The 45,086-nt window shown below is 62.3% G+C and carries 43 protein-coding genes (1 of these 43 only partly in view); 21 read left to right on the top strand and 22 right to left on the bottom strand.

Features of this window, described 5'->3' with window-relative positions:
- Window positions 1–102: 102 nt before the first annotated feature.
- The 4 genes from DM807_RS02735 to DM807_RS02720 form a co-directional block, all read right to left on the bottom strand.
- On the bottom strand, window positions 103–1,038 hold the full coding sequence (locus DM807_RS02735; protein WP_179026968.1) for an IS110 family transposase: 936 nt from the start codon (window positions 1,036–1,038) through the stop codon (window positions 103–105).
- 247 nt (window positions 1,039–1,285) lie between these two features.
- Window positions 1,286–1,978, bottom strand: a complete 693-nt coding sequence (locus DM807_RS02730; RefSeq protein ID WP_069942729.1) for a pseudouridine synthase — start codon at window positions 1,976–1,978, stop codon at window positions 1,286–1,288.
- A gap of 8 nt (window positions 1,979–1,986) precedes the next feature.
- Window positions 1,987–2,199: a cysteine-rich CWC family protein gene (locus DM807_RS02725; RefSeq protein WP_012273951.1), complete on the bottom strand. Its 213-nt coding sequence runs from the start codon at window positions 2,197–2,199 to the stop codon at window positions 1,987–1,989.
- The gene (locus DM807_RS02720; RefSeq protein WP_179027031.1) at window positions 2,192–3,673 is read right to left on the bottom strand and encodes a sensor domain-containing diguanylate cyclase; all 1,482 of its coding nucleotides are present in this window, start codon (window positions 3,671–3,673) and stop codon (window positions 2,192–2,194) included. The genes DM807_RS02725 and DM807_RS02720 overlap by 8 nt, the downstream gene beginning before the upstream one ends.
- Before the next feature lie 212 nt (window positions 3,674–3,885).
- Here DM807_RS02720 and DM807_RS02715 point away from each other — a divergent pair, with 212 nt between their 5' ends.
- On the top strand, window positions 3,886–4,335 hold the full coding sequence (locus DM807_RS02715; protein ID WP_012273949.1) for a hypothetical protein: 450 nt from the start codon (window positions 3,886–3,888) through the stop codon (window positions 4,333–4,335).
- Between the two features lie 45 nt (window positions 4,336–4,380).
- Here the strand turns inward: DM807_RS02715 and DM807_RS02710 are convergent, their stop codons facing one another.
- Complete coding sequence (locus DM807_RS02710) at window positions 4,381–5,487, bottom strand: enoyl-CoA hydratase/isomerase family protein (protein ID WP_012273948.1); 1,107 nt, start codon at window positions 5,485–5,487, stop codon at window positions 4,381–4,383.
- A gap of 126 nt (window positions 5,488–5,613) precedes the next feature.
- Here DM807_RS02710 and ung point away from each other — a divergent pair, with 126 nt between their 5' ends.
- On the top strand, window positions 5,614–6,306 hold the full coding sequence (gene ung / locus DM807_RS02705) for a uracil-DNA glycosylase (protein ID WP_012273947.1): 693 nt from the start codon (window positions 5,614–5,616) through the stop codon (window positions 6,304–6,306).
- A gap of 58 nt (window positions 6,307–6,364) precedes the next feature.
- Here the strand turns inward: ung and DM807_RS02700 are convergent, their stop codons facing one another.
- From DM807_RS02700 to DM807_RS02680, 5 genes are all read right to left on the bottom strand, one after another.
- Window positions 6,365–7,396 carry an AbrB family transcriptional regulator gene (locus DM807_RS02700; protein WP_179027030.1) on the bottom strand — a complete coding sequence of 344 codons (1,032 nt, stop codon included), beginning with the start codon at window positions 7,394–7,396 and terminating at the stop codon, window positions 6,365–6,367.
- Window positions 7,389–8,903 (bottom strand): tripartite tricarboxylate transporter permease, encoded by a 1,515-nt coding sequence (locus tag DM807_RS02695; RefSeq protein WP_012273945.1) that lies wholly within the window; start codon window positions 8,901–8,903, stop codon window positions 7,389–7,391. Before DM807_RS02695 ends, DM807_RS02700 begins: the two co-directional genes overlap by 8 nt.
- A gap of 3 nt (window positions 8,904–8,906) precedes the next feature.
- A complete protein-coding gene (locus DM807_RS02690) occupies window positions 8,907–9,365 on the bottom strand; it encodes a tripartite tricarboxylate transporter TctB family protein (protein ID WP_179027029.1) in 459 nt (152 codons plus the stop codon).
- A 184-nt stretch (window positions 9,366–9,549) separates the two neighbouring features.
- Window positions 9,550–10,530 carry a Bug family tripartite tricarboxylate transporter substrate binding protein gene (locus DM807_RS02685; RefSeq protein ID WP_012273943.1) on the bottom strand — a complete coding sequence of 327 codons (981 nt, stop codon included), beginning with the start codon at window positions 10,528–10,530 and terminating at the stop codon, window positions 9,550–9,552.
- A gap of 46 nt (window positions 10,531–10,576) precedes the next feature.
- Window positions 10,577–11,866, bottom strand: coding sequence for an OprD family porin (locus DM807_RS02680; RefSeq protein ID WP_012273942.1), 1,290 nt, complete (start codon window positions 11,864–11,866; stop codon window positions 10,577–10,579).
- A gap of 200 nt (window positions 11,867–12,066) precedes the next feature.
- Here DM807_RS02680 and DM807_RS02675 point away from each other — a divergent pair, with 200 nt between their 5' ends.
- Both DM807_RS02675 and DM807_RS02670 read left to right on the top strand, forming a co-directional pair.
- Window positions 12,067–12,738: a response regulator gene (locus DM807_RS02675; protein WP_012273941.1), complete on the top strand. Its 672-nt coding sequence runs from the start codon at window positions 12,067–12,069 to the stop codon at window positions 12,736–12,738.
- Window positions 12,731–14,110, top strand: a complete 1,380-nt coding sequence (locus DM807_RS02670; RefSeq protein WP_060514034.1) for a sensor histidine kinase — start codon at window positions 12,731–12,733, stop codon at window positions 14,108–14,110. The genes DM807_RS02675 and DM807_RS02670 overlap by 8 nt, the downstream gene beginning before the upstream one ends.
- A gap of 25 nt (window positions 14,111–14,135) precedes the next feature.
- Here DM807_RS02670 and DM807_RS02665 read toward each other — a convergent pair whose 3' ends face one another.
- Both DM807_RS02665 and ygfZ read right to left on the bottom strand, forming a co-directional pair.
- Entirely contained in the window at window positions 14,136–14,942 is an 807-nt protein-coding gene (locus tag DM807_RS02665) for an HDOD domain-containing protein (RefSeq protein WP_041166581.1), read from the bottom strand.
- Window positions 14,943–14,997: 55 nt separating this feature from the next.
- The gene (ygfZ, locus tag DM807_RS02660; RefSeq protein ID WP_179027028.1) at window positions 14,998–15,939 is read right to left on the bottom strand and encodes a CAF17-like 4Fe-4S cluster assembly/insertion protein YgfZ; all 942 of its coding nucleotides are present in this window, start codon (window positions 15,937–15,939) and stop codon (window positions 14,998–15,000) included.
- Window positions 15,940–16,072: 133 nt separating this feature from the next.
- On the opposite strand from ygfZ, the gene DM807_RS02655 reads away from it, so the two are divergent.
- Together DM807_RS02655 and DM807_RS02650 are read left to right on the top strand one after the other, a co-directional pair.
- Entirely contained in the window at window positions 16,073–16,327 is a 255-nt protein-coding gene (locus DM807_RS02655; protein ID WP_003252043.1) for an FAD assembly factor SdhE, read from the top strand.
- Window positions 16,311–16,775 carry a protein YgfX gene (locus DM807_RS02650; RefSeq protein WP_060494208.1) on the top strand — a complete coding sequence of 155 codons (465 nt, stop codon included), beginning with the start codon at window positions 16,311–16,313 and terminating at the stop codon, window positions 16,773–16,775. The genes DM807_RS02655 and DM807_RS02650 overlap by 17 nt, the downstream gene beginning before the upstream one ends.
- 82 nt (window positions 16,776–16,857) lie before the next feature.
- Here DM807_RS02650 and nadB read toward each other — a convergent pair whose 3' ends face one another.
- On the bottom strand, window positions 16,858–18,462 hold the full coding sequence (nadB, locus tag DM807_RS02645; RefSeq protein ID WP_060494207.1) for an L-aspartate oxidase: 1,605 nt from the start codon (window positions 18,460–18,462) through the stop codon (window positions 16,858–16,860).
- A 435-nt stretch (window positions 18,463–18,897) separates the two neighbouring features.
- Here nadB and rpoE point away from each other — a divergent pair, with 435 nt between their 5' ends.
- From rpoE to pdxJ, 10 genes are all read left to right on the top strand, one after another.
- Window positions 18,898–19,479, top strand: a complete 582-nt coding sequence (gene rpoE / locus DM807_RS02640) for an RNA polymerase sigma factor RpoE/AlgU (protein WP_003252049.1) — start codon at window positions 18,898–18,900, stop codon at window positions 19,477–19,479.
- 31 nt (window positions 19,480–19,510) lie between these two features.
- A complete protein-coding gene (locus tag DM807_RS02635; RefSeq protein WP_003252050.1) occupies window positions 19,511–20,101 on the top strand; it encodes a sigma-E factor negative regulatory protein in 591 nt (196 codons plus the stop codon).
- A gap of 12 nt (window positions 20,102–20,113) precedes the next feature.
- The gene (locus tag DM807_RS02630; protein ID WP_012273931.1) at window positions 20,114–21,079 is read left to right on the top strand and encodes a MucB/RseB C-terminal domain-containing protein; all 966 of its coding nucleotides are present in this window, start codon (window positions 20,114–20,116) and stop codon (window positions 21,077–21,079) included.
- 209 nt (window positions 21,080–21,288) lie between these two features.
- Window positions 21,289–22,689, top strand: a complete 1,401-nt coding sequence (locus DM807_RS02625) for a DegQ family serine endoprotease (RefSeq protein ID WP_370739325.1) — start codon at window positions 21,289–21,291, stop codon at window positions 22,687–22,689.
- A 181-nt stretch (window positions 22,690–22,870) separates the two neighbouring features.
- A complete protein-coding gene (lepA, locus tag DM807_RS02620; protein WP_041166580.1) occupies window positions 22,871–24,670 on the top strand; it encodes a translation elongation factor 4 in 1,800 nt (599 codons plus the stop codon).
- Window positions 24,671–24,675: 5 nt separating this feature from the next.
- Complete coding sequence (gene lepB, locus DM807_RS02615) at window positions 24,676–25,530, top strand: signal peptidase I (protein WP_012273928.1); 855 nt, start codon at window positions 24,676–24,678, stop codon at window positions 25,528–25,530.
- A 163-nt stretch (window positions 25,531–25,693) separates the two neighbouring features.
- Complete coding sequence (rnc, locus tag DM807_RS02610) at window positions 25,694–26,383, top strand: ribonuclease III (RefSeq protein WP_012273927.1); 690 nt, start codon at window positions 25,694–25,696, stop codon at window positions 26,381–26,383.
- A complete protein-coding gene (era, locus tag DM807_RS02605; RefSeq protein WP_012273926.1) occupies window positions 26,376–27,278 on the top strand; it encodes a GTPase Era in 903 nt (300 codons plus the stop codon). Before rnc ends, era begins: the two co-directional genes overlap by 8 nt.
- A 124-nt stretch (window positions 27,279–27,402) precedes the next feature.
- Window positions 27,403–28,086 (top strand): DNA repair protein RecO, encoded by a 684-nt coding sequence (gene recO, locus DM807_RS02600; RefSeq protein WP_179027027.1) that lies wholly within the window; start codon window positions 27,403–27,405, stop codon window positions 28,084–28,086.
- Window positions 28,087–28,147: 61 nt separating this feature from the next.
- On the top strand, window positions 28,148–28,870 hold the full coding sequence (pdxJ, locus tag DM807_RS02595) for a pyridoxine 5'-phosphate synthase (RefSeq protein WP_218580762.1): 723 nt from the start codon (window positions 28,148–28,150) through the stop codon (window positions 28,868–28,870).
- Between the two features lie 46 nt (window positions 28,871–28,916).
- On the opposite strand, the gene DM807_RS02590 is transcribed toward pdxJ, so the two are convergent.
- A complete protein-coding gene (locus DM807_RS02590; protein ID WP_060494204.1) occupies window positions 28,917–30,299 on the bottom strand; it encodes a heavy metal sensor histidine kinase in 1,383 nt (460 codons plus the stop codon).
- On the bottom strand, window positions 30,296–30,970 hold the full coding sequence (locus tag DM807_RS02585; protein ID WP_012273922.1) for a heavy metal response regulator transcription factor: 675 nt from the start codon (window positions 30,968–30,970) through the stop codon (window positions 30,296–30,298). Before DM807_RS02585 ends, DM807_RS02590 begins: the two co-directional genes overlap by 4 nt.
- A gap of 239 nt (window positions 30,971–31,209) precedes the next feature.
- Here DM807_RS02585 and DM807_RS02580 point away from each other — a divergent pair, with 239 nt between their 5' ends.
- Window positions 31,210–31,413: a hypothetical protein gene (locus DM807_RS02580; protein WP_003252072.1), complete on the top strand. Its 204-nt coding sequence runs from the start codon at window positions 31,210–31,212 to the stop codon at window positions 31,411–31,413.
- A gap of 69 nt (window positions 31,414–31,482) precedes the next feature.
- Here the strand turns inward: DM807_RS02580 and cmoB are convergent, their stop codons facing one another.
- Entirely contained in the window at window positions 31,483–32,439 is a 957-nt protein-coding gene (gene cmoB / locus DM807_RS02575; RefSeq protein WP_012273921.1) for a tRNA 5-methoxyuridine(34)/uridine 5-oxyacetic acid(34) synthase CmoB, read from the bottom strand.
- The gene (gene cmoA / locus DM807_RS02570) at window positions 32,436–33,179 is read right to left on the bottom strand and encodes a carboxy-S-adenosyl-L-methionine synthase CmoA (RefSeq protein ID WP_041166579.1); all 744 of its coding nucleotides are present in this window, start codon (window positions 33,177–33,179) and stop codon (window positions 32,436–32,438) included. Before cmoA ends, cmoB begins: the two co-directional genes overlap by 4 nt.
- Before the next feature lie 202 nt (window positions 33,180–33,381).
- Between cmoA and DM807_RS02565 the strand changes: the two genes are divergently transcribed.
- Window positions 33,382–34,572, top strand: a complete 1,191-nt coding sequence (locus DM807_RS02565) for an alpha-xenorhabdolysin family binary toxin subunit A (protein WP_060494203.1) — start codon at window positions 33,382–33,384, stop codon at window positions 34,570–34,572.
- Between the two features lies 1 nt (window position 34,573).
- The gene (locus tag DM807_RS02560) at window positions 34,574–35,509 is read left to right on the top strand and encodes an alpha-xenorhabdolysin family binary toxin subunit B (RefSeq protein ID WP_179027026.1); all 936 of its coding nucleotides are present in this window, start codon (window positions 34,574–34,576) and stop codon (window positions 35,507–35,509) included.
- A gap of 6 nt (window positions 35,510–35,515) precedes the next feature.
- Here the strand turns inward: DM807_RS02560 and DM807_RS02555 are convergent, their stop codons facing one another.
- The 5 genes from DM807_RS02555 to DM807_RS02535 form a co-directional block, all read right to left on the bottom strand.
- Window positions 35,516–35,908, bottom strand: a complete 393-nt coding sequence (locus tag DM807_RS02555; RefSeq protein WP_012273917.1) for a protease inhibitor I42 family protein — start codon at window positions 35,906–35,908, stop codon at window positions 35,516–35,518.
- 108 nt (window positions 35,909–36,016) lie between these two features.
- Window positions 36,017–38,434, bottom strand: a complete 2,418-nt coding sequence (gene lon, locus DM807_RS02550; RefSeq protein WP_069942735.1) for an endopeptidase La — start codon at window positions 38,432–38,434, stop codon at window positions 36,017–36,019.
- Window positions 38,435–38,644: 210 nt separating this feature from the next.
- On the bottom strand, window positions 38,645–41,056 hold the full coding sequence (locus DM807_RS02545; protein ID WP_069942736.1) for a glucose/quinate/shikimate family membrane-bound PQQ-dependent dehydrogenase: 2,412 nt from the start codon (window positions 41,054–41,056) through the stop codon (window positions 38,645–38,647).
- 29 nt (window positions 41,057–41,085) lie between these two features.
- Window positions 41,086–42,420, bottom strand: a complete 1,335-nt coding sequence (locus DM807_RS02540) for a carbohydrate porin (RefSeq protein ID WP_012273914.1) — start codon at window positions 42,418–42,420, stop codon at window positions 41,086–41,088.
- Window positions 42,421–42,638: 218 nt separating this feature from the next.
- On the bottom strand, window positions 42,639–44,687 hold the full coding sequence (locus DM807_RS02535) for a TonB-dependent receptor (protein WP_069942737.1): 2,049 nt from the start codon (window positions 44,685–44,687) through the stop codon (window positions 42,639–42,641).
- A gap of 164 nt (window positions 44,688–44,851) precedes the next feature.
- Between DM807_RS02535 and DM807_RS02530 the strand changes: the two genes are divergently transcribed.
- Window positions 44,852–45,073, top strand: a complete 222-nt coding sequence (locus tag DM807_RS02530) for a VF530 family protein (RefSeq protein WP_003252112.1) — start codon at window positions 44,852–44,854, stop codon at window positions 45,071–45,073.
- Between the two features lies 1 nt (window position 45,074).
- A protein-coding gene (locus DM807_RS02525; protein ID WP_179027025.1) for a Pr6Pr family membrane protein crosses the window boundary here: on the top strand, window positions 45,075–45,086 show its start. It continues 624 nt past the right edge of the window; the window shows 12 of its 636 coding nt (coding positions 1–12); it begins with the start codon at window positions 45,075–45,077; its stop codon lies off the right edge, out of view.

Genomic DNA, 45,086 nt, shown 5'->3' with positions numbered 1-45,086 from the left:
CTGTGGGAGCAACTGTCTTCTTGTGGAAGCTGGCCTTGCTGGCGATGGGGCGCGTAGCGCCCTTGGCCCGGCTCTGCCGGGCATCGCCAGCATGGCTGACTCTTACGGATGGGCCACCTGCTCCTGCCAAGGTGTTCCGGCCTTTAGCATCGCATTCAGCCGTATGATCAAGACCCGCATGCACGCCACTATCGCCACCTTCGCGCATTTCCCCTCGGCCCGCAAAGCCGCATAGCGGGCTCCGAAGTCTTGGTTGTATCGGATGACGATCCAGCAGGCCATGTACAGCGCTCGCCTGACACGTGACCGGCCACCCCAGATCTCGCGCTTGCCCGCGTGTTTGCCGCTGTCTTGGTTGAACGGTGCAACACCCACCAGTGCCGCGATTTCCTTACGGTCCACCTGGCCCAACTCCGGCAGCAGAGCCACCAGCTTGGTTGCCGTGACCAAGCCAATGCCTTTGACCTCCAAGAGGCGTGGGACACGGTCGTCATTGAGCTTCACGGCCTGTTCAGCGATCTCGAGTTCGAGCGCTTTGATTTCACCTTTCAGGTAAACAATGTGGCGCTCCAGACGGAAGCAGACGCTGGTTGACTGGGCCTGCTTCAGCCGACGTTTGTCATCGTCACGTTGCTGGACGAAGCGATCCCGCTGCATCAGCAACTCGCGCAGCAAGGCCCGTTCAGGCGTCATTACCGTATACCGTTGAGGCGGCAGCACTTCGGCGAAGTGAGCCAGCACCGCAGCGTCGATGGGGTCGGTCTTGGCTTGTTTACCCATGGATTTGGCAAAGGCCCGGACGCGGCTGGGGTTTATCCGGTACGCCGGAAGACCAGCGTCATGTAGAGCCCGCAGGACGTTGCATTCGTAACCGCCGGTCGCTTCAAGGATGATTGCTGAAACCTGATACTCGCCGAGTTTTTCGACAAGCTGACTGAATCCGTTCAGGTCATTGGAAACATTGAAGTTCAAACCTTCGGGGCGGATGTGCACGGCAAGTGTGGTGCTGGAAACATCGATGCCGACAGAGGAAAACATGGCCAAACCCTCTTAGACTCAAGGAGTGAGAGCGCTTTGGCTTGGCCCACGCTTGTGGTTCGAGATTTGGCCCTCATCCAACTGTTCGGGCTCTCGCCAAAGTGGAACGGTGAATGGCAGCTTGTGCTCCCACACGTGCTCGAGGCACCTCGGGCTATCAACTTGCCATTCACCGCTCTCACCTTAGATTCTATTCCCTCCTCAAGACACAAGCGGGTTTACCCGCGAAGAGGCCAGAACAGGCAGTCTAGACAGTGGCTATTTCATCAGCCGTCAGTTCACGAAACTCCCCGGGCGCCAAACCAGGGTCCAGACAGATTGCCCCCATGCTTTCCCGGTGCAACCCCACCACCTTGTTGTTGAAGTGCCCGAACATGCGCTTGACCTGGTGATAACGCCCTTCGACGATCGCCAGCCGGGCCTGGCGCGGGCCGAGGATGTCCAGCTGGGCAGGTTGGGTGGTGAGGTTTTCGAAGGCGAAATAGAACCCCTCGCGAAACCTGGCCACATAGTGCTCGCCAATTTCGTCCTCGGTGTCCACCAGGTAATGCTTGGGCAGCTTGGTGGCAGGCTGGGTCAGGCGCCTTGACCACTGGCCATCGTTGGTCAGGATCATCAGGCCGGTGGTGTTGAAGTCCAGGCGCCCGGCTATGTGCAGGTCATCCCGCAACGCTGCGGGCAGCAGGTCGAGCACGGTCGGGTGCTGTGGGTCTTGGGTGGCGCTGACGCAGCCAGTGGGCTTGTGCAGCATCAGGTAGCGGGCCGGGCGGCCGGCCTGCAGCAGTTGCTCGTCCAGCTCCACGCGGCTGAATTCACGCACTTCGGCCAGTGGGTCGCTGACAACCTGGCCGTCCACCCGCACGCGGCGTTGCGCCAGCATCAGTCGGGCTTGCTGGCGGTTGTGGCTGGGCAGGTTGGCGAGAAAACGGTCAAGGCGCATGGAAACAGTCAGTGGTCAGCGGGTGAGCGGAGTTGGTCTTCGACAGCGGCGCAGCGCGGGCACAGGCAAGCCTTGTTGCGCAATGCGTCTGGCAGGGCCTGGATCACGGCCGGGTCGATGCTTACGCTGTAACACCAGCAGGCCTGTGTGGCGCGGCGCGGGTCGGCCAGGGCACATTGGTTGAGAGCGCCGCAAGCGGGGCAGTGTAGGCTGTCATTCATGGTTGGCATCACTGCAGACACGGTTGCGGCCTGCCTGCTTGGCACGATAAAGCGCACGGTCGGCGCGGGTCAGCAGGGTGTGCAGGGTATCCTCCGGTTGCAGGCTGCTCAGCCCGATGCTGGTAGTCAGGCGCAACGGCTGGTCGTCGTAGCTGAAGGTCAGTTGTTCGGTGCGCCGGCGGATCTTTTCCGCCACCTCGACCGCCTGCCGGCCTTCGGCTTCACGCAGCAGTACGATGAATTCCTCACCGCCCCAGCGGCACAGTATATCCGACTGGCGCAGGCTGCCTTGCAGCACATTGGCGAATTGGCGCAGCACTTCGTCGCCTGCCAGGTGGCCGTGGGTGTCGTTCAGTGCCTTGAAGTGGTCCAGGTCGATCAGCAAGGCCACCAGCGGGCCACTGTCGCGCTGGGCTTCGTGCAGTGCCTGGGCGGCGAGCAGGTCGAAGCTGCGCCGGTTGGGCAGGCCGGTGAGGCTGTCGAGGGTAGCCAAGGCTTCGGTGCTGGCCTGGTGGCGGCGGACCATGGCATGCACCAGCGCCAGCACCACCAAGGTGATCATGGCGCAGATCGCCAGGTTCAGGTACAGGGAGTGACGAATGCGGTCGAGGGCGCCGGTTTCGCGTTTGTCCACCAGCAGGTACCAGTCCAGTTCGGGCAGGTGGCGCACGTTGAGAAAGTGGCTGTGGTTTTCGCTGTCACGGTACTCGTGGCTGCCCTCGCCTGGCACTCGCTGCTCGGCCAGCACGTCATTCAGTTCGGGGTTGTCGCGCAGTGACTGGCCGACCCGCAAGCCATGCGGGCCACCTTCGGAGCCGGTCAGCAGCACCTTGCCGTTGGCATCGGTGAACAGCACCGCCCGCTGGTAGCGGCGTTGATACTGGTCGATCAGCTTGACCACCGACGATACGCTCAGCCCTACGCCTGCGGCGCCGATGAAGCGCTGTTGGTAGTCATGCACCTGGTAGTTGATGAACACGGTCAAGCTGTCGTGGTTGGCCATGTCCAGGTCGACATTGATCTCATAGGGGGCCTTGAGGTCACGCAGGCGGAAATACCAGGCATCGCGCCAGGTGCCCGGCTCGACATGTTTGAGTACGCCCTTGGCCTGGTAATAGGTCAGCGTGCGGTCGGACACGAAAAATGAGGTGAAGGTGTCCTGCTTGCCCATGACTTCGCCCAGGTAGCGGGTCATGCGCCCGGTATCCTGCTCGCCGGACAGCACCCAGTCGCGCAGGAAGGTGTCCTGGGCCATCATCGAGGCAATCAGCACCGGGCGAATCAGGTCTTTCTGGATTTCCGAGTAGACCGTGTCGGAGGTCAGTGGCAATTCGGTATTGACGATGCCATCGCGGATGGCGCTGCGCGAGGCGAAGTAGCTGAGCAGTGAAGTGGCGAGGAAGCCGCAGGCAAGCAGCAGCAACAGGGTAAAGATCAGCGAGCGCTGCGAGAACAGAGCGGAACGTAATGGCATGATCTTCCCGTGATGTGTGCCCAGCCGCCCATTCTAGTGAGATGACCGGCAAATGACTGCAAGTTTTTCAGGGGTATTGCACCTGTATCAAATTGTTGCAGAAATGGCACTGCACCTTGGCGCCACTGTCTTATTCAGTGTCGATGAACGCATTTCGCATCGACGCTCGCCAGCGCCGCTGTTCGGGCACTCCAGCGGTCCAGGAGGCCGCCATGTCCTATCGAATTCTGTTGATCGCCCTGCTGGGGCTGATGACTTCTGCCTGCGCCCCTTATTACGAGAGCGGGGGCTATTACCGTTCGGACTACTACTCCACCGATCGCTATGTAGCGCCGGGGTATTACCGCTACGACCGCTACTACGTGACGCCACAGCCGCGCTACTACTACCAGCCGGCACCACGTTATTACTATCGGACGGCACCGGCGCCTTATTATCGACCGCATCCGCAGCCAGGGATGAACCAGTGGCACGGTAACCCGCGTTATGACTATGGCAACCGCCAGCGGCAAGACTACGGTCAGGACCGCGATCGCCATGACTATCGCAATAACAGCCAGCGTTACCAGCATGGCGACTGGCACTCCAATGGGCAGAGAAATGACGGCGGGCGCTGGGAGGGTCAGCGGGGGCAGGGCCGGGGAGGAAACTGGCAGCGGTAGGTAAATCGAAGCGGGGGCGCCTAGCGCCCCTGTCGCGACACAAGGCTATGCCAGGTCTGCCAACGGGTGCCGCCCCTCCCACGCCTTGGCAAAATGCGCCTCGACCACCGCTGCCGGCACCTGCGCCACATCCGGCCAGTGCCAGCGCGGCTGGTTGTCCTTGTCCAGCAGGCGGGCGCGCACGCCTTCGCTGAATTCAGGGTGGCGGCAACAGTTCAGGCTCATGCGGTATTCCATCTGGAACACTTGCGCCAACGACAGGTACCGCGCCCGGCGGATCTGCTCCCACACCAGGTGTGCCGTCAGCGGGCAGCCTTCGTGCAGGCGTTGGCCGGCAGTTGCCAGCAAGGGGTCGTCATGCTGCTTGAGCCTTTCCAGCGCACACCAGGCCGAGGCCGCATCGGGCACGTCGAGCAACTGATCGATCTCCTGCCGTCGCGGCAGCCACTGGGCCTCTGGCAGCTCGGCGCAAGCTCGATGCTGCTCGGCCTTGAGCAGGCTGTACAGTTGCACGGCAGTCTGTTCTTGCCAGTTAAGTTGCAGTAATTCCTCGATCAGGGCTTCCTGCTGGTGCTCACCCAAAAAACGGTCGGCCAGGCCCAGATCCAGGGCGTCGCGCGCATTGATCGGCGCACCGGTCAGGCCGAGGAACAAGCCCAGCTTGCCTGGCAGCCGGGCCAGGAACCAGCTGGCACCGACGTCCGGGTACAGGCCGATGCTGATTTCCGGCATGGCCAAGCGGCTACTGGGTGTGACGATACGCACATTGGCGCCCTGCAGCAGCCCCATGCCACCGCCCAGCACATGCCCATGGCCCCAGCACAGCAATGGTTTGGGGTAGGTGTGCAGGGCAAAGTCCAAGCGGTATTCGGCGGCGAAGAAGGAGGCCGCCAGCGGTGGCACGCTGCCGGGGTGGTCGCGGCAGGCTTGCACCAGCGCCCGTACATCGCCACCCGCGCAAAAGGCTTTGGCACCGTTGCCGCGCAGCAGCACGCAGACGACGCCCGGGTCGCGGGCCCAGGCATGCAGTTGTTCGCCCAGTACCTCGATCATCGGCAGGTTCAGGGCATTGAGCGCCTTGGGCGCATCCAGGGTGGCAATGCCGATGCGGGCGCCATCGACGCCGGTAAGTACCTCGCAATGAATGGCCATGGACTACCTCTCGCAAGTCATCGCTCAAGTATGGCTGGCTTGGCCGATCATGCCGGTCGTCGGTCGGATCGTTTGACAAGCGGGAAGGGCTTACCTAGTGTCGCGCCATTGTTTACGGAAGGCCCCATGACTGACGACGATCGCATCAAACTCGAACCCAGCTGGAAGGCCGCATTGCGCGGCGAATTCGACCAACCCTACATGCATCAGCTGCGCGAGTTCTTGCGGGGTGAGTATGCTGCCGGCAAGGAGATCTACCCACCAGGGCCGCTGATCTTCAACGCGCTCAACTCGACGCCGCTGGACCAGGTGAAGGTGGTGATCCTCGGTCAGGACCCTTACCACGGGCCGGGCCAGGCACATGGCTTGTGCTTCTCGGTGCAACCGGGCGTGGCCACGCCACCGTCGCTGGTCAATATCTACAAAGAGCTGCAGCGCGACCTGAACATCCCGATTGCCAGCCACGGCTACCTGCAGAGCTGGGCTGAGCAGGGCGTGCTGCTGCTCAACACCACCATGACCGTGGAGCGTGCCAATGCGGCATCGCATGCCAAGAAGGGGTGGGAGTTCTTCACCGATCGCGTCATTCAGGTGGTCAGCGAGCAGTGCCCGAATGTCGTGTTCCTGCTGTGGGGCGCGCATGCGCAGAGCAAGCAGAAGCTGATCGACGGGACCAAGCACCTGGTGCTGAAGTCGGTGCATCCTTCGCCGTTGTCGGCTTACCGTGGGTTCCTCGGCTGTGGGCATTTCAGCCGGACCAACAGCTTCCTCGAACAACGGGGCATGGCGCCGATCAACTGGGCATTGCCACCGCTGTGATCACCTGAACTACCGCGTTGCTTTCTGAGCGGGCAAGCCCGCACAGAAGGCAACGTGGTTATTGCGGGTTCGCATTCCACAAGCGGAACAAAGGCTCCGCCAGAAACAGCACGAACAGCAAGCGCATCACCTGCAGTGCCGTCACCAAAGGCACCGACAACTGCAGTGTCTCCGCCGTCAGGCTCATCTCGGCAATCCCACCCGGCATCATCCCCAGTGTCAGCGAACGCAAGTCCAGCGCAGTCATCACGCTCAGCACCCATGCGGCGCTGGCGGCAATCGCCATGCACAATGCCGTGGCCACCAGGGTGCGCCCGAGGAACGACGGTGCGCGGCGGAAGAACGCGCGGTTGAAGTGACAGGCCAGGCCACTGCCTATCAGCCACTGGCCGATTTGGCTGGCGCCATTGGGCAGGGCGATCTGCAGGTTACCGGCCAGGCTGACCGTGGCCGCCACCAGCAATGGCCCGAACAGCCACGGGTTAGGCTGGCGCAAACGCTGCCAGAGCAACGCAACGGCAACGCCCAGCGGGGCAATCAAGGCCAACCAACCCCAGCTCACGCTACCGGTGTGGTTCAGCGGCACCCCGTCACCCAGCAAAAACTTGAACAGCGCAGGCACGCACAGCACCACAGCCAGCACGCGCAAGCTCTGCGCTGCCGCGACCTGGCTGAGCACCGCACCATTGCGCGCGCCAAGGTTGACCATCTCCCCCGAACCGCCGGGCATGCTGGCGAAGAACGCCGTGGCGCGGTCTTCGCCGGTTCGCCGCAGCAGCCATACGCTGATCACACTGGACAGGGTGGTGAACAACGCGCCGAAAAAGATCAGCGCGAAATGACTGGCCACCTGCTCGATCACCGCCGGCGTGAAATGCAGGCCAATGCCGATACCGATGATCCACTGTCCACACTTGCGGCCATTGGGTATTTCCGACAGCTGCCAGGGGGTCAGGCAGCGCACCAGGATGATCGCCAGCAATGAGCCGACCATCCACGGCAAAGGCCAGCCGGCCTTGCTGGCGGCAAAACCGCCAGCAAGGCCGACCAGCCCGGTCGCGACAAACAACGGCAACGAACGATCAGGCATCAGCCAGGGCCCGGCGCTGCTGGCTACGTTTGCGCCAGATGCGCAGCAGCGGCAGGGCGAACATGACCATGACCAGTGCCCAGACGCCCATGCTGATCGGGCTCGACCAGAGGATGCCCAGTTCACCGTTGGAGATCGACAGCGCCCGGCGCAGGTTCTGCTCCATCAACCCGCCGAGGATGAAGCCGAGCAGGATTGGCGACAGCGGGAAGTCCAGCTTGCGCAGGATGTAACCCATGATGCCGATACCGACCATCAGGAACAGGTCGAAGGTGGTGGCATGCACGGCATACACGCCGATCGCGGTGATGATGGCGATTACCGGCACCAGCGCCCAGTTCGGCACGGCGAGGATGCGGGTAAAGATGCGGATCATCGGGATGTTGAGGATCACCAGCATGATGTTGGCGATGAACAGCGAGGCGATCAGGCCCCAGACGATGTCCGGCTGCTGTTCGAACAGCAGTGGGCCGGGGGTGATGTTGTACAGGGTCAGGGCGCCGATCATCACGGCGGTGGTGCCGGAACCTGGTACACCCAGGGTCAGCATCGGTACCAGGGCGCCACAGCAGGACGCACCAATGGCGGTTTCCGGCGCGGCCAGGCCACGGGCATCGCCCTTGCCAAACTTGCCGCTTTCACCCGCCAGGCGCTTCTCGGTCATGTAGGCCACGGCGCTGGCCAACGTCGCGCCGGCGCCCGGCAGCACGCCCATGATGAAACCGAGCAGGCCGCAACGGATGTTGACCACGAACACCGAGGCCGCTTCCTTGAAGTTGAACAGCATGCGGCCGGTAGCCTTGACCGCCTGGTGGCCATGGTGGGTCTTTTCCAGCAGCAGGAGGATTTCGCTGATGGAGAACAGACCCAGCACCAGGACCACGAACTGAATACCGTCGGCCAGGTGCACGCTGTCACCGGTGAAGCGGTACACGCCGCTGTTGGCGTCGATACCGACCGCCGACAGGAACAGGCCGATCAGTGCGGCAATGAAAGTTTTCAGGGGTTTGTCACCGGCCATGCCGCCAAGCGCGACAATGGCGAAGACCATCAGCACGAAGTACTCCGCCGGGCCGAAGGCGATGGCCCATTTCGCCAGCAGCGGGGCGAATAGCACCATGCCGCAGGTGGCGATGAAGGCGCCGATGAACGAACTCCAGGCCGACAGCGACAGGGCCACGCCGGCCAGGCCCTGGCGGGCCATCGGGTAACCGTCGAGGGTGGTCATCACGGTCGAGGCTTCGCCCGGGATATTCAGCAGGATCGAGCTGATGCGCCCGCCGTACTCACAGCCCAGGTACACCGCGGCCAGCAGGATCAGTGCCGACTCTGGCGGCAGGCCGAGGGCAAAGGCGATGGGGATCAGCAGGGCCACGCCGTTGATTGGCCCCAGGCCCGGCAACAGGCCGACCACGGTACCGATCAGGGTGCCGGAGAGGGCGGTGACCAGGTTGTAGGGGGTCAGGGCAACGCCGAAGCCCTGGCCCAGGTAGCTCAAGGTATCCATGTGTCAGTTCTCCAGTACGCTCAGCAGGCCAAGGGGCAGGGGCACATCCATCACGCGGTCGAACAGCCAGTAGAGGAAGACGCTCATGCCGACCACCACGATGGCGCTGTACAGCCAGCGGCCGCCATACAGGCGGGCCATGGGCAGGCCAGCGAGGATGGCGCTGAGGATGAAGCCCAGGGTCTCGAAGGTGGCGGCGAAGACGATCAGCAGGCCTACGCAGGCGGCGATCTTGGTCAGGGTCTCGCGGTCCAGCTCCGGCTCGTCGTCCTTGCGCACGATGGGGGTGGGGCGGAACACCAGATACAGCAGGCCCAGGCTCATCAGGCCGAGCATCAGCAGCGGGTAGGCGCGCGGGCCTACCGGTTCATAGGAAAACGCTGCCTGGTAGGGCCAGGCCATCACGGCCAGGGCGGCGCACACCGCCAGCAGGGCCAGGGCGAAGATGCGTTGCAGGATCATTGGGGAATCCTCGTTGGGATTGCTCAAGTGAGATGCAAATCCTGTGGGAGCGGCCTTGCGTCGCGATCGGGCGCGAAGCGGCCGCAAAACCTGCCACTGCGATGTGTCCGAAGCATTGCATCGGCTGTGCGGCCCATCGCGACACTAGGCCGCTCCCACAGGGGTGGTGGTGAGTCCGACAGGCTTACTGAATCAGGCCAAATTCCTTGGCCAGTGCCTTGTAGTCGGCCACTTGCTTTTTCACATAGCCGTCCAGCTCTTCACCGGTCATGGCGAACGGGAACAGCTCACGTTGATCACGCAGCTGGGCGAAGTCTTCCGAGGCCAGCATCTTGTCGAACGAAGCCTTCCACCAGGCGTAGTCTTCGTCGCTCACTTTCGGCCCCAGGTAGAAGCCGCGCACCACCGGCCAGACGATGTCGTAGCCTTGCTCCTTGGCGGTAGGGATGTTTTTCATTTCCGGCTCGTCCAGGCGGTTTTCCGAGAACACCGCGAGGATGCGCATGTTGCCGCTTTGGATGTGCGGCATGGAGTCGGAGATGTCGGTAGAGCCGACCTGGATATGGCCGCCCAGCAGCGCCGTGGCAATTTCGCCACCGCCTTCCAGGGCCACGTAGCGCAGGTCACGCGGGTTGATGCCGGCGGCCTTGGCGATAAGCGCAGTCTGCATCCAGTCCTGGCTGCCGACCGTACCGCCCGAGCCGATCACCACCTTGCTTGGGTCTTTCTTCAGTGCCGCGACCAGGTCATCGAGGGTTTTGTAAGGCGAATCGCTTTTCACCGCAATGGCACCGTAGCTGGTGCCGACAGCAGCCAACCATTTCACCGCGTTTTCGTCGAAGCGGCCGAACTTGCCTTGGGCCAGGTTCAGCAGCGAGCCGCTGGACCAGGCCACCAAAGTGCCTGCATCGGCTGGGCGCTGGGCGACCACGGCGTTGTAGGCCACCGCGCCGACACCGCCGGGCATGTAGGTGACGCGCATGGGCTTGCTGAGGATCTTTTCCTGCACCAGGGCGCTTTGCACCAGTTTGCAGGTCAGGTCGAAGCCTCCGCCGGGTGAGGCGGGGGCGATGCATTCGGGGCGTTTGGGTTCTGCAGCGAGGGCGTTGCCGGCCAACAGCAGGCAGCCGGTTGCGAGGACGAGGCGGCGCAGTGAAAAGGTCATCGTCTATCTCCGTGAGCGTTGTTGTTATTGGATTACCGCTATGGGGTTACCACAGCGCCACGCTGTAGCTGACCAACAGCCTCACTTCGTCGGCGTCGCGGGCGAAGTTGGAGCGGAAGGTGGCGTTGCGCAGGCGCACGGCGACGTTCTTCAACGGGCCGCTTTGTACCACGTACTTAAGTTCCGTGTTGCGTTCCCACTCTTTGCCTTCACCGCCGGCCGCGCGGCTGACGTTGTCACCGCTGATGTAGCGGGTCATGAAGGTCAGGCCGGGCACGCCGAGCGCGGCGAAGTTGTAGTCGTAGCGCGCCTGCCAGGAGCGTTCGTCGGCACCGGCGAAGTCGTTGATCTGGACGAAGTTGACCAGGTACGGGTCGGCGCCATCGACATAGGGGAAGGCGCTGTCGCCAGACAGCTGCTGCCAGGCGGCGCTGACCTTGTGCCCGCCCAGGGCGTAGCTGAGCATGCCGTTGAAGGTGGTGTTGTCGATGTTGCCGGCCTTGGCGGCGCCGGCGTCGTCGCTCACCGCCAGGCGCAGGTCGGCGCCCAAGGTGCCTGGGCCCCATGGCTGGGTGGCGACCATGCCGATGAAGTGCTGGCGGTAGATATCGTCGAGCTGGGCGAAGTGGTAGCTGCCGGTGATACGGTCGGTGAACTGGTAGTCGAGCCCGCCCAGGGCCAGGTTGTCGGCGCTGAAGGTGCCACCGAAGCGGCCGTTCTTGTTGTTCAGCGCCAAGTCTTCCCAGTTGGTGTCGTTGCGGTCCTTGGCCTTGTCCAGGCGGCCACCGGTGAAGGTCAGGCCCTTGATCTCCTTGGAAGTAAGCAGGCCGCCCTCGAAGGTTTGCGGCAGGATACGCCCGTCGTTGGGCTGCAGCGTTGGCAGCTCGGGGATCAGGGTGCCGATCTTGAGCTCGGTCTGGGAGATCTTCACCTTGCCGGTCAGGCCCAGCTTGGAATACTCATCGGCAGCCTTGCCGTCATCGTGGGTCGGCAGCAGGCCAGTGTCGGTACGGTCGGGGCTGGAGTCGAGCTTGATGCCGAGCATGCCCAATGCGTCCAGGCCAAAGCCCACGGTGCCATCGGTGTAGCCGGACTCGAAGTTGAGGATGAAGCCCTGGGCCCATTCGTCGCGCTTGGACTGCTGCGCGCTGGTGCCGTCGCGGAAGTCGCGGTTGAAGTACATGTTGCGGGTTTCGAAGGTGGCCGTGCTGTCTTCGAAGAAGGCGGCCTGGCTCATCGGGGCGACACCGGCAAGCGCGAGGGCGCTGGCGATGGCAGAGGGGCGTGCGGCAAAGGAACGGGTAGGCGCGAACGCCTGCGGCTGCGATGACAGCATCGTCGATGACTCCGTTTATTGTTCTTATTCGTTGCACCTTGCTGGTGCTTTTTTCGGCGCGAAGGGCGACCGTGGTGCGATGCTAGGCAACGAACCTTTCGCTAACCTTTCAGCGAGAAAGGTTTGTTACAAGGGGCTTCACAGGCGGGGTGACAGCGGTACACTCCGCGCCACTGCCCCACCCGAGCAGGGAGAATCCGATGCGTGTACTGCTGGTCGAAGACCACCTGCAACTGGCCGAAAGCGTGGCCCTGGCCTTGAAAAGCCACGGCCTGACCGTGGATGTGCTGCATGATGGCGTGGCTGCCGACCTGGCCCTGGCCAGCGAGGAATACGCTGTGGCCGTGCTGGATGTCGGCTTGCCGCGCATGGACGGCTTCGAGGTGCTGGCGCGTCTGCGCGGCCGTGGCAAGACCTTGCCAGTGCTGATGCTGACCGCGCGCAGCGACGTCAAGGACCGTGTTCATGGCCTGAACCTTGGCGCCGACGATTACCTGGCCAAGCCGTTCGAGCTCACTGAGCTGGAAGCAAGGGTCAAGGCCTTGCTGCGCCGCAGCGTGCTCGGTGGCGAGCGCCAGCAGCGTTGCGGGCCGCTGGTCTATGACCTGGACACCCGGCGCTTTACCCTCGGTGCAGATAACCTGACCCTCACCTCGCGCGAGCAAAGCGTGCTGGAAGCGCTGATCGCCCGGCCGGGCCGGGTGATGAGCAAGGAGCAACTGGCTGCCCAGGTGTTCGGCCTGGACGAAGAGGCCAGCCCCGACGCCATCGAAATCTACATCCACCGGCTGCGCAAGAAGCTCGACGGCCACCCGGTGGCTATCGTTACTTTCCGTGGCCTTGGCTACCTGCTCGAGCACCGCGATGCGTGACAACGGTAGCCTGCGCGGGCGCTTGCTGGGCAACCTGGCGTTGCTGCTGGTGGTACTGATGCTGGCCAGCGGCCTGAGTGCCTACTGGAACGGCCGCGAAGCCGCCGACACCGCCTACGACCGCACCTTGCTGGCCTCGGCACGAACCATCGCCGCAGGCCTGTCGCAACGCGATGGCTCGTTGAGCGCGGATGTGCCCTACGTAGCCTTGGACACATTCGCCTACGACAGTGCCGGACGCATTTACTACCAGGTACTGGACATCAAGCAGCGGCTGATTTCCGGCTACGAGAACCTTCCGCCGCCACCGCCCGGCACGCCGCGCACCGACGACTACCCGGCCTTGGCGCGGTTCTACAACGCCACTTACCTGGGCCAGGACGTGCGCGTGGTGAGCCTGCTGAAGCCGGTAAGCGAGCCGAACATGAACGGCATGGCGGAAATCCGCGTGGCCGAAACCGAGGAAGCGCGGGTGCGCATGGCCCGTGGATTGATGGCCGATACCCTGCTGCGCCTGGGCATGCTGGCGTTGGCTGCGCTGGTGATGGTGTGGTTTGCCGTGAGTGCCGCCTTGCGGCCGTTGGAGCGCCTGCGCACAGCGGTAGAAGAGCGCCAGCCTGACGACTTGCGCGCCTTGCCGGTGGTGCAGGTGCAGCGCGAGCTGAGCCCGCTGGTGCGGGCCTTGAACCACTTTACCGAGCGCTTGCGTGGCCAGTTCGAGCGCCAGGCGCAGTTCATTGCCGACGCCGCCCACGAACTGCGTACGCCGCTGGCAGCGCTGAAGGCGCGGGTCGAGTTGGGTTTGCGCTCGTCCGAGCCGCAGGAGTGGCGACAGACCTTGGAGTCAGCGGCCCAGGGCACCGACAGGTTGACCCATCTGGCCAACCAGCTGCTGTCGTTGGCGCGGGTCGAGAATGGCGCACGGGCAATTGCCGAAGGTGGCGCGCAACGCCTGGACCTAAGCCAGTTGGCGCGCGAGCTGGGCATGGCCATGGCGCCCCTGGCGCACAAGCGTGGAGTGGCGCTGGCGCTGGAAGCCGAGGCACCCGTGTGGCTCAAGGGTGAGCCGACACTGTTGAACGAGCTGTTGAGCAACCTGGTGGACAACGCCTTGGCGCATACGCCAGCGGGTGGCAACGTGATTTTGCGGGTCGTTGCGCCGGCGGTGCTGGAAGTGGAGGACGACGGGCCCGGTATTCCCGAGGCTGAGCGCGAGCGGGTGTTCGAGCGGTTCTACCGCCGCAGTGCCCAGGGCAGTGGGCTTGGGTTGGCGATTGTTGGCGAAATCTGCCGGGCGCATCTGGCGCAGGTGAGCCTGCATGATGGCGAGAAGGGCGGGTTGCGGGTGCGGGTAAGTTTTATCGCAGATTGATGGCCCTGCCAGGGCTTCGCACCGGTCAGCGCAACATGCTCCGCGCCTCAAGCAGTTCGTCCACCTCCAGCTCGGTGCCAAACGGCAGCCCCAGATGGCGGTACGCCGGCAGTGCCGCCAACGGCCGGTGGCGGCCGCGCTGGCTGATGCAGCGGGCGATCTGCACGATGTCGATGTAGTCGATCTTGTCGGTCTGCCGGTCCAGGTCCTGAACCTGGCTCGGCAGGTTGACAAGTTGTTCCGGAAACTCCCAAGCCTTGAGGATCTTGTCCCCCAGCACCGGCTGAATCTGCTCGATCACGTAATGCAGGCAAACCGGGTCGGACAACAGCTCGTTGTGTTCTTCGGCATAGATCAGTACCGGCAGTGCGCCAATCTGGTTGACCAGGCCGCCCAAGGTCGCCTGGTCGGGCTTGAGTTGCGTGTATCGGCGGCACACTTCGTAGCTGATGCCCGCCACCTCCAGGCTGTTAGCCCATATGTCTCGCAGCTTTTGTTCAACCGCCGGCGAGCGGGCATGGAAAATCTGCTCGATCACCAGGCCGATGGCCAGGTTGCAGCTGTAGTTGATGCCCAGCCGTGTGATGGCGGTGTGCAGGTCGGTAACCTCGACCGCCGCGCGCAGCAGCGGGCTGTTGACGACCTTGATCAGGCGCGCTGAAAGGGCCGCGTCACGACCGATCACCTTGCTCAGGGCCGCTACGCTGATCTCGCTGTCTTCCGCTGCCTCGCGGATGCTCAAGGCAACCTCGGGCAGGGTGGGCAGGACCAGGTCATCCTTTTCGATGGCGTCGAGCAATTGTGCTTGAACCATCTCGGCCAGCTTGTTCATGGGCATGTCTACCGCAGTGGTGGTGCGGCCCCGCCACAGGGACGGGGCAGGCTGGTCAGCGTTGGATTTCCCGGTCGCGGTCCAGTTCGTAAGGCAGGGTCAGCACTTGCAGGCGCGGGCCTTCGAGGCTGCCCAGGTGCAGGTTGTCGTCTGCCACCGCATCGGCGCTGAGCACCGCGAGCAGTTCGCAGCCCGGACCGTTGCTGGCCGCAATGACCACTTCACCGACCGACGAACCATGGGTGGGCGAGAAAATCTCGGCACCCGGGGCCGGAATGGCCTGCTGGTCCAGTGCCAGGCGGTACTGACGGCGTTTGAGCTTGCCCAGGTACTGCATGCGGGCGACGATTTCCTGGCCGGTGTAGCAGCCTTTCTTGAAGCTGACGCCATCGACAGCCTGCAGGTTGATCATCTGTGGGATGAACAGTTCACGGGTCGGCCCCATGACCTGGCCGATACCGGCGCGAATCTGCCCCAGCAGCCAATCGTTGACACTGCCCTCGGGCAGGGCTGCGGCGAGGGCCTGGCGTACAGGCTCGGCGTCGGCCGCAGGTACCCACAGCTCCACGCGGCCAGCGGATACCGCAACAGCGATCAGCCCGGCATGGCGCACAGTACTGCCGGCGGCCGCGGGCACATCGAGCCCCAGCGCCTGCAGCGCCGCGTCTCCACCCTGCAGGCCGAAGCGTGCCCAGGCGCTGCTTTCGTCGGTCAGCGTGGCCTTGGAGAACACAGCGTACTTCTTAAGGTCCGCCAGTTGTGCGTCGAGCAGTTCGCTGGCCATGGCCAGCAGGTAGCCGTTGCCTTCAGGCACGATGCGGAAGCTCGACTGCATGCGCCCCTTGACCATGCAGCGGGCACCGAGGCTGGCGTGCTCCTGGCTGAGGTAGTTGATATTGCAGGTCAGCTGGCCTTGCAGGAACTTGCCTGCATCGGAGCCGCGGACAGCGAGGATGCCCTCGTGGGACAGGGGGCAGAAGAAAGCGGAATCGGCCATGGGTCATCGCGGTGGCTAAAGACTGGCGGCCATCATAGAACGCCGGTAACAAAATAGGTAGGTGACTAGACCAACGCCCGGTGTCGCCTGGCGCGCCTGGCTGTATACTGGCGGGCCATTCGAGGAGGGCCCCATGGTCGAACAAACTGAACTCAACCGGCTTTTCTGGCACAGCCGCCGCGGCATGCTGGAACTGGACGTGCTGCTGGTGCCTTTCACCCAGGAAGTCTACCCCACCCTCAACGAGACTGATCGTGAGCTTTATGTGCGTCTGTTGAGCTGTGAGGATCAGGACATGTTCGGCTGGTTCATGGAGCGCACCGAGTCGGAAGACCCGGAGCTGCAGCGCATGGTCCGCATCATTCTGGACCGTGTCCAGCCCAAGTGAGTGCTTCGAGTGCCGTTGGCAAGGCTCGCGCCTGCTGCTGACGGCCTACTTGGCCTGCCAGGCAGTGGCGTGGCTTGCCGTGTGGGCGAGCGCGCTGCCTGGGTGGTTGGCTTTTTTTGTTGTCGCTGCCTGTCTTGCCCACGCTAGCTGGGCCATTCCTCGTCGTATCTTGTTGACCCATGAGCATGCCGTTGTCGGCCTGCGGCGTGATGCGCGCGGCTGGCAGGTGTTCAGCCGTGCCTGCGGGTGGCAGCCGGTGCGGCTGTGTCGGGATAGCGTGGCGTTGCCGGGGTTGGTGGTGGTGCGCTTCGAGCGGGCGGGGCGATGGTGGGGGGAGAGCCAGTGCATACCGCGGGATGCGCTGGGGGCTGATGAGCATCGGCGCATGCGGGTGCGGTTGAAGTTCAGTCGGCGGCGCTGGGCTGAGGTGGGAATGGGGCAGGGCTGAGAAGTGTTCGACGTAGCGGGGGCAGCGCCTGTGAGATCGAGGGCCGCCCGCGCGGCGCTCGATCTCACAGGCGCTGCAAATGTCAGACCGGACTGAGAACGGTATCCTTGGCCTCGTCCAACATCCCCGGGTAATCCAGGGTGTAATGCAACCCACGGCTCTCCTTGCGCTGCATCGCCGACAAGATCATCAGCTCGGCGACCTGAGCCAGGTTGCGCAATTCGATCAGATCGCGGCTGACCTTGTAGTTGCTGTAGAACTCGTCGATTTCATCCAGCAGCAGCCGAATGCGGTGCTGGGCCCGCTGCAGGCGCTTGCTGGTGCGCACAATGCCCACGTAGTCCCACATGAACCGCCGCAATTCGTCCCAGTTGTGCGCAATGATCACGTCTTCGTCCGAGTCGGTGACCTGGCTGGCATCCCAACCGGGCAGGGCTTTGGGCATGGGCACTTGCTCCAGATTTGCCTGGATGTCAGCGGCGGCAGCGCGGCCATAGACGAAGCATTCCAGCAGCGAGTTGCTCGCCATGCGGTTGGCGCCGTGAAGGCCGGTGAAGCTGGTTTCACCGATGGCATACAAACCTGGCACGTCGGTATGGCCGCGGTCGTCGACCATCACCCCGCCGCAGGTGTAGTGCGCAGCAGGTACCACCGGGATGGGCTGACGAGTGATGTCGATGCCAAAGGCCAGGCAGCGCTCGTATACGGTAGGGAAGTGGCTCTTGATGAAATCGGCTGGCTTGTGAGTGATGTCCAGGTAGACGCAGTCCACGCCCAGGCGCTTCATTTCGTGGTCAATGGCGCGGGCCACGATGTCGCGGGGGGCCAGCTCTTCGCGTGGGTCGAAGCGTGGCATGAAGCGTTCGCCGTTGGGCAGGCGCAACAGGGCGCCCTCGCCGCGCAGGGCTTCGGTGACCAGGAAGCTCTTGGCCTGTGGGTGGTACAGGCAGGTCGGGTGGAACTGGTTGAATTCCAGGTTCGCCACCCGACAACCGGCCCGCCAGGCCATGGCGATGCCGTCGCCACAGGCGCCGTCGGGGTTGCTGGTATAGAGATAGACCTTGGCCGCACCGCCAGTGGCCAGCACGGTGAAGCGCGCACCAAAGGTGTCTACCTCACCGGTGTTGCGGTCGAGCACGTAGGCGCCAAGGCAGCGTTCGCCGGGCAGGCCCAGGCGACGTTCGGTAATCAGGTCGACCGCCACGCGCTGCTCCAGCAGCTGGATATTCGGGCGCTGGCGAGCCTGCTCCAGCAGCGTGGTGAAAATGGCCGCGCCAGTGGCGTCGGCGGCATGGATGATGCGCCGGTGGCTATGGCCGCCTTCACGGGTGAGGTGGAACTCGAAGCCGCCATCATCGACGCTGTAGTGCTCGTCGCGGGTGAAGGGCACGCCTTGCTCGATCAACCACTGGATGGCTTCACGGCTGTGCTCGACGGTAAAACGCACCGCTTCTTCATGGCAAAGGCCGCCGCCAGCATTGAGGGTGTCTTCGACATGCGACTGGACGGTGTCAGTGTTGTCCAGCACCGCCGCGACGCCGCCTTGGGCCCAGAAGGTCGAGCCGTTGGCCAGGTCGCCCTTGCTGAGCACGGCAACGCGCAGGTGGCTGGGGAGGTTAAGTGCCAGGCTGAGACCGGCGGCACCGCTGCCGATCACCAGGACATCATGTTGGAATTGTTGGCTCATGTCGGGACACTAGTAATCTTTGGAAGGGGCGCGGCACAATAGTCACGCGCAGATGGCATTGTGAAACTATCGTTAAACTTGGCCGGGATGCCTTTATAGCAGCCCCGGGTGGCCAATTTCCATGCCACTTGCCAGGTTGCGGCAACCTTTGTGGGAACTTTCCGGCATGGCCGGAAATCCTATGAAGGCTGCCCGTACGCCACAATTTGCCGCGGCGACGCAGGGCGGCAGGCCTGTCCGGGCTGCTCCTGCGTATTCGAAACCTGATTATCGACGTTAGCCGGCCGTGACCGCGCAGCGTCTTCCGTGCAAGCCGACCAAGGGCTGCAGGAAACTTGCTTGGAGGGGAGAACTTTTGCGCAAAGCCCGAGTCTATGGTTGCAAGCCTGAACGATGGCTGTTGCAGCGCTCCTTCGAGTTCACTGAGGAGTGTTCATGCTAACCCAGGAAGAGGATCAGCAGCTTGTCGAGCGCGTTCAGCGCGGCGACAGGCGAGCGTTCGATCTGTTGGTGCTGAAGTATCAGCACAAGATTCTCGGGTTGATCGTGCGGTTCGTTCACGACACCCACGAGGCCCAGGATGTAGCACAGGAAGCCTTTATCAAGGCCTACCGTGCGCTTGGCAACTTTCGCGGCGACAGTGCGTTTTATACGTGGCTGTACCGCATCGCCATCAACACGGCGAAGAACTACCTGGTGTCCCGTGGAAGACGGCCGCCAGACAGCGATGTGAGCTCCGAGGATGCGGAGTTTTACGACGGCGATCATGGTCTCAAGGATCTCGAGTCCCCAGAGCGCTCGTTGTTGCGGGATGAAATCGAAGGCACTGTCCATCGCACCATCCAGCAGCTGCCCGAAGACCTGCGTACGGCATTGACCCTGCGCGAGTTCGACGGACTGAGTTACGAAGACATTGCCAGTGTCATGCAATGTCCGGTGGGTACCGTGCGCTCTCGAATCTTCCGCGCTCGGGAGGCCATAGACAAAGCCCTGCAGCCGTTGTTGCAGGAAACCTGAGACAGCGGCGACAGCCAAGAGAGGAACCGCCATGAGTCGTGAAGCTTTGCAGGAATCGCTGTCCGCGGTGATGGATAACGAAGCGGACGAACTGGAACTGCGTCGGGTGTTGAACGCCGTCGACGATGCCGAAACCCGTGCCACCTGGTCGCGTTACCAGGTCGCCCGTGCAGCCATGCACAAGGAGTTGCTGCTGCCCAACCTGGATATCGCCTCGGCGGTGTCTGCTGCGCTGGCCGACGAAGCCGTGCCCGCCAAGGTCAAGAAAGGCCCGTGGCGCAGCATAGGGCGCCTTGCGGTAGCCGCCTCGGTGACCGTAGCGGTGCTGGCCGGTGTACGCATGTACAACCAGGACGAAATCACGGGTGCCGAGCTGGCTGCCCAGCAACCTGTCCAGCAAGGTCTGAGCGTGCCACAAGCACAGGGCCCGGCTGTTTTGGCAGGCTATAGTGAGAGCAGTGAGCAACCGACCGGGCCAATGGCCAATGGCGTGCTGCAGAACCAGGCCGGCTGGGATCAGCGTCTGCCAGGTTACCTGCGCCAGCATGCCCAGGAATCCGCGCTCAAAGGCACTGAAACGGCATTGCCGTATGCCCGCGCCGCCAGCCTGGAAAACCGTTAAGTAAGGAGGATCATGCGCGCGCTACCTCTCCTGTCGCTGCTGATTGGCAGCTGCATGACGGTGCCAGCATTGGCGGCCAACTCCTCGCCCGAGGCGAGTGAATGGCTGAACAAGCTGGCACAGGCCGAGCAAAAACAGAGCTATCAAGGCTCTTTCGTCTACGAACGCAACGGCAGCTTCTCTTCCCACGATATCTGGCACAGGGTCGAGGACGGCAAGGTCAGCGAGCGGCTGTTGCAGCTCGATGGCGCCGCCCAGGAAATCGTGCGCGTGGATGGCAAGGTGGCGTGTGTCAGCGGGGCCTTGGTCAGCGGTGTTACGACGCCGCCGGATACCGCGCCACGTGTACTTGATCCGCTGAAACTGATGGGCTGGTACGATTTGAGTGTGGCAGGCAAGTCACGGGTCGCCGGGCGCGACGCCGTGATCGTCACGCTCACGCCACGCGACCAGCACCGCTATGCGTTCGAATTGCATCTGGACCGTAACACTGGCCTGCCGCTGCGCTCGTTGATGCTCAACGACAAGGGGCAGTTGCTGGAGCGCTTCCAGATGACTCGCCTCGATACCGACGAATTACCCAGTGATGCTGACCTGCGCCCCAGTGCCGCGTGCAAACCGGTGCAGCATGTGGCGTCCGGCAGCAATGACACGGTCGCCGGCTGGCGTTCGGACTGGTTGCCACCTGGTTTCGAACTGGTCAACAGTTCGGTGCGCCAGGACTCCAAACGCAACAGCTCGGTCAGCAGCCTTATGTATGACGATGGCCTGGCGCGTTTCTCGGTGTTCCTCGAACAAGTGAACGATGATGGCGGTACGGACATGCGCACCCAGCTGGGCCCGACTTCCGCTGTCTCGCGCCGTCTGAACACGCCCAAAGGCAAAGTGATGGTGACCGTGGTTGGCGAAATACCACTGGGTACGGCAGAACGTGTCGCCTTGTCGATGCGCCCACAGGATGCCCAGGCACGTCAGTAATGGCGTGCTTTTGCGGGCCATGCCAAGGCAGGTGGACATACGGCTGAAATGAAATTAAAGCATTGTCATTTGCAATCCTTCGGCAAATTTTCTATAGGTCAGGCTTCTTGGAGCCTGGCCTTTCCTGCTTTGTGCAGGGGTCTTTCTAAACTACCGCTCGTTGTGACGGGAGCCGTATGTCAATACCACGCTTGAAATCCTACCTAACGATGTTCGCCGCCGTGCTCATGCTCGGCCAGGTGCTCACCGCCCAGGCCGAGGAAGCCCTGCCGGACTTCACCACCCTGGTCGAGCAGGCCTCGCCGGCGGTGGTCAACATTAGTACCAAGCAGAAGCTGCCGGATCGCCGCATCGCTGCAGGGCAGATGCCGGACCTGGAAGGCCTGCCGCCGATGTTCCGCGAGTTCTTCGAACGCAACATGCCGCAGCAGCCGCGCTCGCCACGCGGTGACCGCCAGCGCGAGGCGCAGTCGCTGGGCTCGGGCTTCATCATTTCCAGTGATGGCTACGTGCTCACCAACAACCACGTGGTCGCCGACGCCGACGAGATCATCGTCCGCCTGTCGGACCGCAGCGAGCTGCAGGCCAAATTGGTCGGCACCGACCCGCGTACCGACGTGGCCCTGCTGAAGGTCGAGGGCAAGAACCTGCCGATCGTGAAGCTGGGTGATTCCGAGAAGCTCAAGGTGGGTGAGTGGGTACTGGCCATCGGTTCGCCGTTCGGCTTCGACCATTCGGTGACCAAAGGTATCGTCAGCGCCAAGGGCCGGACCCTGCCCAATGACACCTACGTACCGTTCATCCAAACCGACGTGGCCATCAACCCGGGTAACTCCGGTGGTCCGCTGTTCAACATGAAGGGCGAAGTGGTGGGTATCAACTCGCAGATCTTCACCCGTTCTGGCGGTTTCATGGGCTTGTCGTTCGCCATCCCGATCGATGTGGCGATCGATGTCTCCAACCAGTTGAAAAAAGACGGCAAGGTCAGCCGTGGCTGGCTGGGTGTAGTGATTCAGGAGGTCAACAAGGACCTGGCTGAATCCTTCGGCCTGGACAAGCCTGCGGGTGCCCTGGTGGCCCAGGTATTGGAAAACGGCCCGGCTGCCAAGGGCGGCCTGCAGGTGGGTGACGTGATCCTCAGCATGAACGGCCAGCCTATCGTCATGTCGGCCGACCTGCCGCACCTGGTTGGCGGCCTCAAGGATGGCGAGAAGGCCAAGCTGGAAATCATCCGCAACGGCAAGCGTCAGAACCTGGACATCAGCGTGGGCGCACTGCCGGACGACGATGCCGACATTGGCACTGGCGCCGAAGGCAGCGCCGAGCGCAGCAGCAACCGCCTGGGCGTATCGGTGGCCGACCTGACCGCCGAGCAGAAGAAATCCCTGGAGCTCAAGGGAGGCGTGGTCATCAAGGAAGTGCAGGATGGCCCCGCAGCCATGATTGGCCTGCGCCCGGGTGATGTCATCAGCCACCTGAACAACCAGGCCATCGGTTCGGCCAAGGAATTCACCGAAATCGCCAAGGAGCTGCCGAAGAACCGTTCGGTATCGATGCGCGTCCTGCGTCAGGGGCGCGCCAGCTTCATCACCTTCAAACTTGCTGAATAAGCGGTTTCGCAAGGCGAAAAGGGCAGCTTCGGCTGCCCTTTTTCATGAATCTTCACAATTGCGGGGGTGATTGCTGTGTACAGTCGGACAGAGGAATCTCCCATATCCCAGCAGCTTAAGGTACAATTCCCGGCTATTTTTCGGCGGGCGTCCGGCTCGCAGCCTTTTCGAGTGTTGACCTGTGAGTGATTTGAGTCATATCCGCAATTTCTCCATCATCGCCCACATCGACCATGGCAAGTCGACGCTGGCCGACCGTTTCATCCAGATGTGCGGTGGCCTGTCGGCACGCGAAATGGAAGCCCAGGTGCTCGATTCCATGGACCTGGAGCGTGAGCGCGGTATCACCATCAAGGCCCACAGCGTCACGCTTCACTACAAGGCGCAAGACGGCAAAACCTACCAGCTGAACTTCATCGACACCCCCGGTCACGTCGACTTCACCTACGAAGTCTCGCGCTCGCTGGCGGCCTGTGAAGGTGCACTGCTGGTGGTCGATGCTGGCCAGGGCGTTGAAGCCCAGTCCGTGGCCAACTGCTACACCGCCATCGAGCAGGGCCTGGAAGTCATGCCGGTCCTGAACAAGATGGACCTGCCCCAGGCCGACCCGGACCGCGTCAAGGACGAGATCGAGAAGATCATCGGTATCGACGCTACCGACGCCGTGGCCTGCAGCGCCAAGAGCGGCATGGGCGTGGACGAGGTGCTCGAGCGCCTGGTGCACACCATCCCAGCGCCGGAAGGTGAAATCGATGCACCGCTGCAAGCGCTGATCATCGACTCCTGGTTCGACAACTACCTGGGCGTGGTCTCGCTGGTGCGCGTGCGCCATGGCCGTGTAAAGAAAGGCGACAAGATTCTGGTCAAGTCCACCGGCAAGGTGCACCTGGTCGACAGCGTCGGTGTATTCACCCCGAAACACACCCAGACCGCAGATCTGAAAGCCGGTGAAGTGGGCTTCATCATCGCCAGCATCAAGGACATTCATGGTGCGCCGGTGGGTGACACCCTGACCCTGTCGTCGACCCCTGAGGTCGAAGTGCTGGCTGGTTTCAAGAAAATCCAGCCACAGGTTTATGCCGGCCTGTTCCCGGTCAGCTCCGACGACTTCGAGGACTTCCGCGATGCACTGCAGAAGCTGACCCTGAACGACTCGTCCTTGCAGTACATGCCGGAAAGCTCCGACGCACTGGGCTTCGGCTTCCGTTGCGGCTTCCTGGGCATGCTGCACATGGAGATCATCCAGGAGCGCCTGGAGCGCGAATACGACCTGGACCTGATCACCACGGCGCCGAGCGTGATCTACGAGCTCGAGCTCAAGACCGGCGAAACCATCGTCGTCGACAACCCGTCGAAGCTGCCGGATGTCTCGTCCGTCACCGACTTCCGCGAGCCGATCGTCACGGCGACCATCCTGGTGCCGCAGGAGCACCTGGGCAACGTCATCACCCTGTGCATCGAGAAGCGTGGCGTTCAGCGCGACATGCAGTTCCTCGGCAGCCAGGTGCAGGTGCGTTACGACATGCCGATGAACGAAGTGGTGCTCGACTTCTTCGACCGTCTCAAGTCCACCAGCCGCGGCTATGCTTCGCTGGACTATCATTTCGATCGCTACCAGTCGGCCAACCTGGTCAAGCTGGACGTACTGATCAACGGCGACAAGGTCGATGCCTTGGCATTGATCGTGCACCGTGACAACGCGGCCTACAAAGGCCGAGCGTTGACCGAGAAGATGAAGGAACTGATCCCTCGGCAGATGTTCGACGTGGCGATCCAGGCAGCCATTGGCGGCCAGATCATTGCGCGGACAACCGTCAAGGCGCTCAGAAAGAACGTACTGGCCAAGTGCTACGGTGGTGACGTCAGCCGTAAGAAGAAACTGCTGGAGAAGCAGAAGGCCGGTAAGAAACGCATGAAACAGGTGGGCAACGTGGAGATTCCACAAGAAGCCTTCCTCGCCGTGCTCAGGTTGGATAGCTAGGTCCTATGTCGCTAAATTTCCCGCTGTTGCTAGTCATCGCCGTCTTCGTCTGCGGTCTGCTGGGCTTGATCGACCTGCTGTTCCTGGCCCCGCGCCGGCGTGCGGCAATCGCCAACTATCAGGGCAGCGTCAGCCAGCCCGAGATGGCGGTGGTCGAACGCCTGAACAAGGAGCCGTTGCTGGTCGAGTACGGCAAGTCGTTCTTCCCGGTGCTGTTCATCGTGCTGGTGCTGCGTTCGTTCCTGGTCGAGCCGTTCCAGATCCCGTCGGGTTCGATGAAACCGACGCTGGAAGTGGGCGACTTCATCCTGGTGAACAAGTTCTCGTACGGCATTCGTCTGCCGGTGATCGACAAGAAGGTCATCGAGGTCGGTGATCCGCAACGCGGTGATGTGATGGTGTTCCGTTACCCGAGCGACCCGAACGTCAACTACATCAAGCGTGTAGTAGGCCTGCCGGGCGACGTGGTCCGCTACACCAACGACAAGCGGTTGTTCGTCAACGGCCAGCCGATTGCCGAACAACTGGTGGGCAGCGAACCGGGCACCTTGGGTAGCGCGCAGCTGTACAAGGAAAAGCTCGGCGAGGCCGAACACCTGATCCGCAAGGAGATGAGCCGTTATCGCATGCCGCCGGACCAGCAGTGGACCGTGCCGGCAGGCCATTACTTCATGATGGGCGACAACCGCGACAACTCCAACGACAGCCGTTTCTGGGATGACCCGAACATTCCCAAGGAACTGCACGGCATGGTTCCGGACAGGAACATTGTCGGCAAGGCCTTCGCGGTGTGGATGAGCTGGCCAGAGCCCAAACTCAGCCATCTGCCCAACCTGTCGCGGGTCGGTCTGATCCATTGATACCCATCGGCGCTGTCCAGCAGACAGCGCCGAATGCATTTCTGACATAGGCTGTGTTCTCAGGGATCGGGAGATTCGCCGCACATCGCGCGGCGCACCACAGCCAAACAGTCTTTCAGGATGTTGATTTGAACAACGCGTTGAACAACCAACGGGTGGCCGCATGACTGCTTCCCTTGCCCGTCTGGAGCGAAAGCTCGGTTACACCTTCAAGAACCAGGACCAGATGCTCCTGGCGCTGACCCATCGCAGTTACGCCGGGCGCAACAATGAGCGCCTGGAATTTCTCGGCGATGCCATTCTCAACTTCGTCGCCGGCGAAGCGCTGTTCGAGCGCTTCCCGCAGGCCCGCGAAGGCCAGCTTTCGCGCCTGCGCGCGCGCTTGGTCAAGGGCGAGACCCTGGCCCGCCTGGCCCGTGGTTTCGACCTGGGCGAATACCTGCGCCTGGGTTCGGGTGAGCTCAAAAGTGGCGGTTTCCGTCGCGAGTCGATCCTGGCCGACGCCCTGGAGGCACTGATTGGTGCCATCTACCTGGACGCTGACATGGACACTGCCCGGGAACGCGTCCTGGCCTGGCTGGCCGACGAGTTCGAGGGCCTGACCCTGGTCGACACCAACAAGGACCCGAAAACCCGTCTGCAAGAGTTCCTGCAGTCGCGCAGCTGTGAGCTGCCGCGTTACGAAGTAGTGGATATCCAGGGTGAACCGCACTGCCGCACCTTCTTCGTCGAATGCGAAGTGGTACTGCTGAACAACAAGAGCCGTGGTCAGGGCGTTAGCCGGCGTATCGCCGAGCAAGTCGCCGCCGCGTCTGCACTGATCGCCCTGGGCGTGGAGAATGGCAATGACTGATAACAACCCGACTCGCTGCGGCTACGTGGCCATTGTCGGCCGCCCCAACGTGGGCAAGTCGACCCTGCTCAACCACATCCTGGGCCAGAAGCTCGCGATCACTTCGCGCAAGCCGCAGACCACCCGCCACAACATGCTCGGCATCAAGACCGAGGGTGATGTACAGGCGATCTACGTTGATACCCCTGGTATGCACAAGGCCAACGACAAGGCCTTGAACCGCTACATGAACCGCAACGCCTCGGCGGCCCTGAAGGACGTCGACGTGGTGATCTTCGTGGTCGACCGCACCAAGTGGACCGACGAAGATCAACTGGTGCTGGAACGTGTGCAGTACGTGACCGGCCCGTTGATCATTGCGGTCAACAAGACCGACCGCATGGAAGAGAAGGCCGAGTTGATCCCGCACCTGCAATGGCTGCAGGAGCAACTGCCGAACGCCGAAGTCATGCCGATTTCCGCGCAGCAGGGGCACAACCTCGACGCGCTGGAAGCACAGATCGCCAAGCACCTCCCCGAGAACGATCACTTCTTCCCGGAGGACCAGATCACCGACCGCAGCAGCCGCTTCCTGGCTGCCGAGCTGGTGCGCGAGAAAATCATGCGCCAGTTGGGTGCGGAGCTGCCTTACCAGATCACCGTGGAGATCGAGGAGTTCAAGCAGCAGGGCCATGTGCTGCACATTCACGCGCTGATCCTGGTTGAACGCGACGGCCAGAAGAAAATTATCATTGGCGACAAGGGCGAGCGTATCAAGCGTATCGGCTCTGAGGCGCGCAAGGACATGGAGGTGCTGTTCGACTCCAAGGTCATGCTCAACCTGTGGGTCAAGGTGAAAGGCGGCTGGTCCGACGACGAGCGCGCCCTGCGTTCTCTGGGCTACGGCGACCTGTAAGTTACCTCAGCGCACGGGTCGTCCTGTGGGAGCGGGCCTGCCCGCGAATGCGATAGTGGACTCACTGGCGCTTTCGCGGGCAAGCCCGCTCCCACAATTACATCTGGCCCCCCAGAGATAGTGCATGGACCAACCCACCCCCCAGCCAGCCTATGTGCTGCACAGCCGAGCCTACAAGGAAACCAGCGCGCTGGTGGACTTCTTCACCCCCCAGGGCCGCGTGCGCGCCGTGTTGCGCCGCGCGCGCAGCAAAGGGGGCAGCCTGGTGCGGCCGTTCGTGCCGCTGGAGGTGGAGCTGCGTGGGCGTGGTGAGCTGAAGAATGTCGGGCGTATGGACAGCGCTGGTACCGCCGCCTGGCTGCACGGCGATGCCCTGTTCAGCGGGTTGTACCTCAACGAATTGCTGATGCGCCTGCTGCCCGCCGAGGCGCCGTTCCCGACCCTTTTCGAGCACTACACCTTGACCTTGCAGGCCTTGGGCGCCGGGCGCCCGCTGGAGCCGCTGCTGCGCTCTTTCGAATGGCGGCTGCTGGACGAGCTCGGTTATGCGTTTTCCTTGCAACAGGACGTTAGTGACCAACCTGTCGCTGCCGACGGCCTGTACCGTTTGCGCGTGGATGCCGGCTTCGAGCGGGTCGAGTTGGCACAACCCGGCTTGTTCCGTGGTACCGAACTGCTGGCTTTGGCCGAAGCCAACTGGGAGGCCCCAGGTGCCTTGCTGGCTGCCAAGCGCCTGATGCGCCAGGCACTGGCGGTTCACCTGGGGGCAAAACCGCTGGTCAGCCGGGAATTGTTTCGCAAGCGCTGATCACGACGTATGCTGTGGGGCTCAATCTTCAGGAGAGCCTTTCGTGACTCACAGCAACCGCATGCTTCTTGGCGTAAACATCGACCACGTGGCGACCCTGCGCCAGGCCCGTGGCACGCGTTACCCTGACCCGGTCAAGGCTGCCCTGGACGCCGAGGAAGCGGGCGCCGATGGCATCACTGTGCACCTGCGCGAAGACCGCCGGCACATCCAGGAGCGGGATGTGGTGGTGCTCAAGGATGTGCTGCAGACGCGCATGAACTTCGAGATGGGCGTTACCGAAGAGATGATGGCGTTTGCCGAGAAGATTCGCCCGGCACACATCTGCCTGGTACCCGAAACCCGTCAGGAGCTGACCACCGAAGGTGGCCTGGACGTGGCAGGACAGGAAGCTCGGATCAAGGCTGCCGTGGAGCGCCTGGCGCGTACCGGTGCCGAGGTGTCGCTGTTCATCGATGCCGATGAGCGGCAGATCGAGGCCTCGCGTCGGGTTGGCGCGCCGGCGATCGAGCTGCACACCGGGCGTTATGCCGATGCCCAAACCCCAACCGAAGTGGCTGAAGAACTCAAGCGTATCGTCGATGGTGTGGCGTTTGGTGTGGGGCAGGGGCTGATCGTCAATGCTGGCCATGGGTTGCATTACCACAACGTCGAGGCAGTGGCGGCAATCAAAGGCATCAATGAACTGAACATCGGCCATGCGCTGGTGGCACATGCCTTGTTCGTTGGCTTCAAAGCTGCTGTGGCGGAGATGAAAGCCCTGATCGTAGCGGCTTCGCGCTGATTTGTTGGTTGCCTGTACCGGCTTTGTCGCAGGTACAGGCAGCTGATCATTCGCCAGGAAACACCAGGGTAAAGCGGGTAGGCCCCAAGGGGCTGCTGCTCACTTCGACCCGACCGCCATGCAACTGCATGATCGATTTGACGATTGCCAGCCCTAAACCGGTCCCACCCTCCAACCGCGAACGCCCCGCGCCCACCCGGTAGAACCGTTCGAACAAGCGTGACTGGTGCTCTGCAGCAATACCAGGCCCTCGGTTCTCCACCGCTAGCCGTACTTCGTTGCCCGCACGCTCGATACGCAGTTCGACGGGCTCACCTTCCGGGCTGTGCCGAATGGCATTGCTCAACAGGTTTGACAGTGCTCGCTGGAACATCAGCCGGTCACCCTGTGCAGTCCCCCAGCCCTGAACGCGTAGCTCAACTGCCTTCAGCTCGGCACTGAAAGTAAACAGCTCGACAACCCGCGCTGTCTCGTCAGCCAGCGCCAAGGGTTTTAACGCGACTTGTGCTTGCGGCTGGTTGGCCTGGGCGAGAAACAGCATGTCGTTGATGATGCGGTTGAGCCGGGTCAGCTCTTCGATGCTGTCTTCCAGCACTTCCCGATAGTTCGCATTGTCCCGCTCACGGGCCAGTGTCACCTGCGTCTTGCCCATCAGGTTGCTCAACGGCGTACGCAGTTCATGGGCCAAATCGTCAGAGAACTGCGACAGCTGGCTGACACCCTGATCCAGGCGGTCGAGCATCACGTTAATGCTGCTGGCCAGTTCCGCCAGCTCTTGCGGCAAGCCGGTAGAGGGCAGGCGGTGTTGCAAGTCTTGGGCGGACACCTGCCCGGCAATGCGCCGGAAGTGCCGCAACGGCTTCAAGCCACGTTGCATCAGCCACCAGGCACCCGCACCAATCAGGACCAACAGCAGCGGCAAAGCCAGCAAGGTGGAGTGCAGGTAGGCCTGCAGCAGGGCGTTGTCGTCGGCGCGGTTGAGCGACATCATCACCTTGACCGGCGTGTTGTCGCGCAAGCGCATCTGCCGGGTAACGGTGAGCATCTGGTTGCCGCTGCTGTCGCGCCATTCGTGAAAGGCCAGGCGGGCATCGGTGTGCAGTTCGCCGACTCGCGCTTCCAGGGCTGGGCCGAGGCTGAGCAGGTGCGGGTGGCGGCCGTCCAGCGCCAGCACGCTGAGGCTCAGGTTGTCATGCCCCATCACCAGGTCGAGCAGTGGATGGGCGCGGGTGCCCAGGTCTTCGCTGCGCAGGTCGACGCGCAGGTTGTGCTCGACCTGCAACATCTTGCGCGCCAGATCCTTGCGCGCGCGGCTGTCCAGTTCGTGATCCAAGGCGAACACGGCCAGGCAGGCCAGCAGCATTACCAGGGCGGCGCCCATCAGTGTCACGCTCAGGCCCAGGCGCAGTGACAGGCTGGGGTTTCTCAAAAGCGCGCCTCAAGTACATAGCCCACGCCACGCAGGGTGTGAATCAGCTTGTTATCGAACGGGTCGTCGATCTTGGCCCGCAGGCGCCGGATCGAGACCTCGACCACGTTGGTGTCGCAGTCGAAGTTCATGTCCCACACCAGCGAAATGATCTGCGTGCGCGACAGCACTTCGCCTGTCTGGCGCATCAGCAGGTGCAGCAGGGCGAACTCCTTGGCGGTCAGGTCGATGCGCTGTCCGGCGCGGTAAGCGCGGTGGCGGCCGGGGTCCAGTTCCAGGTCGGCGACCCGCAGGGTGCTGGGCTGCAGTTGCTGGTCGTTGCGGCGCAGCAGGCTGCGGATGCGCGCCAACAGCTCAGGAAACTCGAAGGGTTTGAGCAGGTAGTCGTCGGCGCCCAGGTCCAGGCCTTTGACCCGGTCGGCCAGGCGGCCGTGGGCGGTAAGCATCATGATGCGCGTTGCCGACTCGGCGCGCAGGCGTTGCAGCACGGTCCAGCCATCGAGTTCAGGCAGGTTGACGTCGAGAATGACCAGCTCATAGGGCTGTTGACGGGCCAGGTGCAGGCCATCGGTGCCAGTGTGGGCGCAGTCGACCACATAGCCGTTCTCGCGCAGGCCTTGTTGCAAATAGTCGGCGGTTCGCAGCTCGTCCTCGATGATCAGTAGGCGCATGGGTTGCTCGGTGTGATGAAAGGGGGGCGATTCTCGACCCTGTAGTGACATCAGGGTCAAGCTGCAGGATGTTACGGCATGCAAATGGCGCTGCGGCGCAGATAACCGATTTGTAATCCTGGCGTAATCTGGCTGCCTGCCAGGGCCACATTGCAGGACTGTAATCCCCGCCTCACCTTGTCGTTAGCTAGCCCTCGCTAGGATGGCCGTGTCTGATCGGTTATCACGAGGCAACCACGATGAACCTGACCAAATACCTGCTGTTGGCCACCCTTGCCCTGGGCAGCGCCAGTGTCTATGCCGAGGGCGGTGCGGAGCGCTCGAAGCAGTTCTGGCAAGCCTTCCGCGAAGACCAGCAGCGCTTGCACGGTGACAAGCAACAGGCTGTTGCGGAGCGCGAACGCAAGGCGCAAGAGAAGGCCCGTGAGGTGGCCAAGGACTGAGGTAACAAAACCTGCGCTGCGACAGCTCCTCGCCGCAGGTGTATTCAGGCGCCCAGACGGGCGCCTTTTTTATTTGCGCGCCAGCAGGGTGGCGCGGCGTGGGGCCGGTAGGCCTTCGAGGGTTTTGCTATGGTCGTTCGGGTCGAGGAAGTCGCCCAGCGACTGGTAGCGCATCCACTCGGTGCTGCGCTGCTCCTCGACGCTGGTGACACTCACGTCGACGCAGCGTACATCGCTGAAGCCGGCACGGCGCAACCAGCGGGCCAGGGCCGGTACCGACGGCAGGTACCAGACGTTGCGCATCTGTGCGTAACGGTCCTCTGGCACCAGCACCTGGTTTTCGTCGCCTTCGATCACCAGGGTTTCCAGCACCAGCTCGCCACCTTTGACCAGGCAGTCCTTGAGCGCCAGCAGGTGCTCGATGGGCGAGCGGCGGTGGTAGAACACACCCATGGAAAATACCGTGTCGAAACCTTCCAGGTTGGCGGGCAGGTCCTCCAGGGCGAACGGCAGGTGCCAGGCTGGCAGCTCCGGCAGGTACTGTTGCACGGCCTGGAACTGGCAGAAGAACAGCCAGTTGGGGTCGACGCCAATCACCATGTCGGCACCGGCACCGAGCATGCGCCACTGGTAGTAGCCATTGCCACAGCCAACGTCGAGCACGCGCTTGCCCTTGAGGTTCAGGTGCGGGCTTACCCGCGACCATTTCCAGTCCGAATGCCACTCGGTGTCCACATGCACGCCAAACAGGTCGAACGGCCCTTTGCGCCAAGGCGACAGGCCCATCAGTGCCTGGCGCATCTGCGCGCGGGTGGCGTCGTCGCAGTCGCAGTCCAGGCGTAGCCCGTTGACCAGGTCTATTTCGCTGGGTTGCAGGGTGGGCAGGGCTTGGAGTGCACCGCGCCAGCGGTCGAGGTCACCGTGGCCCTTTTCCAGCTTGGCTTCCAGTTGCGCTTGCAGGCCTTGCGACCAGGAAGCCAGGGGCGTACCCGCCAGACGGCGGACGAGAGGGGACAGATCGATCATGGCAGGGCTATCAACGAGGCGAAGTTAAGGCATTGGAACCAGGGCACCACTTTCGAGAAGCCGGCAGCGCGCAGGCGCTCCTGATGGGCTTCGAGCGTATCGGGCCTCATCACGTTTTCAATGGCGCTGCGCTTCTGGGCAATTTCCAGTTCGCTGTAGCCATTGGCCCGCTTGAAGTCCAGGTGCAGTTCATTGAGCAGATCCTGCTCTTGCTCATCAGCGAAGCGCAGTTTCTCCGAAAGGATCAGTGCGCCACCCGGCAGCAGCGCCTGGCGGATACGCCCGAGCAGTTCCAGGCGTTGGTCGGGGGCGATGAACTGCAGGGTGAAGTTCATTGCCACCACCGAGGCGGGCTCGAAGGGCAGGGCAAGGATATCGGCTTCCAGCACTTGCACCGGTAGCAACTCCTGGAACATCGAGTCCTGGGCGGTGAGGTACTGGCGGCAGCGCTCGACCATGGCGGCGGAGTTGTCCACCGCGATCACCCTGCAGCCATCGCTGCGTACATGGCGACGCAGCGACTGGGTGACGGCACCCAGTGAAGCACCCAAGTCGTACAACGCGGTGTTTGGCTGGGCGAATCGTGCGGCCAGCACGCCGAGGTTCTCGACGATGGTGGGGTAACCGGGCACCGAGCGCTTGATCATATCCGGGAACACGCGCACCACGTCTTCGTTGAACACGAAGTCGGGCACCTGCTCCAGGGGTTGGGCGAAAAGGCGGTCGGGTTGTTTGCTCACGGCGGGCTCGATACAGGGTGAAACGGGGGCGCATTTTATCCCAATGGCCACGCATCTTGCCATGGTAATGCTCAGGGACGGAAGGTTCATGCCGAGGTTAAAGAACTTTCCCACAGCGTTAAGTTACAGCGCTTAATGAATTGAGTACGGTTCAAGTGGAAGCTTTGAGTGCAATTAATTTATTGGTCTTATGGATTGAACTATGAATGTGACGACTGGGTGGGAAGCACTGCCCGTAGATGAACTTGACCCCATGGCCAAGGTGAAAATGCTGCCGGAGCGCTACTTTTCATTTCTTGGAAATCGGATGGGCAACAGTCAGCAAATCGGAAGTTTACTGACGGCCGAGAACCTTAAAGCTATCAAGAAATACGTCAATGTCGTCAATCAGCTACCCCGTACGCAGGCAGAGATTGAACGGGAGGTCGACTACGGTGCTCTAGGGGTTGATGTGACGATGGTCAATGACCTTTATGTTGCGTTGCACCGGCATGTCTATGAATGGGACATACTGGAGCGCAGTATCAAGCAGTTAGGTCCTGAAATTGAATTGTTTGCTGAAAGCCTGGTGCAGCGTGGCGGTAACTTGCTGGATAACCTTGAAAATAGCGAGGTTTTCGCAGCACTCAAAAAGCGCAAGGCTGAGCAAGGGGGTAATGTCTACACGCAGGAGTTCAGTGAAGAAGAGCAAGCTCAGATCACAAACCTGCTCACACCTGGCATCACTGAGCTGGTCAGAGAAATCGAAAGCACTCAGCGGCGAATCGATGATGTCGATGCGCGTGCCAACTGGTTCAACAATGAAATAAAACGTGAGCTCAAACCGCGCATGGGGCGCTTGCTGAAGCACTTCGATGAGAAGGTGTCCCCTGAGGGAACCCTGGAGAAACGCAGGCAGCTCGATCAATGGGATGAGCAGATCGATCAATTGAAGTCCGAGTACGATGCCAATGTGGGTTATGCGTTCACCGGTATGGTGTTAGGGCCGATTGGTCTGGTTATCACCGGGGGCGTTTTCGGCAGCCAGGCGGAACGCATCAGGGCCACGAAGAATGCGTTGATTGAACAGCGCGATGAGCTGGCGCGTGCGTTGGCCATGGTGGCGCCTGCCTTGAAAGACTTCGAGCGCGTTTCGACGCTGGTCAGGGACTTGCAGTTCAGATGCAAAGATCTGTCGGCGGCGACCAAGCGCTTGGCCGATGTCTGGTTGTTCCTTGCCTCGTATGCCAGTACCTCGGTCAGTGAAGCCAAGGAACTGGGTACGATCACCCAGCTCGAGTCCTTCGTGCATGATTTTTCCGAAGTCATAAAACCGTGGGCCAAGATAGGAAATATCTGCCACACGCTGTCCCAACTGTTCAATGAGCTGGTTGACGAATATGAGGAAGCTTGACATGGATGTTGCCAATATTGAAAACGTCATGCCTGATTTTGTGCGAATGCATAAAGCACAGGGCCAAATATTTCAGCGCCTGGAAAGGTGGGAGATGAACGTGCTTCCAGGGGCACGCGAGCAATTGGATGAATTGCGTGTGCTGTTGCTGGCTGTAGAGCGTGCATTCAAGGAGAGTTTGATAGGGGGTATCACGTTACTGGAGGACCGTGATTTCATTCCGGGTAAGGGAGGAACCGATAATCACCAACGGCTGGCCAGTGTTCTGGACCGCCTGAGCCAGTATCAGGCGCGGCTGGTCGGGAAAAATCTGCGATTGGAACTTTTTTCATTATCGGCGATGGTCGACTCTTTGGAGGCGTTGGCAGAAAAAACGGCCACCCTTGAAGCCCAGTCTGCTTTGTTTGAACAACGGTTGGTACAACTGCGACAACAACGGGCGGATATCGTCCAGGCTATCGAGTTGTTCGAAAAACCTTCGGTTGCCAGTGCACTGAAGGGGGTCATCCCAAGTGATGAAGAAATTGACCAGATAATGGGGTTGATCACAGACCCTAAGTTCGACGCCAATTTGTTCAAGGCGGTGGCGCAAAAGCTTGCCAGCCACGCTGATGCGCTGGAAGGGGCCAGGACATTCAGCGATCTGGGCGAGGCCCGTGCTCGCCTTGATAAAAAAATCGAGGAAGCACTGGGTGACCAACGGCAGGTGCAGCGCCCCCTGCAAACGGCGCGGGATGAGTTGGAAGCGGTCAAGGCTTTGTCAGGTGTCGAACCACTGAAGAATGACTGGCTGCACGAGCTTCGCAAGGTGGAGCTGGAGTGGCAGGCTCGGGCCGTAAAACTCAGCGCGACGATGGACTTGGACACCGCCACGGTCGCGCTGAAAGAGCTCTGCGAATACCTGAAAGCGGTGCAACTGATGTATGACCGCAGTTGATCGCCCTTAGCGGACGATAATCTTGCAGTCGAAGGTTTGCACGGGGGCGACATCAGCAGCCCAAGGCTGCTGGTAGGTCAGAACCAGTTGGGCATCCCCGCTGTTGCTGGCTTGGAAGCGCCAGGTGGAGACACCGGCGCTGCCGACCACACCCTCTTCTTCCGGGGCACTGTACACCTCTGAGCCGACGCTGTGCAGCACGCTTGAGGCTGCATCCTGAACACGCCAGCGGTAGCCGGTGGAGGGGTTGCTGGGCAGGGTCAGGGTCAGGATCTGGCCGACTTGCAGGCGCTTGGGGCACTCGCTTTCCGCGTCCAGATCGACGGGCTGCGAAGGTTGATGTGCGCAGGCAGAAAGCAGGGCGAAGCTCAGGGGAACGAGCAGACGAGGGGCGGTCATGTTGGCTCCGGGGACTGACGATGCCCTGAGGATAACCGATGACCGATAGGTTTTGTGTTGTCAGTGCCGGCCTCATCGCGGGCTTGGCCGCGATGAGGCCGGCGCAGGTCAGAACAGGACTTTGGCTACGTCGGCGAAACGCTTGGCGAAATGCACTGTCAGGCCTTCACGCAGGTAGTCCGGCAGTTCTTCGAAGTCGCCGCGGTTAGGCTCCGGAAGAATCAGTTCGAAAATCTTCTGCCGCCGCGCCGCAATCACCTTCTCGCGCACACCGCCAATTGGCAGCACCTGGCCGGTAAGTGTCAGCTCGCCGGTCATGGCCACACCTTTTTTCGGAGACTGGTCGCGGGCTAGTGAAAGCAAAGCACTGGCCATGGTGATGCCTGCACTCGGGCCGTCCTTGGGCGTAGCACCTTCGGGGACGTGCAAATGGATGAACGCTTCGTTGAAGAAGCTTGGGTCACCCCCAAACTGCTTGAGGTTGGAACTGACGTAGCTGTAGGCAATTTCGGCAGACTCCTTCATCACGTCCCCCAGCTTGCCGGTCAGCTTGAAGCCCCGGTTGAGGGTGTGGATGCGGGTCGCTTCGATCGGCAGTGTGGCGCCGCCCATGCTGGTCCAGGCCAGGCCGGTGATCACGCCTTTGCCAGCCAGTACCTGTTCGCTGCGGAACACCGGTTTGCCCAGTGCTGCCTCCAGGTCCTTGGTGCCAATCTTCAGCTTGGTTTCGGGGGCTTCCAGCAGCTTGACCACGGCCTTGCGCACCAGCTTGCCCAATTGCTTCTCCAACTGGCGAACGCCGGCCTCGCGGGCATAGCCGTCGATCACCAGGCGCAGGGCGCTGTCATTGATGCTGAGGCTGGTCTTGGAAACGCCAGCCTTTTCCAGCTGTTTGGGCCACAGGTGGCGTTTGGCGATGGCCAGCTTTTCTTCGGTGATGTAGCCGGACAGGCGGATCACTTCCATGCGGTCGAGCAACGGCCCGGGGATCGAGTCGAGGGTGTTGGCGGTGCACACGAACAGCACCTTGGACAGGTCCAGGCGCAGGTCGAGATAGTGGTCGAGGAAGTCGACGTTCTGCTCCGGGTCTAGGGTTTCCAACAATGCCGAAGCCGGGTCGCCCTGGTAGCTCTGGCCCATCTTGTCGATCTCGTCGAGCATGATCACCGGGTTCATCACTTCGACGTCTTTCAGGGCCTGCACCAGCTTGCCGGGCTGGGCGCCGATGTAGGTGCGGCGATGGCCCTTGATTTCGGCTTCGTCACGCATGCCGCCAACGCTGAAACGGTAGAACGGCCGCCCGAGCGACTCGGCGATGGATTTGCCGATACTGGTCTTGCCCACACCGGGCGGGCCCACCAGCAGCACGATCGAGCCGCTGATTTCGCCTTTCCAGGCGCCCACGGCGAGGAACTCGAGGATGCGCTCCTTGATGTCGTCCAGGCCGGCGTGGTACTGGTCGAGCACTTTACGCGCATGCTTGAGGTCGAGCTTGTCCTTGCCGTACACGCCCCACGGCAGGGCGGTGGCCCACTCGAGGTAGTTGCGGGTGACGGCGTATTCGGGCGAGCCGGTTTCGAGGATGGCCAGTTTGCCCATCTCTTCGTCGATGCGCTTGCGCGCCTGGGCCGGCAGTGTCTTGCCCTCCAGGCGTTGCTCGAACTGTTCGAGGTCGGCGCTGCGGTCGTCCTTGGTCAGGCCCAGCTCCTGCTGGATGACCTTGAGCTGTTCCTTGAGGAAGAATTCGCGCTGGTGCTCGCCGATCTGCCGATTGACCTCGGCCGAGATCTCGTTCTGCAGGCGTGCGACTTCCACTTCCTTGCGCAACATCGGCAGGACCTTTTCCATGCGTTTGAGCATGGGCACGCAGTCGAGCACTTCTTGCAGCTGGCTGCCAGTGGCAGAGGTCAGTGCCGCGGCGAAGTCGGTGAGGGGTGAGGGGTCATTGGGGCTGAAGCGGTTGAGGTAGTTCTTGAGCTCTTCGCTGTAGAGCGGATTGAGCGGTAGCAATTCTTTGATCGCATTGATCAGTGCCATACCGTAGGCCTTGACCTCGTCGGTCGGCTCGGTGGGCTGGCGTGGGTATTCGACTTCGACCAGGTAGGGCGGGCGATGGTGCTTGAGCCAGGTGCGGATGCGTACCCGCGTCAGGCCCTGGGCGACGAACTGCAGCTTGCCGTTTTCGCGGCTGGCATGGTGCACCTTGACCAGCGTGCCGTACTGCGGCAGCGCCGAGGTGTCGAAGTGACGGTGGTCTTCTGGCGGGGTGTCCATGAAGAACAGCGCCAGGCAGTGGTCCGGTGACTTGGCGACCAGGTCGAGGGTTTCGGCCCAGGGTTCTTCGTTGACGATGACCGGCAGTACCTGGGCCGGGAAGAACGGGCGGTTGTGAATCGGGATCACATAGACCTTGTCCGGCAGTTGCTGGCCGGGCAGGGCGAGGGCGTGGCTGGTATCGGCCTGGGTGGTGTGTTCGACTTCGCTGTGTTCGTCGGGGTGTTCCGGGAAATCCTGCTGGTCGCTCATGGGGCACCTGCGTAAATGACTATGGTGCTTAGATGGGGCGGGGGGGGATGGGTTTCAATGGTAGACGAAGGCAGCGGGGGAGGGGTTTCATCTTGGCTGGCCTGTGCCGGCCTCTTCGCGGGCAAGCCCGCCCCCACAGGTAGAGCACGGTATCTGTAGGAGCGGGCTTGCCCGCGAATGCGGCAGTGCGTTCACTGCCGCAACAAAGGTTTACTCAGCGAGTTTGTAAGCGATGATGTAATCGCCCATTTTGGTACCCAGCGAGCCATGGCCGCCGGCGGTCACCAGCACATACTGCTTGCCATCCTTGCCGGTGTAGCTCATCGGAGTGGCCTGGCCACCCGCTGGCAGGCGGGCACTCCACAGTTCCTTGCCGTTGTTCACGTCATAGGCACGCAGGTACTGGTCGAGGGTGCCGCTGAGGAAGCCGACGCCACCGGCAGTGACGATCGAACCGCCCATGCTCGGCACGCCAACCGGCAGGCCGATCGGTACCGGGGTGCTGTCGCGGGTGGTGCCGTTCTTGTGCTTCCACACCACCTTGTTGGTGAACAGGTCGATGGCGGCGACATAGCCCCAGGCCGGGGCCTGGCACGGTACGCCCAGCGGCGACATGAACGGGTGCATGGTCACCGCGTACGGCGCGCCGGTATTGGGCTGCACGCCGCTGGTCTCGCTTTCGCGCTTGCTGCCTTCGGCTACCTGCTCGCGGGGGACCATCTTCGACACGAATGCCATGTAGTTGGGCGAGGTGAACAGCAGCTGGCGCACCGGGTCGACCGACACGCTGCCCCAGTTGAATACACCCACGTTGCCCGGATAAATCAGCGAACCCTGTTCGGATGGCGGGGTGTACTGGCCTTCGTAGCGCAGTTCGCGGAACTGGATGCGGCACAGCATCTGGTCGAACGGCGTAGCGCCCCACATGGCCTGTTCGGTCAGCTCTGGGCCGAGCAGGTTGAGGTCGGAGCGGGCTTGAGTCGGCGAGGTGTGGTCGCCTTTCACCGCACCCTGTGGGGTAGGGATTTCGCGGATCGGCACAATCGGCGTACCGTCGCGGCGGTCGAGCACGTACAGGCTGCCTTGCTTGGTCGGTACGATGATCGCCGGTTTCACGCCATCGTCGGTCTTCAGGTGCACCAGGGTCGGCTGGCTGCCGACGTCCATGTCCCACAGGTCGTGATGGGTGAACTGGTAGTTCCAGCGCGCCTTGCCGGTGGTCAGGTCAAGGGCGACTACGCCGGCGCTGTACTTCTCGGCACCTGGAGTGCGGTTGGCGCCCCACTGGTCCGGGGTCTGGTTGCCCAGCGGCAGGTAGATCATGCCAAGGTCTTCGTCGACGCTGGCGATTGACCACATGTTGGCCGAGTTGCGGCTGTACATTTTGCCGGCAGCCAATGGCTTGGTGTCGTCCGGGTTGTTGCTGTCCCAGTTCCACACCAGGTGGCCATCGTGCACGTCGTAGGCGCGGATCACCCCGGACGGCTCGTTGGTCGACTCGTTGTCGGTGACGTGGCCACCGATGATCACCAGGTCACGGGTGACCGCGGCAGGCGAGGTGGAGTAATAGCCGCCGGCAGTGAACGGCCCGATGCCGGTGGTGAGATCGATCACACCCTGGTTGGCGAAGCCTTCGCAGACCTTGCCGTTGTCGGCGTTGATGGCGATCAGGCGGGCATCCGCGGTAGGCAGGTACAGGCGGCGCGGGCAGGCCTGGGCCACGGCTTGGCCGGCCTCGGTAATTTTCGGCACAGGGCTGCCGTCGCGACTGACGTAGCGGTTTTCGTCATAGTACGAAACACCACGGCAGGTCATGTGGGCAAAGCCCTTGAACGTGCCGGTCGGGCTCTTGACCTGTGGGTCGTAGCGCCAGATTTCCGCGCCGGTGTCCGGGTCCAGGGCCAGCAGGCGGCTGTGCGCGGTGCAGGCGTAGAGCATGCCGTTGACCTTCAGCGGGGTGTTCTGGTTGGTCAGCTCCACCGGGTCGTTTTCGGTCGGCAGGTCGCCGGTGCGAATACGCCAGGCTTCTTCCAGGCGGTAGGCGTTCTGCGGGGTGATCTGGCGCAGTGGCGAGTAGCGGTCGCCATGTTCGGTGCGGCCATAGGCCTGCCATTCGCCGTCGGGCATCGCCGGGGCGGCGCTGGCCATTTCGCTGCTTTCGCGGCCCAGTTCGCCGAACACTTCACCGGGGTGGGTGAACTGGCTGCCCAGCGCGCAAGCGCCCGAAGCGACCACTGCCACGCTGAGCAGTGCTGTATTGGCTTTGCTGGCTGGGCCGATCAGCGGGCGACGTGCCCACGGCAGCAGCAGCACCACGCCGATGGCGAACCAGATAGCCAGGCGCGGTACCAGTTGCCACCAGTCCAGGCCTACCTCGAGCAGGGCCCACACGGTGCTGCCCAACAGCACCAGGCCATACAGGCCCAGGGCGATGCGGCGCTGGGCCAGCAGCAGGATGCCCGAGAGGGCAAAACCGATACCGGCGATCAGGTAGTACAGCGATCCGCCCAGCTGGCTCAGCTTGATACCGCCAGCCAGCAGGGCCAGGCCCATCAGCAACAGCAGCGCGCCCATCAGGCGCGGTAGCCAGCGGCTTCCTTGGTTGGCACCTTCAGTGCTCATCGTAGGTTCTCCGTCAGGTCAAGAAAGGGTTAGAAACTGCTTTGGATCTTCAGGCCGCCGATCAGGGCGCCATCGACCTGCGACACCCCGCCCGGGTGGCGGATGTACTGCAGGTTGGGGCGTACCGTGAGCCAGTCGGCCAAATGGATGCCGTAATACAGCTCGGCGCTGTATTCGGTGTCCTGCACGGGCAGGAAGCCGGGGTTGTCGTAGTCGTCGAGGCCGGCAGCCTGGTTGGCCAGGCGGGCGTTCTTGCGGTAGGCAGGGTTGACGTGCACACGGGCCAGGGCGAAACCGATGTCGTCCTTGGCGCGGGCGTCGAAGGGCCCTTTGTATACCAGCCCTGTCTGTACATAGTTGTCGATGGCATTGGTCTTCTTGTCGTGCACCGTGGCGTTGGCGAACAGGCTCAGCCCACGCGACTGGTCGGACGCCAGCGAGGTCACCTGCTGCTGGGCGCCGAGCCACAAGCCGTGCTTGCTCGAGCTGCTGCGGTAGGCGGCGCCGCTGAGGGCTGCCGGCTGACCGTTGCTGTCCTTGAGAACATCTTGTGCCTTGGCATTACTGTAGTAGTAGCCGGCGCGATATTCCCCTTTCAGGCCTTGGATACGCGGGCTCCATACCAGTTCGACCGGCATTACCGCGCCCTGGGTGCCGCTGCCGCTGAGCTTGAAGCCATTGCCCGATTCGAGGTTGGAGGGGTTTTGCTCGAATACGCCGACCTGAGCGTACAGCTCAGGGGTGAGGTTGTAGCGCACGCGCAGGGCCCACTGGCTGACTGGCCAGTTGTACCAGATGCCACCCACCCAGTTGCCCACCTGCGAGCCGCAGAAGGCCAGGTTCTGGAAGTCGCAAGGGAAGCTGTTGAAGTCCTCGCCTTCACCGAAGCGGCCGAATTTCACATCCAGCGCGCCATCGAAGTACTTCTGCTTGATCCACATCTGCGTCAGCCGCCAGGTTTCACCGCGGCCCCAGACTTCCTGGGCCGAGGTGAAACCGCCAACGCGCGGGTCGTTGATGCGGTCGTTGCTGATGTTGTCGCCGTGGCGTTCGGTGACGGTCAGCTGGAATTCGGTGGCGTGCCAGCCGAGGATCTTTTCCAGGTCCAGGTGGCTGCCAAAGGTGAACTGGTCGCTGTAGCGCGCGGTACGGTCGTGGTCGTAACCGCCGTGCAGGTTGCTGCCCATCTCGCCGGTATAGCCGAGGGTAAAGTCGTAGCCTTGTTCCAGTAATTGGCTACGGGTGCCGCCCCAGTCTCCGAGCATCCACGGGGAGTCGCTGGCGAACATTTCGCTGGCGCTGGCGGGTGTCGCCAAGGCGCCAAGGGCAAGGCCGATGTAACAGGTTTTGGGCAGTTGAAACATGAGATAGCGCTATCTTTTGATTATTGAAAAAACGGCAAGCGCATCGAAGGGCCAGGCCTTCAATGGATATGGCGACAAGATGGTTTCGGTGAAGCGATTCAGCTTCAGGTGGGGAGGATATAGCGGAAGTTGTAAGAAAAAAAGACAATTTGTCGCAGTTGATTGTTGCCCATTGGGTAACAGTCTTGAAAAAAGGGCTGCAGCGCAGCCCCATGATTTCAGAAGGTGGTACGCAACCCGACCTCCACACTCCGCCCCGGCGCCGGCGCGATATCGCGCAGGATCGAGCTGGCGTAGCGCACGGTCTGGTCGGTCAGGTTTTCACCGCGTACAAATGCCAGCCACTGGCTCTGGCCAACTTCGAAGCGGTAGCCAACGCTGGCCCCCAGTGTGGTGTAGCCCTCGGTGCTGGTTTCGTTGGCCGGCTTGCGATGTTGCGATGCTGCATGTTGCACATCTACCCGCGCTTGCCAGCGGTCGAGCTCCCAGACCAGGCCGCTGTTCAGGCGCAGTGGGGCGATACGGGGCAGCGGCTCGCCACTGTCGAGGTTCTTGGCCCGGGTGTAGTCACCGGACAACTCCAGGGCGAAGCTGCCGTAACGGTTCTCGACCAGTTGCCAGCGGTCCTGGGCCTCGATGCCGTAGAAGCGTGCCCGCACGCCTTGGTACTGGTATTCCGGGAAGCCCTCATGGCCATGATCGTGGTCGTGGTCATCCTCGTCGTGGTCGTGGTCATGCCCGCCCTCGCGGGTGTTGCCGGTGCCGATCAGGCCGATGTAGTTGCGAAAGTGGCTATAGAACACCCCGACACTGCCTTTATGGGTGCCATTGTCGAAGCGCAGCGCCAGGTCAGCGGAAATGGCCTTTTCCTTGTTCAAGCTGGCATCGCCGACTTCAAAGGCGCCGGTGGCCACGTGCGCACCATTGGCGTACAGCTCGTAGAAGGTCGGCGCGCGCTCGGTGTAGCCGAGGTTGGCGGCCAGCGACCAGATCGGGTCGAGCTGGTACACCGCCCCCGAAGACAGGCTGAACGCGTTGAAGCTGCTGGCACTGTCGGCGTCGACGAAGTTTTCGTTACCTTTGGCGTCCGGGTCGACCCGGGTGTGCTCCATGCGTGCGCCCAGGCTCAGGTTCAGGCGTTCCGTGGCCTGCCACTGCTCGAGCATGAACAGCGCCAGGCTGTCGGTATTGGTGTGCGGGACGAAGGCCTCCTCGCCCAGGGCGGAGAACTCGTTGCGGCTGACCTGAGCACCCACAACACCCTCCACCGGCCCGAGTGGTTGGTGGCGGGCTTCGATGCGCGCTTCGTAGCCTTTGTTCTTGAAGGTGGTGTGGACTTCGCCTTCTTCGATTTCGCTGTGTTCGTAGTCGGTGTAGCCGGCATCGACCTTGACCGAGCTGAACGGGCCGTCAAGGTCGCGCAGCTCGGAGGCGAAGGCGTAGTGGTCCTGCTGCATGTCCAGGCGCACACCGGGTTCGGCCACCGAGCCGTAGTTGCTGTCGTAACGGCTGTACGACAGGCCGGCGTAACCGTGGTCCCAGTGATAGGCACCGCCTACCGCGCCACCGTCCTGGCGGCCGTCGCTGTTTTCCAGGCGGTGCTTGCTGCCCGGCTCATCGGCATCGCGCACCTTGGCACTGCGGGCGTAGCCGGGAATACGCAGGTCATTGAACTGGCGGCTGTTGGCGTCCAGATGCAGGGCGAAGGCACCGTTGCCGGCCTCCAGCTTGCCGGCGCTGCTGCGGGTAGTATCGGCGCCGCCATAGCGCAGCTCACCGGCACCGTGGATGCCTTCGATCGGCGAATCCGGGATGCGGTTGTCGAACGTGTTGACTACCCCGCCAATGGCGTTGCCGCCGTAGAGCAAGGCGGCGGGGCCGCGGACGATCTCGACGCGGTCAACGGTGACCGGGTCCAGCGGTACAGCGTGGTCATAGGACAGCGATGAGGCATCCAGGGCACCGACGCCATTGCGCAGGATGCGAATGCGGTCGCCGTCCAGGCCGCGGATCACCGGGCGGCTGGCGCCAGGGCCGAACCAGGTAGAGGCGACACCGGGCTGCTTGTTCAGGGTTTCACCGAGGCTGCCGTGCTGTTGTTGCAGCAGGTTTTCGCCTTCGAGCACGGTGCTGGGGGCGGCCAGCTGGCGGTTGCCCAACGGGTTGGCGGTGATGACCTGGGGTTCGAGTTCCACGGCCTGGCTGGGCGGCGCAGCCAGCCAGAGCGCGACGGCAAGGGGGGAGAGGCGAAGCGGTGAGTACAGCATGGGGATGGGGCGTTCCTTGGCAGATGCTTTATTAGTGTTACAACATAACATAACTATTTCAGCACAGTGGTTTTGCCCCTGGCCAGCATTTTTTCTGTCGACTCGACGGATCCCACCCACCACTACACTCGTGTAAGGTGCGCATCTTTCCTACGGAGCACAGCATGAGCACGGCCCAACATAACGCGCTGCACGGCAAGACCCTCGAACAGATCCTCACCGAGCTGGTGGCGCACTACCAATGGCAGGGCCTGGCCGAGCGCATTGATGTGCGCTGCTTCAAGAGCAACCCGACCATCAAGTCGAGCCTGACCTTTCTGCGCAAGACACCGTGGGCGCGGGAAAAGGTCGAGCAGCTGTATGTGAAGCTGCAGCGTCAGGCCTGACATGCTGCGTCGT

Source organism: Pseudomonas hunanensis (assembly GCF_013393325.1).
GTDB lineage: Bacteria > Pseudomonadota > Gammaproteobacteria > Pseudomonadales > Pseudomonadaceae > Aquipseudomonas > Aquipseudomonas putida_P.
The sequence above is the reverse complement of the archived record's forward strand: the minus strand, read 5'-3'. Positions and strand labels throughout refer to the sequence as shown.

Coding starts and splice junctions, on each gene's coding strand:
- DM807_RS02735 (WP_179026968.1), bottom strand. CDS start 1,038: ATGTTTTCCTCTGTCGGCATCGATGTTTCCAGCACCACACTTGCCGTG.
- DM807_RS02730 (WP_069942729.1), bottom strand. CDS start 1,978: ATGCGCCTTGACCGTTTTCTCGCCAACCTGCCCAGCCACAACCGCCAG.
- DM807_RS02725 (WP_012273951.1), bottom strand. CDS start 2,199: ATGAATGACAGCCTACACTGCCCCGCTTGCGGCGCTCTCAACCAATGT.
- DM807_RS02720 (WP_179027031.1), bottom strand. CDS start 3,673: ATGCCATTACGTTCCGCTCTGTTCTCGCAGCGCTCGCTGATCTTTACC.
- DM807_RS02715 (WP_012273949.1), top strand. CDS start 3,886: ATGTCCTATCGAATTCTGTTGATCGCCCTGCTGGGGCTGATGACTTCT.
- DM807_RS02710 (WP_012273948.1), bottom strand. CDS start 5,487: ATGGCCATTCATTGCGAGGTACTTACCGGCGTCGATGGCGCCCGCATC.
- ung (WP_012273947.1), top strand. CDS start 5,614: ATGACTGACGACGATCGCATCAAACTCGAACCCAGCTGGAAGGCCGCA.
- DM807_RS02700 (WP_179027030.1), bottom strand. CDS start 7,396: ATGCCTGATCGTTCGTTGCCGTTGTTTGTCGCGACCGGGCTGGTCGGC.
- DM807_RS02695 (WP_012273945.1), bottom strand. CDS start 8,903: ATGGATACCTTGAGCTACCTGGGCCAGGGCTTCGGCGTTGCCCTGACC.
- DM807_RS02690 (WP_179027029.1), bottom strand. CDS start 9,365: ATGATCCTGCAACGCATCTTCGCCCTGGCCCTGCTGGCGGTGTGCGCC.
- DM807_RS02685 (WP_012273943.1), bottom strand. CDS start 10,530: ATGACCTTTTCACTGCGCCGCCTCGTCCTCGCAACCGGCTGCCTGCTG.
- DM807_RS02680 (WP_012273942.1), bottom strand. CDS start 11,866: ATGCTGTCATCGCAGCCGCAGGCGTTCGCGCCTACCCGTTCCTTTGCC.
- DM807_RS02675 (WP_012273941.1), top strand. CDS start 12,067: ATGCGTGTACTGCTGGTCGAAGACCACCTGCAACTGGCCGAAAGCGTG.
- DM807_RS02670 (WP_060514034.1), top strand. CDS start 12,731: ATGCGTGACAACGGTAGCCTGCGCGGGCGCTTGCTGGGCAACCTGGCG.
- DM807_RS02665 (WP_041166581.1), bottom strand. CDS start 14,942: ATGAACAAGCTGGCCGAGATGGTTCAAGCACAATTGCTCGACGCCATC.
- ygfZ (WP_179027028.1), bottom strand. CDS start 15,939: ATGGCCGATTCCGCTTTCTTCTGCCCCCTGTCCCACGAGGGCATCCTC.
- DM807_RS02655 (WP_003252043.1), top strand. CDS start 16,073: ATGGTCGAACAAACTGAACTCAACCGGCTTTTCTGGCACAGCCGCCGC.
- nadB (WP_060494207.1), bottom strand. CDS start 18,462: ATGAGCCAACAATTCCAACATGATGTCCTGGTGATCGGCAGCGGTGCC.
- rpoE (WP_003252049.1), top strand. CDS start 18,898: ATGCTAACCCAGGAAGAGGATCAGCAGCTTGTCGAGCGCGTTCAGCGC.
- DM807_RS02635 (WP_003252050.1), top strand. CDS start 19,511: ATGAGTCGTGAAGCTTTGCAGGAATCGCTGTCCGCGGTGATGGATAAC.
- DM807_RS02630 (WP_012273931.1), top strand. CDS start 20,114: ATGCGCGCGCTACCTCTCCTGTCGCTGCTGATTGGCAGCTGCATGACG.
- DM807_RS02625 (WP_370739325.1), top strand. CDS start 21,289: ATGTTCGCCGCCGTGCTCATGCTCGGCCAGGTGCTCACCGCCCAGGCC.
- lepB (WP_012273928.1), top strand. CDS start 24,676: ATGTCGCTAAATTTCCCGCTGTTGCTAGTCATCGCCGTCTTCGTCTGC.
- rnc (WP_012273927.1), top strand. CDS start 25,694: ATGACTGCTTCCCTTGCCCGTCTGGAGCGAAAGCTCGGTTACACCTTC.
- era (WP_012273926.1), top strand. CDS start 26,376: ATGACTGATAACAACCCGACTCGCTGCGGCTACGTGGCCATTGTCGGC.
- recO (WP_179027027.1), top strand. CDS start 27,403: ATGGACCAACCCACCCCCCAGCCAGCCTATGTGCTGCACAGCCGAGCC.
- pdxJ (WP_218580762.1), top strand. CDS start 28,148: ATGCTTCTTGGCGTAAACATCGACCACGTGGCGACCCTGCGCCAGGCC.
- DM807_RS02585 (WP_012273922.1), bottom strand. CDS start 30,970: ATGCGCCTACTGATCATCGAGGACGAGCTGCGAACCGCCGACTATTTG.
- DM807_RS02580 (WP_003252072.1), top strand. CDS start 31,210: ATGAACCTGACCAAATACCTGCTGTTGGCCACCCTTGCCCTGGGCAGC.
- cmoB (WP_012273921.1), bottom strand. CDS start 32,439: ATGATCGATCTGTCCCCTCTCGTCCGCCGTCTGGCGGGTACGCCCCTG.
- DM807_RS02565 (WP_060494203.1), top strand. CDS start 33,382: ATGAATGTGACGACTGGGTGGGAAGCACTGCCCGTAGATGAACTTGAC.
- DM807_RS02560 (WP_179027026.1), top strand. CDS start 34,574: ATGGATGTTGCCAATATTGAAAACGTCATGCCTGATTTTGTGCGAATG.
- DM807_RS02555 (WP_012273917.1), bottom strand. CDS start 35,908: ATGACCGCCCCTCGTCTGCTCGTTCCCCTGAGCTTCGCCCTGCTTTCT.
- lon (WP_069942735.1), bottom strand. CDS start 38,434: ATGAGCGACCAGCAGGATTTCCCGGAACACCCCGACGAACACAGCGAA.
- DM807_RS02545 (WP_069942736.1), bottom strand. CDS start 41,056: ATGAGCACTGAAGGTGCCAACCAAGGAAGCCGCTGGCTACCGCGCCTG.
- DM807_RS02540 (WP_012273914.1), bottom strand. CDS start 42,420: ATGTTTCAACTGCCCAAAACCTGTTACATCGGCCTTGCCCTTGGCGCC.
- DM807_RS02535 (WP_069942737.1), bottom strand. CDS start 44,687: ATGCTGTACTCACCGCTTCGCCTCTCCCCCCTTGCCGTCGCGCTCTGG.
- DM807_RS02530 (WP_003252112.1), top strand. CDS start 44,852: ATGAGCACGGCCCAACATAACGCGCTGCACGGCAAGACCCTCGAACAG.